Below are 57,671 nucleotides of genomic sequence, written 5' to 3'. Positions count from 1 at the left end.
CACCTGCGGCAGGTAGAACGCGGCCCGCAGCGCGTTGGCGGTGCGCGGCTTGAAGCGCCGCCCGATGGTGTCGAACAGCACCGCCGCGAGCACCAGGCCGACGACGGTGGGCACCACGACCATCGCCACGATCATGGCGAGGGTGTTGCGGAACGACTGCCAGAAGACGGTGTCGTCGAGCAGGCGTTGGTAGTTCTCCAGCCCGACGAACGTCGGGTCGCCGATGCCGGACCAGCGGGTGAGCGAGAGATAGCCGGTGAACAGCAGCGGCCCGCCGATGACCAGCGCGAAGAGCACCGCGCCGGGCAGCAGGTAGAGCCAGTAGCCGGCGTCGCCGCGGCGGCGGCGCGGGCCCCGGCGGCCCTGCGGGTCGGTGTCGCCCCGGGTGACGAGGGCGTCGGTTGCAGCCATGATGGTCCCTCCGGTGCGCCGGCGGGCGCGTCGCGCAGGGCGCGCCCGCCGGGCGTCCTCGTCAGCCGCGCTTGATCTCCGCGACGCCCTCGTCGTACGGCTTGGCGATCGCGTCGAGCACCTGGTCGGGGGACTTCGACTGGTTGATCAGGCCCTGGAAGCCGGAGACCAGCACGTCGTAGTAGCCGGGGACCGGCCAGTCCGGGTAGAAGGCCAGGCCGTCGGTGGTGCTGATCGCGTTGAAGTTCTCGATCAGCTTCTTGTCCTTCGGGTCGGTGATCTTCGACGGGTCGGCGGCCACCGGGACGCCGCCGTTGTTGCCGATCAGGGCCTGGATCTCCGGGCGCATGGTGATGTCGATGAAGTCGTACGCCAGGTCCTTGGCCTTGCTGGTCGCCGGGACCACCCAGATGTTGCCGGACGAGCCGGCGTGCAGCTTGTTGCCGGGGAACAGGAAGCTGTCCCAGTTGGCCTTCATCTCGGCCTTGAACCGGCCGTACCACCAGCTCCCGGAGACGATCATCGGGGTCTTGCCGGCGATGAACGCGGTGCCCATGTCCTCGGCCTTGGCGCTGGCGGTGCCCTTGCCGACGTAGCCCTTCCTCACCCACTCGGCGAACGTGTCCGCGCCGTACTTGAGCGGGTCGGCCTTGAAGTCGACCGGGTTCTTGTAGAGCTGGTAGTTGTCGACGAACGCCCGGTCGGCCCTGGCGAGCGCGAGCTGGTAGAACAGCTGCCCGGCCGGGTACTCGGCGCCGGCGGTGCCCAGCGGGGTGATGCCCTTGGCGACGAACGTGTCCATCGCGGCGGTCAGCTCGTCGAGCGTCGTCGGGACCTTGACCCCGTTCTTGTCGAACAGGTCCTTGTTGTAGTAGACCATCACGTACTCGCCGTAGTTGGGCACGCCGTACCAGTTGCCGGAGCCCATCACGCCCTTGTCGTCGTACTTGGCGGTGGTCTGCAGGCTCGGGCTGAGCGCCTTGTCCCAGCCGCGCTTGGTCGCCTCGGCCGTGAGGTCGGTGAGCAGGCCCTGCTTGGACAGCAGACCGGCGGTGGCGTTGCCCTTGTTGTACTCCATCACGTCCGGGCCATCGGACGAGTTGATGATCATCCCGGCGTTCTGCTGGATCTGCTCGAACGCCTTGCGCTCGAAGCGCACCTCGACGCCCGGGTGCTCCTGCTTGAAGACCTCGATCGCCTTGTCCCACGCGACGCCCATGGCGCTGGTCTCGCCCTCGTAGTGCCAGAGCTTGAGCACCTTCGCGCCGCTGGCGCCCTCGTCGGCGTCGTCACCGCAGGCGGTCAGGGACGCCGCCGCGGCGACGGCGAGGGTCACCGCCGCGACGACTGTGCGGAATCGTTGCATTACCATTCTCCTCGTGAGTATCGAGCCGGTACTCCTCTAGGCCCGTCGTCGCGTGGCAGCGCGGCGACGGGCTGTGTTCCTGCTCGTCGTTCCCGACGCCTCCGGATCGGCCGCGTCGACCGTTCCGGTGGTGTCCCCCGTCGGGCGACCGGGAGGGCCGCTGGATCCGCGGACCTCCAACGTGCACGGCAGCAGCTCCTGGTGGATCGGGGCGCTGTCGAGCTCCAGGTGGCGCAGCAGCGCCTCGACCGCGATGCGTCCCAGCGCCGAGCCGGGCGACGTCATCGCGGTCAGCGCGGGGGTGGCCAGCTCGGCGACCTGCGGCGAGGTGACCATGGAGACGACCGAGACGTCGTCGGGCACGGTGCGGCCCCGCCCGGCCAGCCCGCCGAGGATGCCGAACACGGCCCGCTCGTTCATGGCGAGGACGGCGGTCAGGTCGGGGGCCCGGTCGAACGCCGTCGCCAGGGCCGCCCGCCCGCCCGCCGCGCTGTCCTCGGCGGGGATCATCAGCGGCTCGACGCCGTGCTCGGCCATCGCCGCGGCGAACGCGTCGCGGGTGCGCAGCGCCGGGCCGTAGCCCTCGGCGATGGTCGCGGCGGAGTGGTTGACGTAGACGATCCGCTGGTGGCCGAGGCCGACGAGGTGCGCGACGGCGTCGCGGACGGTGCGGTCGAAGTCGATGTCGACGTACGACAGGCCGGTGGTGTCGCCGGTGCGGCCGATGAGCACCAGCGGCACGCCCGCCTCCCGCAGCACGGCCACCCGGTCGTCGTCGAGCTGCACCTCCATCAGCAGCGCGCCGTCGAGCATCCGCTGGCTGGCCAGCCGCCGCAGGCCGTCGAGATCGTCGGCGTCGACGGGGGAGAGCACCAGGTGGTAGCCCGCCGCGCTGGCCGCCGCGGCGGCGCCGGTGACGAAGGCCGTCTCGGTGGCGCCCAGGCCGCGGTCGTCGATCGGCAGGAGCAGCCCGAGGATGCGGCTGCGCCGGCTGGCCAGCCCCCGGGCCATCGCGTGCGGCTGGTAGTCCAGCTCCGCCATGGCGGCGCGGACCTTGTCGCGGGTGGCCTGGGAGATGGGCCGCGCGCCGGTCAGCACGTACGACACCGTGCTGACGGAGACCCGCGCGAGCCGGGCGACGTCGTGCATCGTGGCCATCGCGCACCTCCCTCGGCGGCCCGGCGGACGGGGTCCCGACCGGCGTCGAAACGCCTAGTCGAAACGGTTAGTCGAAGCGTTTCGACAGACCGTAGGGCACGTGTTACGAGGGCGTCAATAGCCGATGACGAAAACGCGTCGCCGGGCCGACCCGATCCCGGGGGCGGCACAGCGCCGCGCTGCGGGGCAGGGTCGGCCCGGCGACGGGCGCGGCCTCAGATCTCGATGTTGAACTTGCGCAGCACCGACGGGGCGACCAGCCCCACCGCCGCGAGCACGGAGATCGCGGTCAGCACGCCCCGCAGCACGACCACCTCGGTCTTGCTGCCGGTGCGCAGGGCGATGCTGTTCGGCAGGCCGACCATCGTCCACATCCGGCGCTTGATCGGGATCGGCCACAGGATCGGCACCCCGGCCCGGGTGATCATGTCGCCGAGGATGTGCACGAAGCAGCCCACCCCGACGGCCAGCCCGATCAGCGGGTACCCCCGGTCGCCGGGCAGGTTGGCGAACGTGTACCAGGCGGCGGCGGCCGAGGCCAGGGTCACGATCACCCAGCCCGCGCGCTCCGCCCACCGGTCGAACAGCCCGCGCAGGGCCAGCCCGAACATGAAGAACAGGATGCCGACCACGGCCCACTTGCCGTACGCGGCGCAGAGCGCGGTGGTGCCCCAGCCGACCAGCACGGTGAACGGGATCGTGTGGGTCAGGGTGCGGTGGCCGTTGTTGCGGCGCGGGTCCTTGCTCAGCTTGGTCGCGTAGTAGACGCCGAGGGAGATCTTCTCCATCACCTCGGCGACGAACAGGCTGACCACCCCGAACGTGCGGGCCACCGTGGCCCCGCCCTGGTTGCGGGTCACCTTGCCCGACAGGTCGAGGTCGGGGAAGAGCGCCCCACCGGCGCAGACCGCGGTGCCGACGGCGAGGGCCAGCGGCGACTGGTGGTAGTCGGCGAACTGGTCGAGCGCCCAGGAGCCGGTCAGCCACACCGCCGCGCCCGACAGCGCGTGGGACGGTCCCATCATGACGCCTCGCCCTCCCCAGGGTCTTGATCCACAAACTACGCCACTGTGGCAGAGTCCCCGCCGGGGAGCAATCACCTGGATGGTCCACACTGGACGGTGTCGCGGCCGCCCGCGGCGCAGGACGCTCCTGCGCCGGGCCGTTCCGTGATCGTCTGTCGCTCAGCGGCGCGACACGCCGGGGTTCCTCTCGCTGATCAGCAGGCGATCTTGCTCGGGTCGGCTCAGGCCGTGCCGGCGACCCGGAAGCTGGACCGCATCGTCTCCCGATCGGCCGCACCGGCGTCCCACTCCTCCTCGGGGCCGCTCCAGGCCAGCGACCACGAGCGGGCGCCGAACGGGATCAGCTGCGCCCCGCGCAGGCGCGCACCCAGCGGCGCGTCCCAGGCGCACTCCCACTCCGCCCCCCGGCCCGCCGCCTCCGCCAGCCGGATCCTCTCGTACCGGGGGAGGGCCCCCGCCTCCTGCGCCCGGCGCTCGTTCGCGCGTAACTGATCCAGTGGGGCGGCGGCCCGGTCGGCGGCGGGCGCGACGGTCAGGATCCGCCGGGCGGACGGGTCCTGGAAGCAGACCGCGCTCCCGTCCCGGTACTGCCGCCAGCCGGGCGGCACGGCGAGCCGGAACCCGGCCGGGTCGGCGTACCAGGACCAGCCGGACGGCGGGCGCAGCGGGTCGTCCGGTGCCGGCGCGACGGTCGGGGGTGGCACGCCGAACGGGTAGGGCCGCAGGCAGGGGAAGGGCGGGGGCGGCACGCCCGTCACGAGCGGCGGCAGCATCGGCCCGGCCGCCGACGGACCCGGCCCGGCCCCGGGCGTGGCCGGGGGCGACGCTTCGCGGCCGGTGTGGGGGCGGAACAACGCGAAGACGACGGTGTGCGCGACCAGCAGCACGATCACCACGCCGGACACGGCCAGCGGCCAGCGCCGCCCGGCCGGCGCGACGGCGTCCGCCGGACCGGCCGGCGCGATGACGAACGGGACGTCGGCCGACGCGGGGGCGGCGGGGCCGGTTGGCGCGGCCGGCCCCGGCCCGTCCCGCGCCGGGCCCGTCCCCGCCGGTGCGTCGCGCCCCGGCGGCCCGGCCGACCAGCCCGGCACGACCAGCCGGTCCGCGTCGGCGGGCCCGGCCGGGCCGTCCGGCGGGGCCGCGTCCGGCGGGACCACCGTGGCCTGCGGGGCGATCGTGACCGGCGAGGGATCGGCGCCCGGCGCGGCGGCCTGGGCCAGCCGGCGTCGGGTCTCCTCGTGGTCGATGCGCCGCCGTGGGTCCCGGCGCAGCAGGCCGACCAGGACCGGCCGCAGCGGCCCGGCGTGCGGCGCCGGGTCCGGCGGCTGGGTGGCCAGGGCGCTCAGCGTCGCCATCGCGGTGCTGCGGGCGTACGGGGACCTGCCCTCGACGGCCGCGTGCAGGGTCGCGCCGAGCGACCACAGGTCGGCCTCCACGCTGGAGATCCCCTCGGCGGCCCGCTCCGGTGCGACGAACTGCGGGGAGCCGAGCACCAGCCCCGGCCGGGTCATCACCCCGTCGCCGCCGTCGAAGACCGCGAGCCCGAAGTCGGTGAGCATCACCCGCCCGTCGTGGGCGACGAGCACGTTGGCGGGTTTGACGTCGCGGTGCAGCACCCCGGCCTGGTGCGCGGCGCGCAGCGCGGCCAGCAGCGCCAGCCCGACCGCCGCGGCCCGCCGCGGCGGCAGCGGCCCGGAGGTGTCCAGGATGTGCTGCAACGACCGGGACGGCACGTACTCCATGATCAACCACGGGTCGCCGTCGACCGGCACCACGTCGTAGACCCGGACCACGTTGGGATGGTTGAGCCGCGCCGTGGTGCGCGCCTCCCGCAGGGTACGCAGGCGCAACTCGTCGAGCTCGTCGCCGGCCAGCACGGCCGGCGGGACGACCTGCTTGACCGCGACGTCGCGGTGCAGCATCTCGTCCCTGGCACGCCACACCTTGCCCATGCCGCCGCGACCCACGAGGTCGAGCAGGCGGTACCGGCCGCCGATCACTACCTGCTGCACCGTTCTCCTCACCGCTGGCGGACGTACACCATAGCCAGTGGATCGGCAGGGACCAATCGGACGACAGGTCGGCAAGCCCTCAGCAGGCCGCGTGCCCGGCCGCCAGCAGGTTCCCCTCCGGGATGGCGATCCGGGGTCGCCCCGCGCCCAGCCGGCTCGCCGCCCGGCGGGCCTGGAACGAGCCGTGCTCGCGGCGGGCGGCGGCGTAGCTGCTCGCGGTGTGGGCGGCGATGGTCGCCCAGCCGTACCGCTCGCTGACCATCGTCCGGGCCCGGCGGGCCACCCGGCGGGCGAACACCTCGTCGCCGATGAGCCGGTCGACCGCGCCCGCCAGCGCGTCCGGGTCGCTGTGCGGGAACGTCACCCCGGTGACCCCGGGCTCGACGATCTCGGCGAGCCCGCCCGTGGAAGCGACCGCCAGGGGCGCGCCGGCCGCCGCGGCCTCCAGGGCGACCATGCCGAACGGCTCGTAGAGGCTCGGCACCACGGTCGCGTCGGTGGCGGCCAGCATGGCCGGGAGCTGGCTGGAGTCGAGGAAGCCGGCGAAGCGCACCGTGTCGCCCAGGTGCAGCCGCTGCGCCTGCTCCACCAACTCCTGCCGGTACGGGCCGTCGCCGGCGATCACCACCCGCAGCCCCGGGTGCCGCTCGCGCAGGTGGGGCACGGCGTGCATCAGGTGCTGCACGCCCTTCTCGTAGACCAGCCGGCCCGCGTACCCGATGAGGGGGCCGTCGCCGGCGAACCGGGCCCGGGCCGAGGCGACCGCCCGGGGCCGGGCCCGCCAGAGCCGGTCGTCCACCCCGTTGGCCACCACGTCGACCCGGGAGGCCGGCACGTCGAACAGGCGGCTGATCTGGTCGCGCATGTAGCCGGAGCAGGCGATCACCCGGGTCGACTCGCCGCTGATCCAGTGCTCGACGCCGTGGATGGTGCGGTTCATCTCCTGCGGCAGCCAGCCCTGGTGCCGGCCCGCCTCCGTGGCGTGGATCGTGGTCACCAGCGGCAGGTCCAGGTGCTCGGCGAGGGTGATCGCGGTGTGCGCGACGAGCCAGTCGTGGGCGTGGACGACGTCGTAGCTGCCGGATTCGGTGGCGCGCAGGGCGGCGCGGGTGAGGGTGTGGTTGAAGGCCATGGTCCAGGCGAGGAGGCTGCCGGTGGCCAGGGGGAAGGCGACCGGGTCCTCGGCGGCGCGCAGGACACGGACGCCGTCGGCGTACTCCTCCAGGGGCGCGCCGTCGGCGTGGCGGGTGACGACGGTGACCTCGTGGCCGGCGGCGGCCAGGGCGACGGAGAGGGCGTGCACGTGCCGGCCGAGGCCGCCGACGAGCACCGGCGGATATTCCCAGGAGAGGATGAGCACGCGCTGGTGCCTGGCCGGGTTGATGTCGATCACTTCGGCGTCAGGTGACATGCGGCCCCCTTGGAATTGTCTCCGGCGCGCGCGTCGGCCGCACCCGTGGGACGGATGCCGCCGACGCGCCTGGATCTCGGGCCCATCCTGCCCCGGGCCGGAAAACCGGCGGAGACGTCGCCGTTGCCGGGATGTAAAGCGCTACCGGCACACCCGAGAGCGCTACCGGCGCACCCGGCGGGCGCGCAGCACCTCCGCCACCGACCACGCCTGGAACGGGCAGCCCGTCGCCGCGTGCGGGGCCGCGCCGTCGGCCGTCTCGCTGACCGACCCCAGCCCGTGCTCGGTCAGGTGCGCCTCCACGCCGACGAACAGGTCGTCCACCGGCAGCTTCGCCCGGCGGGCCGCGTCGACGTACGGCCCGAGCAGCCACGGCCACACCGTGCCCTGGTGGTAGCCGCCGTCGCGCTCGGCCGGCCCGCCCCGGTGCCGGCCGGTGTAGCCGGGCTGGTCGGGGGCGAGGCTGCGCGGGCCCAGCGGGGTGAGCAGCCCGGCGGCGACCCGGCGCAGCGTCGGCTCGTCCGGCTCCAGCGGCGCGTACGGCAACGACCAGGCCAGGAGCTGGTTGGGGCGCAGCAGGTCGTCGTCGTGGAACGGCGCGCCGCCCAGCGGGTACGCCGGCGCGGGCGCGTCCACCACGTCGTGCAGCCAGCCGACCGGGGACGGGAACCGCGCGGCGAACGACGCGGTGGCCCGGCCGTGCAGCCGCCACAGCTCGGCGGCGTCGCCCCCGGCCAGCTCCGTCAGCTCGGCCAGCCCCGCGAGCCCGTTGACCCACAGCGCGTTGATCTCCACGGGCTTGCCCGTGCGCGGGGTGACCGGCACCCCGTAGACCCGGGCGTCCATCCAGGTCAGCGCCGTGCCCGGGGTGCCGCCCTGGGCGACCAGGCCGTCGGCCGGGTCGACGGCGATGCCGTACCGGGTGCCGGCCAGGTACGCGTCGACGATCCCGCGCAGCGCGGGCAGCAGCTCGTCGCCGAGGTCGGTGTCGCCGGTGACGGTGACGTGCCGGCTCACCGCGTGCAGGAACCACAGGGCGGCGTCGACCGTGTTGTATTCGACCCGCCCGGTGTCGGCCGTGTTGGCGAGCATCCCCTCCGACAGCGTCGCCGCGTAGGCCCGCAGCAGGTCCCGGCCCTCGTCGGCCCGGTTCGCGCACAGGAACAAGCCCTCGTACGAGGTCATGGTGTCCCGCGACCACGCGCCGAACCACGGGTAGCCGGCGACCACGTCCGGGCCGGCGGCGGTGCGCACGACGAACGCGTCGGCGGCCAGCGCGAGGGTGGCCTCGACCGCGTCCGCCGGCTCGGCCCGCGCCACCACCTGCCGGTTGCGCCGCCGCGCCGCCGCGACGACCTCCTCCGCCGGGGGCGGCGGGGCGGCCAGGTCGCCCGCCCAGGCGAGCACCGACACCGTGTCGCCGGGGCGCTCCAGCGCGCCCGAGAACCGCCCGGCGTGCCAGACGTCGTCGTCCGGGTGCAGGCCCCGGGCCGCCTCCTCGCGGTGGTGCACCCCGAGCCACCACTGCCCCTCCGGGGTCCAGTCCGGCCCGGCGAGGCGGAACGCGCCCTCCACCACCGCGCCGCCGTCCACCGGCTCCACCCGGGGGGCGGGGCCGTCGGCGCGCCGCTCGCCGTGCGCGTCGCGCCAGGTGCAGGCCGCCGACAGGTCGAGCCGGACCGGGCCGCCGGACACCAGCCGGTGCACCACCGCCACGCACGAGCGCCCGTACGCCATGGCCAGCTCGCGCTCGATCACCACGTCGCCGACCCGCCACCGCCAGCGCGGCAGCCCGTCGGTCAGGTCGAAGCGCTCCAACAGCTCGAAGCCGCGCGGGTCCACGTCGCCGGAGGACCACTCGTGCGCCCCGAGGCGCAGCCGCGCCCCGGAGGGGAGGACGACCGCCGGATCGAGACTGACCAGTCCCACGTTCCGGGACGCCGGCGTCTGTCCGGCGACCACCAGCAACCCGTGGTAGCGGCGCGTGCGCAGTCCGCTCACGGTCCCCATGGCGTACCCACCCAGGCCGTCCGGGACCAGCCACTCCCTGGTGGCCCCGCCCGTCAGCTCCCCGCACACCTGCGGACCGAAACGAATGTCGATCAACTTTCCTCCAGCGGCGGCGAGGTGTAACACGCCACGACGAGAATGGCCGCTGTGGTGAAGTACCCCGGCGGCACCGAAGATAGGCACGTGATCACCGACGTGCCTCCCTCCCATGCGCCCGCACCCGACGCCGAACGGCTCCGGCTCGCCCAGGCCGACTCGGGGGAGCAGGACTGGCGCGCATGGGGTCCCTATCTGTCCGAGCGGGCGTGGGGGACGGTACGGGAGGACTACAGCGAGCACGGCACGGCGTGGGACTACTTCCCCCACGACCACGCGCGGTCCAGAGCCTACCGCTGGAGCGAGGACGGCATGGCGGGCGTGTGCGACGACCGACAGACGTTCTGCTTCGCCCTCGCCCTGTGGAACGGCCGCGACCCGATCCTCAAGGAGCGGATGTTCGGCCTCGGCGGCGACGGCGGCAACCACGGCGAGGACGCCAAGGAATACTGGTGGTACCTGGACTCCACGCCCACCCACTCGTGGATGCGCTGGCGCTACCACTACCCGCAGGCCGCCTTCCCCTACGACGAGCTGGTCGCCGTCAACGCGCTGCGCGGCCGCGACGACACCGAGTACGAGCTGGTCGACACCGGCATCTTCGACGGCGACCGGTACTGGGCGGTCACCGTCGACTACGCCAAGGCGTCCCCGACCGACATGTGCATCGTGGTGACCGTCGCCAACCGGGGCGACACCGACGAGCGGCTGCACGTGCTGCCGTCGCTGTGGTTCCGCAACACGTGGGCGTGGGGCCTGCCCGGCGGGGACCGGGTGCCCCGGCTCGTCGGCTCCGCCGCCGGGGCCGGCGGCGGCGCCCGGCTCGTCGGCGAGCACTGGGTGCTCGGCCAGATCCTGCTGGAGGGCGACGGCGACCCGGTGCCGCTGCTCTGCGACAACGACACCAACGCCGAGCGGCTCTGGGGGCTGCCCGGCCGCTCGCCGTACCCGAAGGACGGGATCAACGACCACGTGGTCGGCGGCGCGGCCACGGTCAACCCCGAGCGGGAGGGCACCAAGGGGGCGCTGCACTACGTCCTCGACGTGCCGGCCGGCGGGCACCGGCAGATCCGGCTGCGGCTGACCCGCACCGCGCCGCCGCCCGGAGGGACGCCGCCGCCGGCCGCCGACCTGGCCGCCGGCTTCGACGCGGTGGTGTGGGCGCGGCGGGCCGAGGCGAACCGGTTCTTCGACGGCGTCATCCCGGCCGCGGCCACCGCCGACGAGGCCCTCGTCGCCCGGCAGGCCATCGCCGGGCTGATGTGGGGCAAGCAGTTCTACCACTTCGACGTGAAGCGGTGGCTGGAGGGCGACCCCGGCTCCACGCCCCCGGCCGGCCGCCGGCACGGGCGCAACAGCCACTGGTGGCACATGACCAGCTTCGACGTGATCTCCATGCCCGACCCGTGGGAATACCCCTGGTACGCGGCCTGGGACCTGGCCTTCCACTGCGTCAGCATCGCCCGCGTCGACCCCGGGTTCGCCAAGTCCCAGGTGCTGCTCCTGCTCCGCGAGTGGTACCTGCACCCCAACGGGCAGATCCCGGCGTACGAGTGGGCGTTCGGCGACGTGAACCCGCCCGTGCACGCCTGGGCCGCGCTGAGGGTCTTCGAGATCGACGGCTCCCGCGACCACGAGTTCCTGGCCCGCGTCATGCACAAGCTGCTGCTCAACTTCACCTGGTGGGTCAACCGCAAGGACACCGGCGGCAACAACGTCTTCGAGGGCGGCTTCCTCGGGCTGGACAACGTCGGCCCGTTCGACCGCTCGGCGGCGCTGCCGGTGGCCGGCACGCTGGAGCAGTCCGACGGCACGGGCTGGATGGCCATGTACGCGCTCAACCTGCTCGACATCGCCGTCGTGCTCGCCGAACACGACCGCACCTGGGTCGACACGGCCACCAAGTTCTTCGAGCACTTCGCCTACATCGCCGCCGCCGCGTACGACCAGGGGCTCTGGGACGACGAGGACGCGTTCTTCTACGACGTGCTGCGGCTGGCCGACGGCAGCAAGGTGCCGCTGAAGGTCCGCTCGGTGGTGGGGCTGCTGCCGCTGGCGGCGACCACCCGGCTCAGCGCGCGTACGCTGCGCCGGCTGCCCGAACTGGGGGCCCGGCTGCGCTGGTTCCTCACCCACCGCCCCGAGTACGCCGACGTGATCGGCGCCCGCCGCATCGGCCCGGACGGTCGCCAGCAGCGGCTGCTGACCATGGTCGGGCCGGAGAAGATCGTCCGGCTGCTGGCCCGGATGCTCGACGCCGAGGAGTTCCTCTCCGAGTACGGCCTGCGCACGCTCAGCCGCGCCCACCTGGACAAGCCGTTCGCCGTCACCCTCGGCGGGCAGGAGTTCAGCGTCGGCTACGAGCCGGCCGAGTCGACCAGCGGCCTGTTCGGCGGCAACTCCAACTGGCGCGGCCCGATCTGGATGCCGACCAACTTCCTGCTGATCAGCGCCCTGCGCGACTACGCGGCGTTCTTCGGCGACGACCTCCAGGTGGAATATCCGACCCGCTCGGGGGTGAAGCGGACCCTCGACGAGATCGCCGACGACCTCTCCGTCCGGCTGATCTCGCTGTTCACCCGGGACGGCTGGGGGCGGCGGCCCATCTACGGCGCCGCCCAGCTCTTCCAGACCCACCCCGACTGGCGGGACCTGATCAGCTTCCCGGAGTACTTCCACGGCGACAACGGCGCGGGCCTGGGCGCGTGGCACCAGACGGGCTGGACCGCCCTGGTCGCCGACCTGATCCTCACCCTGCGTCACCGGCGGGGGGTCGACCCGGCGTGAAAGGGCGTGCCCGTGCCGCGCCGTCGGCAGTACGGTGTCCCGGGCCAAACGGGAGGGGAGAGGCATGCGACAGGGCACGCCGGGTCGGCGGGACGCGCAGGTGCTGGTCTTCGACGCCGACGACACGCTGTGGGAGAACAACGTCGTCTTCGAGCGGGTCATCGACGACTTCCTCGGCTGGCTGGACCATCCGACGCTGGACCGGGCGCAGATCCGCGCCATCCTCGACGACATCGAGCGGGCCAACGCGGCCGTCCACGGCTACGGCAGCAAGGTCTTCCTGCGTAGCCTCGGCGAGTGCCTGGAGCGGCTGCGCCAGCGGCCCGCCTCCGCCGCGGAGCGCCGGGAGATCGACGCCCTGGCCGAGGCGCTGGTCAACCACCAGGTCGAGCTGATGCCCGGGGTGGCCGAGACGCTCGACGCGCTCGCCGAGCGGCACCGGCTGCTGCTGCTCACCAAGGGCGACCGGGAGGAGCAGCAGCGCAAGCTCGACGCGTCCGGGCTGCTGCACCATTTCCACACCGCGCACATCGTGCGGGAGAAGAACGTCGACACCTACCGGTGGCTCGCCGGGGAGCACGGCTTCGATCCGGGTTCCGCCTGGATGATCGGCAACTCCCCGAAGTCGGACATCCTGCCGGCGCGGGCCGCCGGCATGTGGGCGGTGTTCATCCCCAACGAGAACACCTGGGTGCTGGAGCACGACGACCTCGACCCGACCGACCCGGGCGTGCTGCGGCTGGCCGCGTTCGGCGACCTGCTGCGGCACTTCTGAGCCGCCCGGCCGCCCGACCGGGGCCGCGGGCGCGGTCCCGCGTCGGCCCGACCGGGCCCACGGGCCGCCCGCGCCCGGCGCGGCCACGGGCCGCCCGCCGGACGCACCCGCTCCCGAAGGGGAACAGCGCCCGCGCGGCTGCCCGTGTTACGCCCTCCTGCCGGTTTTCGACATGGTCGACAAACGCCGCCGCGGGCGGTCCCGGCGGCTTGTTCCGCCCGTGCCCCCCTGCCTAACCTGGCCCGGCGTTCGCGGCTCCTCGGGGTGAGTCGGGAACGCGCCGAAGTCCGGCGGTGGCGCACCGTGGAGCTGAGTGCAGGCGGGCCGCGTCGCCATCGGTGGGCCCCGGCGTGGGCGGCGTGTCCCGCCCGCGCGCCCACCGGCGGCGATCCGCTGCCACACCGGACGGCTGGTGGGTCAGGACCGGGGAGTTGCGGACCCGGTCCTGACCGTGCCCGCAGCGGGCGCCGGTCAGGCGACCTCGCCCCGCACGATCGCCACCGCCACCCGGCAGAACTCGTCCATGTCCGGCTGGAAGCCGGCCGCGATGTCCGGGTGCAGACCGGACCGGGTCTCGTCCAGCAGCCGCTGGCAGACCTGCTCGACCGGCTCGCCCGCGTAGCTCGACCGGACCCGTCCCGTGGCCGCCTGCAGGGCCGAGGTCAGCTGATCCTCCAGCGGGCCCCGCAGCTTCCGCTGCACGGGGTCGAGCCCGCTCGGATCGAGCGTGACATGTGGCTCCGACATCGGCGCTCCCTTCGTCGGCGTCCGCGGTACCCCACCGCGGACGTCGGTCAAACCACGGCCGGCAGGGCGGCCACCCGCACCCGGTAGGAGAACTCCTCCGCCGGTTCCTCCAGGTACGACAGCCGGCGGATCTGCCGGTCGTCGGTGTAGAGGGCGACGTCGGCGAGGACCCCGAGGTGGGTCAGGCCGATGGTGGCGACCCTCTTCTTGTCCTGCAGCACCGCGCAGATCCCGCCGAGCAGGGTGCTGGCGTCGGAGGTGCGGTGCCCCGGCGGACACCGCAGGGTCAGCTCCACCTCCACCGGCCCGCCCAGCGGGGTCCAGCCGGTGCGCTGGGCCGCCGAGCAGGCCGCCAGGAGCAGGGCCCGGACCCTCGTCGCCTGCCGGTGGCCGGCGGCGAAGATGGACAGGGCTTCGGTCTTCACCGGGGGCAGGCCGCTCACCTCGAACGTCAGGGCGAGAGCGCGGGTGTCCTGCACGACGGCACCTCCTCGTCGTCAACGATCCTGCCCAACCGGTGGACCGGCAGCGGGGGGTTCGCTCGATTACCCACCGTTCGGGCAGGAGGGGGATGGGCCGGAGGCGTATCGACTTCGGCGGCGACGCGCTGGCAGCTGAGTCCGGGGGAACTCCCGGCAAACGCTAGTCGAACCGGCGGAGACCCGGAAGCCTCCCCGCGCACGTGTCCGACCCGCCGGACGGGCCGTGCCACCCGGGTCACCCGGGCATCCGCCGAGGCGGGGGCGTCGGCGGCGAGACGAACCGGACGAACGGCGGTTACGGGTCGCCCGCGTTGCGGGCAGGTTTCGCGCCTGGGCAGGTCGGGCAGTGTTGCCCGCACGAAACGCCCGGGGCGGGTCGGTGTCCGGTCCGCTCCCGACCGTCTCGCCGTGCGCCGGGGCACGGGTGACCTCCCCGGTTCTTCGCCGAAGAGAGGGGGAGGGCGATGACAGATCCGGCCCGACGTCGGCGTCGACCCGCGGCCCGCGCGGCGGCGGCCGCCGCCGCGCTCACGCTGGTCGCGCCGCTGGCCGCGTGCGGCTCCGGCGGCGACGGCGGCACGCCCACCATCAACCTGTACTACCCGCCCGAGCAGAACCTGCAGAAGGTCGTCGACGACTGCAACACCCAGGCGCAGGGGCGCTACCGCATCGCCTACCGGGTGCTGCCGCGCCAGGCCGACGACCAGCGGGTGCAGCTGGTCCGCCGGCTCGCCGCCGGGGACACCGGGATGGACGTGCTCGGCCTCGACGTCACCTGGACGCAGGAGTTCGCCAGCGCCGACTGGATCCGGGAGTGGACCGGGCCGGACCGCGCCGAGGTGGAGGAGGGCACCCTCGCCGGGCCGCTGGACACCGCCCGCTACCAGGACAAGCTGTACGGTGCGCCGAAGAACACCAACGTCCAGCTCCTGTGGTACCGCACCGACCTGGTGCCGGAGGCCCCGAAGACCTGGGACGACATGATCAGGCAGGCCCAGGACCTGAAGGCGCAGGGCAAGCCGTACCAGGTGCTCACCATGGGCGCGCAGTACGAGGGGCTCGTCGTCCTCTACAACACCCTCGCCGAGAGCGCGGGCGGCAGGATCCTCAGCGACGACGGCAAGCAGGCGGTCATGGACGCCGGCACGGTCACCGCGCTCGACCAGCTCCGGCGCTTCGCCACGTCCGGCGTGACGTCGCCGTCGTTCAGCAACGCCACCGAGGACCCGGTCCGGCTGGAGTTCCAGTCCGGCAACGGCGCGTTCCAGGTCAACTGGCCCTTCGTCTACCCGGCGTTGCAGGAGGCCGACCCGGAGCTGGCGAAGAAGGTGAAGTGGGCGCGGATCCCGGGGATCGACGCCGACACCCCCAGCAAGGTCACCATCGGCGGCGTCAACCTGGCCGTCAGCGCCTACTCGCGGCACCCGGCGGAGTCCTTCGAGGCCGCCAAGTGCCTGCGCAACGCCAGGAACCAGAAGTTCTCCGCCGTCAACGACGGCGTGCCGCCGACCATCGAGCGGGTCTACGACGACCCGGAGATGACCGAGGCGTACCCGATGAAGGAGACCATCCTGGAGGAGCTGAAGGAGCCGGCGACGCGCCCGCTGACCCCGGCCTACCAGAGCATCTCCACGGTGATGTCGGCGATCCTGTCGCCGCCGTCGGCGATCCGCCCCGAGCGGACGGCCGACGAGCTGCGCGACGCCATCGCCGACGCCCTGGAGTCGAAGGGGGTGCTGCCGTGAGCCGGCGCGCCCCGCTGAGCGAGAACAAGAAGGCCGAACGGAGGCTCGGCTGGCTGCTCTGCGCCCCCGCCGCGCTGGTCATGGTGCTGGTCACCGCCTACCCGATCGGCTACTCGATCTGGCTGTCGTTGCAGCGCTACGACCTGCGCTTCCCCGCCGAGCGCGAGTTCATCGGGTTGGAGAACTACGCGACCGTGCTGACCAACGAGTTCTGGTGGACGGCGTTCGGGGTCACCATGCTGATCACCGTCGTCACCGTCGCCGTCGAGCTGGTCCTCGGCATGGGCCTGGCGCTGATCATGCACCGGACGCTGGTCGGCCGGGGCGTCGTGCGCACCGCCGCGCTCATCCCGTACGGGATCGTCACGGTCGTCGCCGCGTTCTCCTGGCGGTACGCGTGGACGCCGGGCACCGGCTACCTGGCCAACCTGTTCGGCGACGGCGCGCCGCTGACCGAGCGGGCCAGCTCCCTGGCGATCATCATGCTGGCGGAGATCTGGAAGACCACCCCGTTCATGGCGTTGCTGCTGATGGCGGGCCTGGCCCTGGTGCCGGAGGACCTGCTCAAGGCGGCGTCCACCGACGGGGCGACCGCGTGGCAGCGGTTCACCAAGGTCATGCTGCCGGTGATGAAGCCGGCGATCCTGGTCGCCCTGCTGTTCCGCACCCTCGACGCGTTCCGGGTCTTCGACAACATCTACGTGCTCACCGCCGGCGGCAACGAGACCTCCTCGGTGTCGATGCTCGCCTACAACAACCTGATCCGGGGCCTCAACCTCGGCATCGGGTCCACGATGTCCGTGCTGATCTTCCTCACCGTGGCGGTCATCGCGTTCGTCTTCGTGAAGCTGTTCGGCACCGCTGCCCCCGGCAGCGACGACGGGGAGAGGCGCTGACATGGCCGACACCACCACGCGGGCGAAGCTGCGCTGGGGCCTGCTGGACGTCATCGTCGTCGTCTTCGCGCTGGTCCCGGTGCTCTGGATCGCCTCGCTGTCGTTCAAGACCCCGGCCACGCTCACCGACGGCAGGTTCTGGCCCCGGGAGTGGACGCTGGACAACTACCGGTCGATCTTCGACACCGACCAGTTCGTCCGGGCCCTGGTCAACTCGATCGGCATCGCCCTGATCGCCACGCTGATCGCCGTGGTGCTCGGCGCGATGGCCGCGTACGCGATCTCCCGGCTGGACTTCCCCGGCAAGAAGCTGCTAGTCGGCGTCTCCCTGCTGATCGCGATGTTCCCGCAGGTGTCGCTGGTGTCGCCGCTGTTCGAGATCGAGCGGCAGCTCGGGCTCTTCGACACCTGGCCGGGGCTGATCCTGCCGTACATCACCTTCGCGCTGCCGCTGGCGATCTACACGCTGTCGGCGTTCTTCAAGCAGATCCCGTGGGACCTGGAGAAGGCGGCGAAGATGGACGGCGCGACCCAGGGCCAGGCGTTCCGGCGGGTCATCGCCCCGCTGGCCGCGCCGGGGCTGTTCACCACGGCGATCCTGGTCTTCATCTTCTGCTGGAACGACTTCCTGTTCGCCATCACGCTCACCTCCACCGAGCGGGCCCGCACGGTGCCGGTGGCCCTGTCGTTCTTCACCGGCGAGTCGCAGTTCGAGGACCCCACCGGGGCCATCTGCGCCGCCGCCGTGGTGATCACCGTGCCGATCGTCCTGTTCGTGCTCTTCTTCCAGCGCCGCATCGTCTCCGGCCTGACCTCCGGCGCAGTCAAGGGATAGGTGGTGTAGTCATGGCTGACATCGTGCTGGACAAGGTGAGCAAGTCGTTCCCCGACGGGACCGTCGCGGTGCGGGACGTCGACCTGGAGATCGCCGACGGCGAGTTCGTCATCCTGGTCGGCCCGTCGGGCTGCGGGAAGTCCACCACCCTCAACATGATCGCCGGGCTGGAGGACATCAGCTCCGGCGAGCTGCGCATCGGCGGCCAGCGGGTCAACGACAAGGCCCCCCGGGACCGGGACATCGCGATGGTGTTCCAGTCGTACGCGCTCTACCCGAACATGACCGTCCGGGAGAACATGGCGTTCCCGCTGAAGCTCGCGAAGCTCGACAGGCAGACCATCGACGCCAAGGTCGACGAGGCGGCCAAGGTGCTGGAGCTGACCCCGCTGCTGGACCGCAGGCCGGCCAACCTCTCCGGCGGCCAGCGGCAGCGGGTGGCGATGGGCCGGGCGATCGTCCGCCAGCCGAAGGCGTTCCTGATGGACGAGCCGCTGTCCAACCTCGACGCGAAGCTGCGGGTGCAGATGCGCACGGTCGTGTCCCGGTTGCAGAAGCAGCTCGGCACCACCACGGTCTACGTCACCCACGACCAGACCGAGGCGATGACCCTCGGCGACCGGGTGGTGATCATGCGGGGCGGCGCGATCCAGCAGGTCGGCCCGCCGCAGGAGCTCTACGACCACCCGCGCAACCTCTTCGTCGCCGGCTTCATCGGCTCCCCGTCGATGAACTTCCTGCACGCCGCCGTCGACGACGGGAAGCTGCGCACCGCCATCGGCGACGTGCCGATCGGCGACCGGATCCGTCGCGAGCTGGAGGGCGGCGACGCCCCGCGCGAGCTGATCCTCGGCATCCGCCCCGAGCACTTCGAGGACGCCGAGCTGGTCGACGACGACACCCGCCGCCGGGGCGCCGAGTTCACCGCGCCGGTCGACATCGTCGAGTCGATGGGCTCCGACAAGTACGTCTACTTCACCCTGGAGGGGGAGCGGGCCAGCGCCGCCGAGCTGGAGGAGCTGGCCGCCGACGCCGGGGCCGACTTCAGCGGCGGCGGGGCCAGCCTGGTCACCCGGCTGTCGGCCGAGTCGACCGTACGCGAGGGCGGGGACCGGCGGGTCTGGTTCAACCTGGAGAAGATCCACCTGTTCGACCCCGCCACCGGACGCAACCTGACCCTGCACGAGGGGCGGTCGTCCGGCGCGCTCGGCGGCTCCTGATCCGCGCGGCGGGCCCACGACGACGTGCGCGTGGGCCCGCCGCGCCGGCCGCGCCGGCCCGGCCGGGCTCACCCGTGGTCGACGTCCGCGTACCGGGTGCGGCTCTCCGCGTACCAGGCGGCGACCTGCGCCAGCGGCACGTCCTGGTAGGCGAGCGTCACCGCCGTGCGCTCGAACGTGTCCAGGAACGCCCGGATGTCGCCCGGCGGGAGCAGCGCCGTGTCGGCGAACAGGGAGAGGTGGACCCGTTCGGCGGTGCCCCGGACGCCCATGAACAGCGCCTTGTTCTTCAGGTCGACCCGTTCCGGCCAGGAGAAGGCGCTGTCCGCGGTGCGGGCCGTCAGCTCCTCCAGGGTGGCCGGCGGCCTGGTGGGTCGGCCGGGCAGGTGCGACCAGATGTCGTTGAAGTGGGCGGCCGAGCCGACCCCCGCCTCGTCGGCGAGCGCGGCGACGACGCGGTGGCGGTGCCGCCCGTGGTTGCGGGCCTGGGCGAGGACGGCCGCGCAGTGCTCGGTCAGCGCGGCGAAGGTGCCGGCCGTCAGGTCGACCACGGTGGGGATGCTCTGGCTGAGCGTGCACACCGTGCCGGCCAGTTCGGGCAGCGTGCGGTTGCCCTGCATGATGTCGACCGGGAAGGCGTCGCCGGGGCAGACGCTGCGCATCAGCGCCGAGGTGACGGCGAGCAGCAGCGCCGAGGGGGAGCTGCGGTAGCGGCGCGCCGCCGGGGCCACCGCCAGGGCCACCGCGTCGGACTCCAACTGGCCCCGGAAGAACCGGGGCGTGGCCGGCTGCGCCCGCGTGGGCAGCATCCCGGGGTGGGCGCGGTCGAGCTGCCGCCGGATGAACCGCGCCGCCTCGATGGTGAGCAGTTGGCCCTCGGGCCGGTTCTCCAGCGCCGCCAGGTCCGCCGGTTGCAGGGCCGTCCGCGCGCCGGGGGCGGGCCGGCCGTCGACGCGGGCCCGCAGCAGGGCGGTGAGGTCGGCCACGAGCAGGTCGGCGGCGACGAAGTCGGCGGACAGGTGCGACACGGCGAACGAGAGCAGGATCGGGATGCCGTCCTTCATGATCACCGAAAACCGGATCGGCAGCTCCTTGTCGTGGTCGAACCCCACCTGGGCGGCCCGGACGAGGCAGTCGGTGACGATGGTGGTCCAGTCGGTGTCGTCGTCGGTCGGCCGGTCGCACAGCTCGACCGGGAGCGTGCCCGACCCGAGCACCTCCTGGGTGGCGTCGCCGCTGGTCGTGGGGCGGTACATCGTGCGCAGCGCCTCGTGCCGCCGCAGCAGCTCGGCCACGCACTCCAGCACGTCGCCGACGCTCAACAGCAGCGGGATGGGCAGCCACCGGGTGAGCACGGCGTAGGAGCGCGCGTCGTCCCAGTCGCGCACGAGGTCCCAGATGACCTCCTGGCCCCAGGTCAGGGGCGCCGTTCGTGGTCGTCCGCCGTGGAACTCCACGTCGGTCGTGCGGATGGTGATCATGGGGAGCTTCGCACCTCCACGGGCGTGGGCGGATGGCCGCGGGCCGGGGTCCGGCGCGGCGTCAGGACGTGCCGCAGGCAGAAGACCGAGTACGCCAGGCCGGTGGTCCAGCTCACGACCACCGCCCACATGACCGCCTCGATGCCGAACGGCCTGCTGAGCACGTACGCGAAGGGCACCTGCACCAGCGCGAAGGCCACGATCGTGCAGACCAGCGGCGCGGTGGTGCGGCGCGCGCCGTTGAGGTAGCCGTGCAGCACGACCATGACGGTGTAGAGCGACAGGAAGGGGAAGATGATCAGCAGGTACTGCCCGGTGACCCGCCGGGTCGTCGGGTCGTCGGTGAACAGGGCGGCCACCGGCCCCCGCGCCAGCAGGACCAGGGCGGAGACCAGCACGGTCAGCCCGACCGTCAGCCCGAGGGCCCGCAGCAGCCCCTGCCGTGCCCGCTCGACGTGCCCGGCGCCGAGGTTCTGCGCCGCGAAGGCGGTGACCGCGCCGGAGAACGACAGGAACAGGATGGCGCTGAACGCCTCGACCCGGGACACGACCGTGAACGCGGCAAGCACCACCTCGCCGTACGGCTCGATGATCCAGACCAGCACCATGATGCCGACGGCGAGGATGACGTGCTGCGTGGCCAGCGGGGCGCCGAGGCGGACCGCGTCGACGAACTCGCCGCGCACCGCGCGCCGGGTCGGCCGCCCGCGCGGCAGCGGGTACGCCCGGGCCGACGCGGCGACCCCCACCACCGTGGCCACGCTGGCGGCGACCGCCGTGGCCAGGGCGGCGCCGGCGATGCCGAGCCCCAGGCCGCCGACGAACAGCAGGGCCAGCCCGATGTTGAGCAGGTTCCCGCACGCCTGCACCCACATCGCCGCCCGCGAGTCGCCCAGCCCGCGCAGGTAGGCGCTGACCGCCGCCGAGCCGAAGATGCCGGGGAAGCCCAGCGACAGCACCCCGATGAAGCGGGCGCACTGCTCGGCCAGGGCCCCGGTGATCCCCATCAGCGCCAGGACCGGCTCGGCGAACACCGTGACCAGGAGCACGCAGCCGAGCGTCCAGCACACCGTCACCGCGGCCAGCGCCACCACGACGTCGCGGCGCTGCCGGTCCTGCCCGGCCCCGCGCAGGTGCGCCAGCCGGATGGTGAACGCCGTGCCCAGCCCGATGAACATCGCGTTCAGCAGGTAGAACAGCGGGCCGCTGGCCCCGACGGCGGCGAGCCCGTCGACGCCGACGTAGCGCCCGACGACGACGCTGTCGACCAGCAGGTAGACCTGCTGGAACAGGCTGGCCACCGCCAGCGGCAGGGCGAAACCGACGATCCGGCGTAGCGGCGGCCCCGTGGTCATGTCGGTCACGACGTCCCCCATCGTGGTCGGTGGCTCACCCGGCGTCCGTGCCGAACTCGCGCAACTCGTCGACGTGGTAGGCGATCTCGGCGGCGGTGCGGTCGGCGAGCAGGTCCGCGACGTCGTACGGCACCCCGTGGCAGACCGCGATGTTGTTGGCCACCGTGGTCGCCATGAGCGAGTCGCCGCCCAGGTCGAAGAAGTCGGCCTCGACGTCGAGCCGGTCGTAGCCGAACGCGAGCGCGAGGCAGCGCGCCACCGACAGCTCGGTGTCGGTGTACTCCCCGCCCGGCCGGCCGTCCAGCTCCACCGCGACCGCCGCGACCGTCGACCGGATCTTCTCGGTGGCCTTCGACAGCCGTTCCTCCAGCGCCTGCATGTGCCGCCCGACGGTGGCCTCGATGTCGGGGCTCAGCCCGACGTCGTACGAGCGCAGCAGGTGGATCAGCTCCCCGGCGTAGTTCAGCTCCCCGGCGAACAGCCGCGACCGGCGCGAGCGCAGCCCCGCGTCGAGGACGGCCAGGCCCACGGCGGTCGGCAGCGCCTTGAACATGGTGTCGCCGTTGGTGCCGAAGTCGACGGCCATGCCGATCTCCTTCCAGGCCACCCAGTCCAGGGCGAGCACGTGGCACCGCCCGCCCGCCCGGGAGCGGGCGAGGTTGTCCAGGTAGTAGTTGGCGGCGGCGTAGTCGGCCTGCCCGGGGGCGGGGAAGACCGACGCGACGGAGGAGAAGTGGGCCACGAAGTCCGGCGGGTCCTCCCGCGTCACCTCCTCCAGGACGAAGGCCGAGTGCAGCTTCGCCCGCACCACGGCGTCGAACTCGTCGAGCCGGCGGAACATCAGGGTGCTGCCCCCGGGCAGCCCGGCGGCGTGCACCACGCCGTCGATGCGGCCGAACCGGTGACGCACCTGGGCGACCGCCTCGGCGAACGCCTTGCTGTCGCCTGCGTCGGCGGACACGCCGACCACCGTGGCCCCCTGCGATTCCAGGTCGCGCACCGCCCGCAGCCGCTCCGCCAGCCGGCCGTCGGACGTGGCCTCCAGCTCGTCCCACTCCTCGCGCGGCGGCAGCCCGGAGCGGCTGAGCAGCACCAGCGTGATGTCGGGCCGGGCGGTGGCGAAGTCCCGGGCGACGGCGAGGCCGAGCGCCCCCGTGCCGCCCGTGATCAGGTAGGTGCCGCCCGCGCGCAGGTACGGCCGGGGCTCCCGCGCGCCGGTGGCGAGCTCGACGTCGGGCACCTCGACGAAGACCTCCCGCAGCCGCTGCCCGCCCCGCAGCACCGACAGGCCGTGCTCGTCGGCGAGGATCTCGGCGCCCAGCGCCGCCGGGGGGACGGCCGCGTCGACGTCGATGTTCTTGACCTTCACGTACGGGTACTCGCGGACCAGCACCTTGCCGAAGCCGACGAGCGCGGCGTTCTCCGTCACCGCGGCGGTGTCCCCCTCGTGCGCGCTCACGGCGCTGCGGGTCAGCACGACCAGGTCGAGCTTCGCGCCGGCCGACATCAGCGCCCTGGCCAGGTGGAACAGGCCGTACAGGTTCTTCGCCGCCCGGCGCTCGACCTCCTCGACGTCGCCCGCCGGGGTGTCCTCGAACGCCAGGGCGTATACCAGGTGGGTGACGTCGCGGTCCTCGACGAGCCGGACGACGGCGTCGAACGACGCGCCGCTGTCGGCGGCGAACACCTCGCCGCCGGGGGTCACCGGCTCACCGAGGCGGAGGACGGCGCTCCCGGCGGGCAGCGCCGGGGCCAGCGTCGCCTCGGCGTCGGTCGCCGGGTCGACCAGGGCGAGCACGGAACCCGCCCGCGTCGTGGCCACCCCGGGCGGCGGTGCCGGCCGCAGCTCGACGTCATGGGTCACGGGGTGCCGCTCGGTGGCGCGTTGCAGCGACATCGTCTGCCGCCAGTCGTCGGGGAACGGCACCCAGGCGGTCGTCTCGTCGAAGACGTACGAGGGGAGCCGCACGATCCGCGGGGCCCGGCCCGTCGCCGGCGCCCGCCAGTCGGCCGGACCGCCCCGCAGGTACGCCCGCGCCGCCTCGGCCAGCGGGCCGGTCACGGGCGGCGGGTCGTCGGCGAGGATCCGCTCCAGCCCGCGCCGCAGGCCGTCGGCGTCGGCGACGGCCAGCGCGATCCGGTGCCGGTGGGCCGAGCGCGACGCCCGGGCGGTGTGGCAGACGTCGGCGATGTCGAGGCCGTCGAGCCCGCCGTCGTCGATGAACCGCAGGTAGCTGCGGATCAGCCCGGTCAGCGAGCGCAGCGTGGCCGCGCTCAACGTGAACAGGTGCTCGCCCGGCTCCGCCGGCGGCACCGGTGCGGCCTCGTGCTCCTCGACGACGACGTGCGCGTTGGTGCCGCCGAGGCCGAAGGCGCTCACGCCGCAGCGCCGCGGGCCCCCGTCCGCCGGCCACGGCCGCAGGGCGGTGGGGACGAACAGCGGCCCCGAGGCGAAGTCGAGGGCGGGGTTGGGGGTGACGAAGTTGGCCTGCGGCGGCAGCATCCGGTTGCGCAGCACGGCCACGGCCTTGAGCAGGCCGACCACGCCGGAGCCCTCGAACAGGTGCCCCACGTTCGCCTTGACCGTCCCCACCGCGCAGAAGCCCTTGTCCGACGTGTGCCGGGCGAAGGCCAGCTTCATGCCCTCGTGCTCGATCGGGTCGCCCACCCGGGTGGCCGTGCCGTGCGCCTCGAAGTAGCCCAGCGTGCGGGGGTCGATCCCCGCGTTCTCCCAGGCCCGCAGCAGCAGGTCCGCCTGGGCCTCGGCGCTGGGGCTGGTGATGCCGTCGGTGTGGCCGTCGTGGTTGACCGCGCTGCCCCGGATCACCGCGTAGATCTGGTCGCCGTCGGCCAGGGCCTGCTCGGTCCGCTTGAGGACCACGGCCCCGGAGCCCTCGCCGAAGCCGGTGCCGTCGGCCGCCTCGTCGAAGGTGCGGGTCACGCCGTCGGACGACTCGATGCCGATGGCCGAGTGCGGGTGCTTGACCGGGGCGAAGACGATCCGCGCCCCGCCGACCACGGCCATCTCGCAGTCGCCGGCCAGCAGCGCGTTCCTCGCCTGGTGCACCGCGACCAGCGTGGCCGAGCAGGCGGTGTCCACGACGAGGCTCGGGCCGCGCAGGTCGAGCAGGTGGGACAGCCGGTTGGCCAGCATGGCCGGGATGTTCCCGGTGATCGCCTGCTGGTTGGCCGACGGGTCGACCCGGGAGAGGTAGTCCAGGTAGGTCGAGCCCGGGTTCGTCGCGAAGCCCACGAAGACGCCGGTTCGGCTGCCGCGCAGCCGGTCGGCGGAGTATCCGGCGTCCTCCAGCGCGAGGAACATGGCGCGCAGCGCCATCCGGTGGTGCGGATCGGTCAGGGCCGCCTGCCGGGGCGTCATGCCGAACACGGCGTAGTCGAAGCTGTCGACGGCGTCGAGGAAGCACCCGTTGTGGTAGTCGATGTCGGTGTCCTCCACCGGCTCGACGGACGTGGCCCGCAGGTAGTGGATGTACTCGCCCAACGTGTCCCGGCGGTGCCGGGGGAACGGCCGGGTGAGACTGACGCCGGCGCTGACGACGCGCCACAGGGCGTCCAGGCCGGTCACCCCCGGCAGCTCCACCGAGGTGCCGACGATCGCGATGCTCATGGTGCGTCCCTTCAGTGGATCCGGCTCACGAGAGCGTTGAGGGTGCTGCCGTTGACCTCGTCGAACCGGGTGACCCCCGCCGCGCGCAGCGTGGCGACGGCGCGTACCCACTGCACCGGCGCGGTCACCTGGCGGGCCAGCAGGTCGGGCCCCCGAGCGGGCGCGAAGACCTCCCCGGTCACGCTGGAGACCACGGTGCCGTGGCCGGTGGCGAACACGCAGTCGCGCAGCTCCGCGCGCAGCTGCGCCTCGACCGGCGCCATCAACGGGGTGTGGAACGGGCCGCTGACGTTGAGCGGGACCACGCGCGCGCCGGGCAGGGCGCCGATGGCCTTGGCGGCCACGGCGACCTCCACCCGGTCGCCGGCGATCGTCGTCTGGGTGTCGGCGTTGAAGTTGGCCACGTGCACGTTGGCCAGGCCCGTCTCCCGCAGGGCGCGTTGGACGAAGGCCGCCGGGACGCCCTGCACCGCGGACATCCCCCCGCCGGTGACCCCCGCCATCAGCGCGCCGCGCCGTTTCACCAGCCGCAGCGCCGTTTCGAATTCGAGCACGCCGGCGGCGACCAGCGCGTTGTATTCGCCGAGGCTGTGCCCGGCGAAGAACGGGTATCCGCCGGATTCCTCGGCGACCTGACGGAAACCGAGCAGCGCATTGACGACGAACACCGCTGGCTGGGCGTGCCGGGTGTCCCGTAGCTTACGTCCGGGATCTCGGACGCACAGTTCTTCGATCGAGTATCCGAGGATGTCGTCCGCCAGCGCGGTGATGTCCGGGAACTGTTCGAAAAGGCCGGCTCCCATTCCCCTGCGCTGCACGCCCTGGCCGGGAAACAGTAGACATCGCATGCTTTCCTCCTAGCGCCCGGGGCGCGAAAACTGTCGGACCGGCTCGAAGCGCAGGCGTCGACCCACGCCGTCGAGGCATTCCCTGGTGAAACGGCGCGCGGACGGCCCCGGGCCGAAGTCCACGACGCGGTCGACCGCGGCGTCGGAGACGGCGTGGCGCGCCGCGAGCTCCCACTCGATCGGGCGCAGCAGCACCTGGGCGAGGAACTCCGCCACCAGGTCCGGCGAGCCCTGGAGGTTGCGCGGGCCGTCGGTGGCGTACACCGGCAGTCGTAGCCGGTCGCCGGCCGGCAGTGGGCCGATGAAGCGGCGGTCGTCGTCGACCCGGCGCGCCGCCGGGGCCAGGCGGGGGCTGTGGAAGGGGATGGTGCTGGGCAGGAAGGCCCAGCTCACGCCCGCCCGCCCGAGGCGGGGCTCGTGGGCGAAGTAGAACGCGAGAAGCTCGACGGGCAGCCCGCTGAGCACGTGCGAGCCGGGGGAGTTGGTCAGGCCCACGGTGAGGGCGCCGCCGCTGCCGTTGAACGCGGCCACCATCGCGTGCAGCTCGGCGCGGGGGACGCCGGACAGCGCGGCCATCGGTCCGGGGCCGTCGCCACGGTGGCCCCGGGTCAGGTACCGGGCCACCGCGGCCGCGTCGGGCACCGGCCCGCCGTCGAGCTCGTCGGCGCGCACCAGGCTGACCGCCACCAGCCGCAGCAGCGCGGACGCGACGCCCAGGAACTCGTCCGTCCGCCGCAGGCGCAGGCCGGCGAGGATGGCAGCGGGCAGCCCGATGCTGTGGCCCAGCGCGCCGACCGCGCCGTCCGGGTGGCCCCGGGCGGGCTGGAGGTGACAGGCCTGGCAGAGGTGGACGCAGATCCCCGCGGCCACCGAGCCCGCCGGCGCGCCACCGGGCGCGCCGAGCCACTGCCGCAGCGTCGAACCGTCCGGGGACAGCCGGGCCCGGGCCGGCGGGTCGAGGTAGGAGGCCACCTCGTCGAATGCGTCGAATGCGGCCTGGAAGAATGCGGCGTTCTCGGGGGCGGAATGCAGTCCGCGGAGCGCGGGGAGCAGATTCTCGTTGGTGCTGCCAATGCCGTCGAAGAGCAGCAACGTACGCACAACCGACCTCGACCTTCCGGTTATGGCATGATTCAACTCAGTTGTGGCTGCGTTGGTTGCGGTGATGCCTCCGGAGCTTCCCGAAACGTGGAAGACCAGGCTGGCGGGGTGTCGAGACGAGACTTTACCAAGAGATCTTTCTCAATGTAAGTGCGAGTGACCCGTGCGATTCTCCGACTCGTATGGTGCCCGCGCGGTGTTTCTGGCGCGTTTCCTGCGCGACAGAGCGGGCGATCGGCCGGTCTCGGGCCAATCCGGGGCCACGGGTGCAGGTCAGGTCGAACACGGGCCATCCACCGCACCGTCGGCGTCGGCGTCGGCGGACGGTCAGGCCGGACCGGGCCACTCCACCGCCGGCGGGAGCCCGACGAACGCCGCGTACGCCGCCAGCGCCGCGTCGACCCGCGCCCGGGTGGCGGCGTCGAGGTCGACCAGCGGGCGCACCGCCACCTTCACCCGCGTCCTGCCCAGCGTCCGCTTCCACGTGCCGGCCACCCGGCCGTCGCGCACCACCGTCGACTGGAACACCCCGTTGCCGCCGGGGACGATCGCCTGCCTGTGCTCCGGGGCGACCATCAGCGACCGGTCCTTGAAACCCAGCAGGTATTCGTCGAAGCCGGGCAGGGCGTGCACGTCGTCGACCGGGGCGCGGGGCGCGTCGAGCAGGGCCGGGTCGGCCACCGCCTCCGCGCCGTCGACCGTCACGGTGGTGAGCGCGTCGCCGGCGGCGGCGATGCCCCGCTTCGCGTCGGTGGCGGTCAGGCCCGTCCAGCCGGCGAAGTCCTGCCGGGTGGTGGGGCCGTGGCTGCGGAAGTAGCGCACCGCCAGCAGGCCGAGGGCCTCGTCGCGGTCGGGGCGGTGCGGGTCTGGCACCCACTCGTCGAGCAGCGCGAACGTCTGCTCCGTGCCGACGTGCGGGGCGATGCAGGTGACGCCCTTCTGCGCCGCATACCACAGCAGGTGGTAGCCGCGTTGGCCGGTCGTGTCGATGCCGGCCACGTCGAGCGTGGCCTGGCACTGCGACCGGGTCAGCCGCGCCCCGCCGGCCAGCGCCGCGCCGAGCACGTCGGCGGCCCGGTCGGCCTCCGCCAGGCTGAGCCCGAGGACCGCCCGGCGGGGCCCGGCGGCGGCCAGGGTGCGCACGCCGGTGACGTCCAGCATCCACCGGGCGTCCCGGGACGGCACCAGGTGCACGGTGCCCCGCATCGGCCAGGTGCGCAGCGCCTCCCGCCGCTCCAGGGCCGCCTGCACGTCGGCCTGCGTCCAGCCGGGCAGCCGCAGCCCGAGCGACCACAGGCCGCTCGCCGCGTCCTGCGCCTGCATCGCGCCGAACCACTCGACGACCCCGGCCACGCTCCCGGGGCGGGCCGTGGGGTGGGGGCGCAGCAGCAGGGCGGTCATCCGCAGCGCGAGCGCCTCCGCGCCGGTGAGCTCCGCCCGGCCGGTCAGCGCCGCCGCCGTTCCCGCGCCGCCCGCCCGCCCACGCGCTCCGCTCGTCGCCACGTCTGCGCCGCCTTCCTCCACCTCGACGGTCAGCATAGGGCCGGTCACCGACACCCGCCGGATCCGCGGCCGGGCGGGCGGATCACCGGGGATCCGCCCGCCCGGGGTCGGGCCGTCCGAGCGGCAGGTCACCGCCGGGGCGTCGGATCAGCGGCGGGGCCGGGCAGACTCGTTCTCGGTGCCCACCAGCAGCCGCTCCTCGGAGCGGGTCAGCTCCGGCCCCCGCGGGTAGCCGGCGGCCTGCTGGCGCGGCGGGGCCGGCGGGGTGGGCGGCGGGAGCTGGTAGTGCGCGTAGAGCTGGGTGAGCTGCCGGGCGTCCAGCGGCTCGTCGGTGCCCGCCTCGACGCTGGGCGCGCCGCGCACGGTCGCCTTGTCGTAGGGCAGGCCCAGCCTGTCCTGTTGCATCCGGGCCGACTGGAGCGGGGCCATCGACTCGTGGTGGCCCATCGTCCCGGTCTTGACGCTGACCCAGGTCGGCTCGCCGGCGGCGTCGGCCCACACCTGGCCCACGCTGCCGATCCTCGCACCCGAGCGGTCCCGGACGTCCTGCCCGTACAGCGAGCGGATCTGCTGCTCGGTCAGTCGCATTGGCTCGTCCTTCCTCTCGTGGGTCACGACGTGGCTACCCGGGCCGCTCCGGAAGCATTCCGGGGCCCGGTCATGAATGGGAGCGCCGCTGACGGCCCTGATCCGGCGGGCGGGTCAGCATGGCGCTGAGCAGCACGAGCGCGTCGGCGGAGGCCGAGCCCGGCTCCGGGTGCCGCACGACCAGCTGTTGACCGGCCGACGCCCGGTCGCGGAACACCTGGTGGCGCAACTCGAGGCGGCCGATGCTGCGGTGCCGGGCGCGCTCCGGATCCCGGTGGAAGCCGTCCGCCTCCGGGTCCAGGAACAGCATCCGCAGCAGGTTGTCGTGCCGGGCGAAACCCTGCCACAGGGCCGCGCCGAGCGCATTGACGGCCAGCACGTCCTGGGTGCGACCGAGCACGTAAGCGGGCAGTGCACCCAGCTGCCCGATCAGCACTCGCAGGCCGCCACCTCGGCCCGCCGTAGCCCGGGGACGCGGCGCCGCCCGGCGTCCGGCAGCTCGGCGGCGGCAGGCGTCAGCCGCTTCCGGTACAGCCGGAGCAACGCGGCGAGGCCCTCGATCGACGTCACGTGATCGAGGTTGGGCGCGGTCGCCGGCCCCGAGGGTGGGTGCGTCACACCCAGGAAATCCTCGTCCTGGTTGCCGGTCGCCGACCCCGCGACGCTGGTTGCAGCCGGTCGTCCGACACGGCGGCGGAGCCCGACGACCGCCAGCGACCGACGCCCGACCTGCCAAGATCGAGAGCAAAGGACTTGAGATGTACGCCGACGACTCCCACCGCGCATCCCAGCTCGCCCAGCTCCGCGACCAGCCCGGGCGGCGCATCCTGCTCACCGGCGCGACCGTGGTCACCATGGACGCGGCGCTGGGTGTCCTGCCCGCCGGCGACGTCCTGATCGACGGCGACACGATCGCCGCCGTCGGCACCGGCCTGGATGCCGGTGACGCGATCGTCGTCGACGTCTCCGGCGCCATCCTGACGCCCGGTTTCGTCGACACCCACCGGCACGCCTGGGAGGCGCAGTTGCGCCGCCTCATGCCCGACGTCGATGATCTCGGCGGGTACGTGACCAGCACGCTCATGGGATACGCACCCGTCTACCGGCCCCACGACATGTACGTCGGCACCCGGCTGGCCGCCCTGACCGCCATCGACAGCGGCATCACCACGATGCTCGACTTCTCCCACAACTCCCGGTCCGCCGCGCACTCCGAGCACGCGATCCAGGCCCTGCTGGACGCCGGGATCCGCGGCGTGCACGCCAGCATGGCCCCGCACTTCGGCGACTGGGACAGGCAGTGGCCCGCGGACGTGGCCCGGCTGCGGGACCGGTACGCCGGTGACCTGCTCACCTTCCGTCTCGCCACCCTGGCCACCGACGAGATCGCCGGCCCCGACCTGGCCTACGGTCCCCGCCTGGCCGAGCAGGCGCGCCGGCTGGGTGTCGGCGTCAGCGTCGACGCCGTCTTCGGTGAGCCGTCCTCGCGCGCGATCCTCGCCTGGCGGCGGCAGGGGCTGCTCGGCCCCGACGTCACCCTCATCCACGCGACCGGCCTCACCGCCGAGGCGTGGCGCGCCATCGGCGACACCGGCACCACCATCGCCCTCGCCCCCACGTCGGACGCCCAGATCGGGCTGGAGACCGCCATCCCCGCCATCGACGAAGCCCTTGCCGTCGGGGTGCGCCCCGGCCTGAGCATCGACGTGGAGGTCGCGCTCGCCAGTGACATGTTCACCCAGATGCGGGCGCTGCACGCCATTCAGCGGATGCGGGCGGTCAACGCCGCCTACGGCACCGGCGGCGAGCCGCGCCGGATCAGCACCTTCGACGTGCTGGACTTCGCCACGGCGCAGGGCGCCCGCACCAACGGACTCGGCGACGTCACCGGGTCGCTGACCCCGGGCAAGCAGGCCGACCTGCTGGTCATCGGGGCCGAGGACATCAACACCATGCCGCTCAACGACGCGATCGGCACCGTGGTGCTCGGCGCCGACGCCCGCAACATCGACACCGTCTTCATCGCCGGCACGGTCCGCAAGTGGGCCGGGCGGCTGCTCGACGTGGACCTGGCCACGCTGCGGGACGAGGTCGCGGCCTCCCGCGACCACATCCTCGACGCGAAGCCCGCAGCCTGACCGGATCGACCCCGAGCCGGCCGGCGGGCCGGCTCGCGTCACCTGCGCCTGCGGAAACGGCGAACTAACCTTCGGTCATGAGCCGTGAGACGCCGCTCGGTGACTTCCTCCGCGCCCGCCGCGAGGCCCTCAAGCCCCACGAGGTCGGCCTGCCGGAATACGGGCGTCGCCGCGTGCCCGGCCTGCGCCGCGAGGAGGTCGCGCTGCTGGCCGGCGTCAGCGCCGACTACTACATCCGCCTCGAGCAGGGCCGGGAGACCAGTCCGTCCCCGCAGGTCGTCACTGCGGTGGCCGCGGCCCTGCGACTGGACGCCGAGGCCACCGACCACCTGCACCGGCTCTGCCTCGACGAGACCCAGCGTCCCCGGCATCACCGCGGCGACGATGTCGGCGGCAGCCTCCGGCAGCTCGTGGAAGGGTGGGCCTCCCCGGCGTTCGTCGTCGGCCCTGCTCTCGACGTGCTGGCGGCCAACTCGATGGCCACCGCCCTGCACAGCGGATTCGCGCGTTTCGACAACCTGGCCCGAATGGTCTTCGTCGACCCGGCCGGCCGCGACTTCTACCGGCACTGGGAGCGGGCGGCGCACAGCTGTGTCGCCGAGATGCGCGCCGCGTACGGCTTCGACCCCGCATCAGTGCGGATCGCCGAGGTCGTCGAGGAACTGTCGCAGGCCAGCGACGACTTCGCCCGGCTCTGGCGGTTGCACGAGGTCAGGGGAAAGTCGCAGGAGCGCAAGCACCTGCGGCACCCGCAGGTCGGTGACCTGCACATCGATCTCTCGGCTTTCACCGTCAACACCGCCCCGGACCAGCAGCTCGTCGTCTACCAGGCCGAACCGGCCAGCCCGACGGCGGCGGCACTCGAACGGCTGCGGGAACTCACCCCCGCCCGCACGGCGGCCACGCCGCTGGCGTGACGTCCCGACCGGGCCCCGGTGCTCGCGCCGGGCGTGGACCTCGCCGAGGCGTCGGCGGCGCTGGGCTCCCCGGACCGGCCACCGCCCCCTGATCGCGCTACGCCGGCCTCGTCGCCGACGGAGCGCGATCCCCCGTTCAGGTCGACCGGCGCGCCGGCGGACGGCCCGGGCGGCCGGCGCCGGTGCGATCAGGATGGCGCGCGACGGCCCGGTGGGGACCCGCGATCCGTGGAACTTGCGCAAAACTTGAGCCAGCCAGCCAGCCAGCCAGCCAGCCGGGCCGGCCACCCGCCGCCCCGCGTCGCCGCGGCCGGTCAGCCCCGCCGGGGCTGCGGGACGCGCACCGAGGCCATGCCGGCGGCGGTGGCGGCCTGGATGCCCAGGTCGGCGTCCTCGAAGACCAGGCAGGCCGCCGGTGGCACGCCCAGCAGCCGGGCGGCGAGCAGGAACGCCTCCGGGTCGGGCTTGGGCCGGGCGTAGTCGCCGGCGCAGACCAGGGTGTCGAACCGGTCGAGGATGCCGAGCGCGCCGAGGGACGCGGTGACCGACTCCCGGGTGCTGCCGGAGACCACGGCGAAGGGCACCCGCCCGTGGGCGTCGTCGATGTGCCGCAGCACCCCGGGCACGCCGGTCGCCGTCGGCAGGAGCTCCTGGTAGAGCGCCTCCCGGCGGGCGGCGACGGCCTCCACCGGCATCGTCAGGCCGTGCCGGGCGTTGAGGTCGGCGACGATGTCGGCCACCGGCCGCCCGGCCCAGGCGTAGAAGAGGTCCTCGGGCAGGTCGCAGCCCCACTCGCCGAGGGCCCGCCGCCAGGCCGTGTGGTGCTGGGGCATCGAGTCGACGATGGTGCCGTCGCAGTCGAACAGGTACGCCCGGAACTCGCCGTCGGGCAGGGGCAGGATCACCGCACCAGGCTATCGCCCGGCGGACGCGGGCCGTCCGGCACGCCCGCCGGCCGACGTTTGACGCCGCAGGCGACGGGTAGTCGCCAGGGCTGACCGGAGAGCGAGGAGGACCCGATGGAGGGCCGGATCAAGGTCGCCGTGATCTACTACAGCGCGACCGGCATCACGTATCAGATGGCGCAGTCCGCCTGCGAGGCCGCCGGCGAGGCCGGCGCGGAGGTCCGCCTGCGCAAGGTGCGTGAGCTCGCACCGGACGAGGCGATCCGGTCCAACTCGGGCTGGCAGGCGCACCGCCTCGAAACCCAGGACGTGATGGAGGCCGAGCCGGACGACCTGTCCTGGGCCGACGTGGTGATCCTCGGGTCGCCCACCCGTTACGGCATGGTCGCCGCCCAGCTCAAGCAGTTCATCGACACCACCGGCCCGCTGTGGGCGCGCGGCGCGCTGGCGGACAAGGTCTATTCCGCGTTCACCTCGACGGCGACCTCGCACGGCGGCCAGGAGTCGACCCTGCTGTCGCTGCTCACCGTCTTCTACCACTGGGGCGGCGTCGTCGTCACCCCCGGCTACACCGACCCGAGCCAGTTCGTCGCCGGCAACCCGTACGGCGCCTCGCACACCAGCAACAACGGCGAGGTCCCGCCGGACCACGTGGCGCTTGCCGCCACCGCGCTGACCGCGAAGCGGGCGGTGCAGATCGGCGCGGCGCTGAAGCGGGGCCTGGCCGCCGGCTGACCGCCGGCGGCCGGCGGCCCTCATCCCCGGGCGCGGGCCACGGCCGGCGACCGGCCCGGCGGCACCGACAGCAGGTGGCCCAGCAGGTCGGCCAGGACCGCCAGGCCGTCGCGGCTGAGCACCGACTCGGGGTGGAACTGCACCCCGGCGAAGCCGGGTCCGCGCAGCGCGTGCACCGCGTGGTCGACCGGGTCGCGGGCCAGCTCCACCGGCCCGTACGCGCTGGCCACCCGGTCGGCGTCGGCGACGGCCGTGAACGTGGAGTAGAACCCCACCCGGCGGCTCGTGCCGAACACGCCGACGTCACGCTGCAACCCCTGGTACGGCGCGTCGCGCCGGTGCAGCCGCAACCCGAGCAGCCCGGCGAGCAACTGGTGGCCCAGGCACACCGCGAGGGTCGGCGCGCCGGCCGCGAGCCGCCGGGCGAGCAGCCCGCGCAGGGCCGCCATCTTCGGCTGGTCCACCGCCCTCGGGTCGCCCGGGCCGGGGCCGGCGACCACCAGGTCGTACGCGTCGTCGCCGGCCGGGCGGTGCCACGGGGCCACCTCGACGGCGAGCCCGAGGGCGCGCAGCTGGTGGGCGAGCATGCCGGTGAACGTGTCCTCCCCGTCGACGATCAGCGCCCGGCGGCCGGCCAACCCGGGCAGGGCCACCGCCCCCGGCGGGCGCTGGTCCAGCCAGAACCGGGCCAGCGGGGCGTTGCGGGCGGCCAGCGCGGCGCGGACCTGCGGGTCGTCGGCCAGCCGGGGCGCCGGGCCCGGCCCGAGGTCGGGGGCGTCCGGGCGCAACCCGAGGGCGGCCAGCACCCCGGCCGCCTTGGCGTGCGTCTCGGCCACCTCGCCCTCGGGCGTGGAGTGGCGCACCAGCGTCGCCCCGACCGGCACCCGCAGCTCCCCGCCGGGGGAGATCTCCGCCGTGCGGATCAGGATCGGCGCGTCCAGGGTCTGCCGGCCGGCGTCGTCGCGGCCCAGCAGGGCCAGCACCCCGGCGTAGTAGCGCCGCCCCGTGCGCTCGTGCCGGGCGATGACCCGGCAGGCGTTCTCCATCGGGCTGCCGGTGACCGTCGGGGCGAACATCGTCTCCCGCAGCACGTCCCGCACGTCCAGGCAGCTCTGCCCGGCGAGCAGGTACTCGGTGTGCGCCAGGTGTGACATCTCCTTGAGGTAGGGGCCGACGACCTGCCCGCCGCGCTCGGCGACGGTGGCCATCATCTTCAGCTCCTCGTCGAGCACCATGTAGAGCTCGTCGACCTCCTTCGGGTCGGTGAGGAAGCGCAGCAGCGAGGCGGTGTCGGCGGTGCCGCCGTGCCGGAAGGTGCCGCTGATCGGGTTCATCATGACCAGGCCGTCGTCGACGCTGACGTGTCGCTCGGGGCTCGCCCCGACCAGGATCCGGGTGTCGGTGTGCACCACGAACGTCCAGTACGCGCCGCGCTCGCGCAGCAGCAGCCGGCGCAAAGCGGCCAGGGCGGCGACCAGCGGGGAGCCCTGCACGGTGGCGCGCATCGTGCGGTGGACGACGAAGTTCGCCCCCTCGCCCCGGCCGATCTCCTCGGCGAGCACCCGGGCGACCGTGTCGGCGTACTCGGCGTCGGCGATGTCGAACCCGGCGTCGGCGGTCGCCACCGGGGCGTCGGGCAGGGCGGCGACGACGTCGGCCAGGGGCAACCGGGCGTGCCCGGCGATCTGGAGGCACTCCAGCGGGGTCCCGTCGTCGACGCAGGCGAACCCCCGCTCGGTGACCTGCCGGTACGGCACCAGCGCCAGCGTGCGTGGCCCGGCCGGGCCGTCGGGCAGCGGGACGTCGGCGAGCCGGTCGACGGCGCGTACGGTGCCGGTGAACAGCTCCAGGTGGTCGGCGCCCTCGCGGCGGACGAGCGCGAAGGGGCCGGGGTCGACGCCGTCGGCGACGGCGGCGAGCAGGTCGTGCGGGCGGATCATCGGGTTTCTCCTGGTGGTGGCCGGGCGGCGCCGTCGGTGGCGGCCCCGGGCCGGGGAGAGAACCGGCGACCGCCTCGTGGGGCGGCCGCGTGGGGAAGCTACGCGCGGGGGTGGGCCGCCGGGTCGGCGGGCCACCAGCAGGGCAGGTGCGCGGGCATGCCGTCACCCTACGCGCGCGCCCACCGCCGGGGAACCCGATCCCGGGGTACGGGACCGGCCGCCGGGCGACCTGCGGCGACGTCGACCGCCGGGCCGGCCCGGCGGTCGCCCGGTACGGTGAGCCACGATGAACATCCTCGCCCTCGACCTGGGCACCTCCTCGGTGCGTGGCCTCGTGCTGGACCCGGACGCCGTGCCGCGCCCCGGCGCGCTCGCCCGCCGCAAGGTGCGCGTCGCCGTCGACGACGACGGCGCGGGCACGCTGGACGCCCCGACCTACCTGGCCTGCCTCGCCGAGTGCCTCGACGAGCTGGCCGCCGGCGGGCACCTGCGCGACGTCGGCCTGGTCGCCACCAGCGCACAGTGGCACTCGGTGCTGCCGGTCGACCGGGCCGGCGAGCCGCTGGGGCCGGTGCTCACCTGGCTCGACACCCGCCCCGAGCCCCCGGCGGGCGCGACCGGCCCGGCCGACGAGGCCGCGTTCCACCGCCGCACCGGCACCTGGTGGCACCGCTGCTACTGGTCGGTGCGGCTGCCGTGGCTGCGCGAGCGCGCGTCGGCCCCGCCCGCCCGGTTCGTCGGCCTCGCCGAGTACGTGCTGGGCGGCCTGCTCGACGCCGCGCCGATGTCGGTCTCCCAGGCGTCCGGCACCGGCCTGCTCGACCTGCGCACCCTCACCTGGGACGCCGAGGCGTGCGAGCTGGCCGCCACCGGCCCGGGGCAGCTCCCCGAGCTGGCCGGCGACGGCTGGCGGGGGCGGCTGCGCCCCGAGCACGCCCGCCGCTGGCCGCAGCTCGCCGACGCGGCCTGGGCGGCGCCGGTGGGCGACGGGGCCGCCTCGAACGTCGGCTCGGGCGCGGTGGACCCGGGCCGGGCGGCGGTGACGGTCGGCACCTCGTCGGCCGTCCGGCTGGTCCAGGCGGTGCCGGCCGGCGCGGAGCTGCCGCCGCTGCCGGGCCGGCTGTGGCGTTACCGGGTCGACCACGACCACGTGGTCACCGGGGCGGCGTACTCCTCCGGGGGGAACCTGTTCGCCTGGGCCGACCGCGAGCTGCGGCTGCCCCGGGGCGCCGCCCTGGACGCCGCGCTGGCCCGGATCCCCCGGGGCGGCGGCGTCGCGGCGGACCCGCACTTCGGGGGCGACCGGCCGCCCGGCCACGCGCCGGCCGGCTCAGGCGCGCTGGGCGGGCTGAGCTTCGGCACCGGCGCGGTCGACATCCTCGCCGGCCTGATGTCCGGGGTCTGCCGGCTGGTCGCGGCCGACCTCGTCGAGCTGGAGTCCACCGTGGGCGGGCCGGTCGAGGTGGTGCTGGGCGGCGGGGCCGTGGAGGCCTCCGCGTGGTGGCGGGAGTCGTTCGCCGAGGTCCTCGCGCCCCGCCGCGTCTACCACCACCCCGACCCGGAGGTCGGCGCGACGGGCGCGGCCCGGGTGGCGCTGGGCCGGCTGGACGCGGCGGTGCCGCTCGTGGCCATCGGCCGGACGGATGAGCCGCCCTCACCGACCCCGTCAGGACAGCGCCACCCTCGGTATCCTTCCTGAGCCCGCCCTCAGGTCGGTCCGTTGACACCGCCGTCGGGCCTGGTTGGATGGACCCGCGCTCCGGTGTGCGGCGGACGCGAGGGACCTAGGAGGCAGGTGTGGGCGCAGGTCCCGACCCGGCGCGGAGCGGGGTGTCGAACCACCGCAGGCGTCGGTTCGACGTCCGCGTCGTGCCGCACCGCCGCCGCTCGCCGCTGCGGCTGCGGGACTGGCGGATGGGGACCAAGCTCGCCACCGTCCTGGTCATCCCGTCCGTGGCGTTCCTGGTGCTGGCCGGCGTGCAGACGCAGGGCCTGGTCGGGCGCACCACCGAACTGAGCGACTTCGCGCGTCAGGTGGGCATCGGGCGGCAGATCACCGACGCCGTGCACCAGCTCCAGCAGGAACGCGACCGCACCGCCGGCGAGCTGGCGGAGCTGCGCCGCAGCGGGGGAGGCGGCGTCGCCCGGGACGCCGCGATCGCCGCGCTGAAGCCGTTGCAGTCCGGCACCGACGCCGCCGTGCGGGAGCTGCGGCGGGCGGCCGGCCCGCTGGCCGACGCCGACGCCGCCTGGCAGGTGGCCTACTCGGCGGCGCTGGAGGCGTACGACCAGGTCGTCTACATCCGCGCGGCGGTGCCCCCGGCGGTGCTGGCCAGCGACACGATCCTCAGCAACTACCACCGGGCGGTCTCCGCCCTGCTGAACCTGCTCGCCCAGCCCTCGCCGGGGGAGGACCGGCGGGCGCTCAACGAGGCCGTGCTGCGCTACGTCCAGCTCGCCCGGGTCAAGGAGCTCTCCTCCCGCGTCCGCGCGGAGCTGTACGCCGCCGCCCGCGCCGGCCGCTACGGGGTGGAGGACCAGGTCGAGCTGACCGACCTGCGGGCGCAGCAGCTCACCGCCCTCGGCGCGTTCCGGGTCGCCGCCACCACCGAGCAGATCCGCCGCTACGACGCGGTCTCCGTCGACCCGGCGTTCACCGCCGCCGCGAAGCTGGAGGAGCAGAGCCTGCCCAGCGGCGGCGCGGAGCCCCGGGTGCTGCCCGCCCCGCAGTGGTGGGCGGCCAGCGAGCAGCGCCAGGAGCTGCTGCGGCAGTTGGAGGCCAGCGTCGTCGACGACGCGGTGCGCCGGGCCGACGAGGCCAGCGCCGGCCAGCTGCGCACCACCCTGCTGGTGGCGGGCGGGATCGTCGCGGTGCTGCTGGTGGCCCTGCTGATCTCGGTGCTGGTCGGCCGGACCATCGCCCGGTCGATGCGGCTGCTGCGCGGCCAGGCGCTGCGGATCGCCCAGATCGAGCTCCCGGACGCCCTCGACCGGCTCCGCCAGGTCAGCGGCGGGGTGTCCGACATCGAGGTGCCGGCGGCGGTCGTCCGCTCCCTCGACGAGGTCGGCGAGCTGGCCGAGGCGTTCGTCGCGGTGCACCGCAGCGCCGTCAGCGTCGCGGTGGAACAGGCGACCATGCGCCGCAACGTCAACCTGATGTTCGTCAACCTCGCCCGGCGCAGCCAGGTCCTGGTGGAGCGGCAGCTGGAGCTGCTCGACAGCCTGGAACGGGAGGAGAGCGACCCCGACCAGCTGGAGAACCTGTTCAAGCTCGACCACCTCGCCGCCCGCATGCGACGCAACGACGAGAGCCTGCTGGTGCTCGCCGGCAGCGAGTCGACCCGGCGGTGGAACCGGCCGGTGGCGCTGGGCGCGGTGCTGCTGGCCGCCAGCGCCGAGATCGAGCAGTACCAGCGGGTGCGCCACCAGCAGGTGGCCGACCTGCACGTCGTCGGGCACGTCATCGGCGACCTGGTCCACCTGTTCGCCGAGCTGCTGGAGAACGCCACGACGTTCTCCCGGCCGGACACCGCCGTGCTGGTCACCGCCGGCCCCGAGGGGCCCGGCGCGGTGGTGGAGATCGTCGACCGGGGGCTGGGCATGACCCCGGCGGCGCTCGCCGAGGCGAACGAGGTGCTGGCGACCCCGCCGGCGGCCGACGTCGCCGCGTCCGAGCGGATGGGCCTGTTCGTGGTCAGCCACCTCGCGGCCCGGCACGCGGTCGTCGTGCGCCTGCACTCCGCCCCCGACGGCCTGGTGGCCCGGGTGCACATCCCGGCCCCGCTGCTCACCGCCGCCCCGCCGATGGTGGAGCTGGACCCGCCCGTGTCCCCACGGATGCTGACCACCACGCTGACCAACCTGCCCCGGGTGACCGCGCCCCTGGCCGACGACCCCGCCCCGGTGGCGGGCGGTCGCCCGGCGGGCGGCGCCGCGGCCCGGGACCCGGCCCGGCCGCCGGGCGTCGCCGTGCCCCCGGAGCCGGCGGAGCAGCCGGTGGCGGGTCGCCGGCCGCGCAGCGTCACCGTGCCCAGGCCGGGCCGGTCGGTGCCGGTGCGGGCCGAGGACGTGCTGACCCCGGCCGCCGGCCCGGCCGCCCCCGGCGGGGGCGGCTGGTGGTCACGGCAGGGTCCGGCGGCCGGCACGGCGAGCCCCGATCCCGTGCCGCCCGCGGTGCCGGTGACCGGGGGCGTCAACGAGCACGGGCTGCCCGTCCGGGTGCCGATGGCCCAGCTCGCCGCCGTCACGCAGCCGGCGCGGCCACAGACGCCGGCCCCGCGGCACGACCCGGACCCGGAGGCCGTGGGCGGCATGCTGACGCGGCTCTACAGCGGCGTACGGCGGGCCGAGGCCGAGGAGACCACCGAGATTTTCCTGCCGCCGGCCGGCGGGCGCACCGAAGGGAACCAGCAATGATGACGTTGAGCCAGGAGGCACGGGACCTGAGCTGGCTGGTCAGCGCGTTCGCGCAACGGGTGCCCGGGGTGGCGCACGCCATCGTGGTCTCCTCGGACGGGCTGCTGGTCGCCGTCTCCGACCACCTGCCGCGCGACCACGCCGACAAGCTCGCCGCCGTGACCTCGGGGGTGATGAGCATCACCGCCGGCGCGGCGCAGATGTTCGACGGCGACATCGTCAAGCAGACCGTCGTGGAGATGGGCCGCGGCTACTTCCTGGTGATGCAGGTGCGCGACGGCTCGATCCTGGCCACGCTGGCCGCCGGGGACGCCGACATCGGCGTGGTCGGCTACGAGATGGCGCGGCTGGCCAAGCAGGCCGGCGAGATGCTCACCCCGGCGCTGCGCGCCGAGCTCCAGCAGGCGCTGCCCCCGCTGGGCTGAGCGCGCCCGGGGAGAGGGCCCGCCGGACGGTCCGCCGGCCCGACGGACCGCCCGCCGGGCGGTGCGGAGCGACCGTGCCCGCCCGGCGGGGGAGTTCCCGGCTACAGGCCGTTGGCCCGGATCACCTCGCGGTACCACAGCGCGCTGCGCTTGGGCACCCGGCGCTGGGTGGGGTAGTCCACGTAGATCAGGCCCCAGCGCTGGTCGTAGCCCTCCGCCCACTCGAAGTTGTCCAGCAGCGACCAGACGTGGTAGCTCTCCAGCGGCACCCCGTCGGTGACGGCCCGGTGCGCGGCCGCCATGTGGTCGCGCAGGAAGCTGATCCGGCCCGAGTCGTCGACGGTCCCGTCGGGGGAGAGGGTGTCCGCCTGCGGCAGGCCGTTCTCCGTGACGGTCAGCGGGACCGGGCCGTAGTCGCGGGTCACCCGGGTCAGGATGTCGTACATGCCGTCGGGGTAGATCTGCTGCCAGTCCGCCTGCGAGGTGGGCCAGCGGGTGATCGTGTCGCCGGTGGCCGTCACGTAGTACGGGGTGTAGTACTGCACGGCGAGCAGGTCGATCGGCGCGGAGATGATCTTCAGGTCGCCGTCGCGGATGCCGCGCGCCATCCGGCTGTCGGGCCCCAGGTCGGCCAGCACGTCCGCCGGGTAGCTGCCCTTGAGGATCGAGTCGAGGTAGAGGCGGTTCTCGTAGCCGTCGTAGAGGTGGCTGGCGCGGGCCGCCTCGGCGCTGTCGTCGGCCGGGTAGCAGGGGTGCAGGTTGAGGGCGGGGCCGATCCGGGCGTCGCTGCCGGTGGCCCGCAGCGCCTCCACGGCCAGGCCGTGCCCGAGCTGGAGGTGGTGGGCGACCAGGTAGGCCGCCTGCGGGTCCTGGAAGCCGGGGGCGTGGTGGCCGTGCAGGTAGCCGTTCTGCACCACGGTCTTCGGCTCGTTGATGGTCAGCCAGACCGGGATCCGGTCGCCGAGGCCGCGGTAGAGCAGCTCGGCGTACTCGGCGAACCGGTAGGCGGTGTCGCGGTTCTCCCAGCCGCCGGCGTCCTGCAACGTCTGCGGCAGGTCCCAGTGGAACAGGGTGGCCATCGGCGAGATGCCGCGTTCGTGCAGCCCGTCGACGAGGCGGCGGTAGAAGTCGAGACCCCGCTGGTTGGGCGTGCCGGTGCCGTCGGGCTGGATGCGCGGCCAGGAGATGGAGAACCGGTAGCTGCGCAGCCCCAGGTCGCGCATCAGGTCGAGGTCGTCGGCGTAGCGGTGGTAGTGGTCGGCGGCGATGTCGCCGGTGTCGCCGTTGCGGGTCCGGCCGGGGGTGCGGCTGAAGGTGTCCCAGACCGACTCGCCCCGGCCGTCCTCCTTGGTGGCGCCCTCCACCTGGTATGCCGAGGTGGCCGCGCCCCAGCGGAAACCGGTCGGGAAGCGCAGGTCGCCCCGGGGCCCGTCGGTGGGGTCGGTGTCGGGGTCGGTGCCGGCGTCGCATCCGGTGGCCAGGCCGCCGGAGACGGCGGCGGTGGCGGCCGTGCCGCCCACGCGCAGGCCGGCGCCGGTGGCCCCGGCGGTGGCGGAGAGTGCGGCGCGGCTGAGTAGCCGCCGCCGGGTGAGCATCGACATGGGGCCTTCTCCTCGTGATGGGTGCCCACCGCCGCACGGCCGGGAGCGCTCCCAGCATAAGGCAGGCGGGGGCGGCCGAGCCCGCCTGTGGCGGGTCGGCTCTGTTGTGCGGGCTGGTCCGGCGCGTGGCCGGTTGCGCGAATGCGCTGGTGGGAGGCGATGTCGGGGCGTCGGTCGTGGCTGCGAGACGCCCGCCGGCTACGCCCATAGCGAGCGAGGCCGGCCGGGTGGCGTGACACGCCTGACCCGTCGGCCTCTTTTCCCATGGTGTCGGGGGGTTTAGTGTGGGGACGGGGGAGGGCAACCCCCGTCCCCACCTTTGTTTGCACACACGCACGAGTGGAATTGGCGTCCTGCCGTGCGTGTCGCGCGGGAGCCGGGCCACGCGAGTGGCTCTGGTTCCACCTCCCTCCATTGCCGGTGGGTGGTGGCTGGCGGCGGCGTCCGGGCTGGCCCGCCGTCAGCCTTCGGGCAATGTGCCGGGGACGTCGCGGGCACGACGCTCCCGGTCAACACCTTCTGTGACCTCCGTCGATGGAAGCGCTCCCATCGGCGATGCAGCGACTGTAACGCCCGTCACCGGTTTGTGAAAGCCCCAAAACGAGATCGAAACAAGTAGCTGCTCGTTCGTGGACTCTTCTTGTCGTGGGAGCGCTTCCATGCAAGACTGTCGAACACTGCGACGAGGAGCCAGCTCGCGTGAGTGCGGGTCGCCGAGGGCATCCGGTCATCCGGACGGCACCCCGAGGAGGGTCGCGGCGTCGTCGACCAGCGTCGACGCACCGCAGCCACACACACCCCGACCGGGCCGGATCGACCACCATTCCCGAGCGCCTCCGTCCCCCCGTGCCCCGCGCGCGTGGAGGCGCCCCGCCGGGGCCCTGCGGCCCCGGCCTGGTCCGAGGAGACACCGCGCACATGAGACTCATGGCAAGACGTCGCCGGACGGCGATGCTCGCCGCCACCACGTTGGTCGTCGGCGGCATCGCCCTGCCGGCCGGCGCCGCGCAGGCCGCCCCGGCGTGCGACGTGGTCTACGCCACCAACGACTGGGGCAGCGGCTTCACCGGCAACGTCACCATCAAGAACCTGGGCGACGCCGTCAACGGCTGGACGCTCAAGTGGACCTTCCCCAACAGCAGTCAGCGGGTGGTCCAGGGCTGGTCGGCCAAGTGGAGCCAGTCCGGCAGCGAGGTGACCGCGACCAACGAGTCGTACAACGGCAGCCTCGGCACCGGGGCGTCGACCACCATCGGGTTCAACGGCAGCTACTCCGGCAGCAACCCGAAGCCCACGGCGTTCACCCTCAACGGCACCCCGTGCAACGGCACCCCGGCCAACCAGCCGCCGACGGTCACCCTCGGCGTGCCCACCGGCCCGTTCACCGCGCCGGCCGACGTGCCGCTGACCGCCACCGCCAGCGACCCGGACGGGACGATCAGCAAGGTCGAGTTCTACCGCAACGGCATGCTGGTCAACACCGACACCTCCGCGCCGTACGCGTACACGCTGACCTCGCTGCCGTCCGGCAACTACACGGTCCAGGCCAAGGCGTACGACAACGCCAACGGCATCGGCGTGTCGGAGAAGTCGTTCACCGTCAGCCCCGCCACCGGCCCGGCGCTGGTCGCCACGCCCTCCGCGGTGAGCGTCAACGAGGGTGGCAGCAGCACCTTCAACCTCAAGCTCAGCGCCGCGCCCTCGGGCAACGTGCCGGTCGCCATCACCCGTGCGGGTGACACCGACATCACGGTCTCGCCGGCCAGCGTCACGCTGACCCCGAGCAACTGGAACACCGGGGTCACCGTCACGGTCGCCGCGGCGGAGGACGCCGACACCGCCGGTGGCACGGCCACCATCACCGCGGCCGGCACCGGGGTCTCCTCGGTGGTGGTCACCGCCACCGAGATCGACAACGACACCCCCGGTGGCGACAACGCCTACGTCGCGAAGTTCCTCGACCAGTACGGCAAGATCAAGAACTCGGGCTACTTCAGCCCCGAGGGCGTGCCGTACCACTCGATCGAGACCCTGATCGTCGAGGCGCCCGACCACGGCCACGAGACCACCTCCGAGGCGTTCAGCTACTGGCTGTGGCTGGAGGCCTACTACGGCCGGGTGACCCAGAACTGGTCCCCGTTCAACAACGCGTGGACGGTGATGGAGAAGTACATCATCCCCACCCACGCCGACCAGCCCACCGCGGGCTCCGCCGGCACCCCGCAGTACGCCGCGGAGTACAACCTGCCCAGCCAGTACCCCTCGGCGCTGAACCCGAACGTCGCGGTCGGCCAGGACCCGCTGCGCTCGGAGCTGCAGAGCACCTACGGCACCGGCGACATCTACGGCATGCACTGGCTGATGGACGTCGACAACACCTACGGCTTCGGCCGCTGCGGTGACGGCACCACCCGGCCGGCGTACATCAACACCTTCCAGCGGGGCACGCAGGAGTCGGTGTGGGAGACCATCCCGCAGCCGTCCTGCGACACCTTCAAGCACGGCGGGCAGTACGGCTACCTCGACCTGTTCGTCAAGGACACCGGCGCCCCCGCCAAGCAGTGGAAGTACACCAACGCCCCCGACGCCGACGCCCGCGCCGTGCAGGCCGCGTACTGGGCGCTGACCTGGGCCAAGGCGCAGGGCAAGCAGGCCGACGTCGCCGCCACCGTGGCCAAGGCCGCCAAGATGGGCGACTACCTGCGGTACGCGATGTACGACAAGTACTTCAAGAAGATCGGCAACTGCGTCGGGGCCAGCACCTGCCCCGCCGGCAGCGGCAAGGACTCGGCGCACTACCTGCTGTCCTGGTACTACGCCTGGGGCGGCGCGTACGACACCAGCCAGAACTGGTCGTGGCGGATCGGCTCCAGCCACAGCCACTTCGGCTACCAGAACCCGTTCGCGGCCTGGGCGATGACCAACGTGAACGAGCTCAAGCCGAAGTCCCCGACCGCGGTCGGCGACTGGCAGAAGAGCCTCGACCGGCAGCTGGAGTTCTACACCTGGCTCCAGTCCGCCGAGGGCGGCATCGCCGGTGGCGCCACCAACAGCTGGGACGGCAACTACGGCACCCCGCCGGCCGGCACCGCCACCTTCTACGGCATGTTCTACGACGTCGACCCGGTCTACAACGACCCGCCGTCGAACCAGTGGTTCGGCATGCAGGTCTGGTCGATGCAGCGCATCGCCGAGCTGTACCTGGAGACCGGCAACACCAAGGCCAAGGCGCTGCTCGACAAGTGGGTGCCGTGGGCGATCGCGAACACCACGCTGGGCACCAACTGGTCGGTCCCGTCCGAGCTGAAGTGGACGGGCCAGCCCGCCAACTGGAACCCGAGCAGCCCGGCGGCCAACACCAACCTGCACGTCGAGGTCTCCTCCACGGGCCAGGACGTCGGCGTCACCGGCTCCCTCGCCCGGACCCTGATCGCGTACGCGGCCAAGTCCGGCAACACGGCGGCCAAGACCACCGGTAAGGGCCTGCTCGACGCCCTGTCCGCGTCCGCCGACAGCAAGGGTGTCTCGACGACGGAGAAGCGCGGCGACTACAAGCGCTTCGACGACGTCTACAACGCCGCCGACGGCCAGGGCCTCTACGTGCCCCCGGGCTGGACCGGGAAGATGCCCAACGGCGACGCCATCGCCGCCGGCAAGAGCTTCCTGGACATCCGGTCGTTCTACAAGAACGACCCGGACTGGCCGAAGGTGCAGGCGTACCTCGACGGCGGCCCCGAGCCGACGTTCAACTACCACCGGTTCTGGGCCCAGTCCGACATCGCCATGGCGTACGCGGACTACGGGATGCTCTTCCCGAACGGGTGACCCGACCCCTCCGGGTGGGCGGCGCGGCCCGCCCACCCGGAGCCCGGCCGGGCCCGGGGGAACTATGAGCCCGGTCGGCGGACGGCCTGACTCCCACGGTCAGGCCGGGGCGGGCCGGCCGTCCGGTCAACGCAGCGGACCGGCTGGCCCGCCCCACCGCCCGAAGCTGAACTTGCCGCGAAAAAGCCCCGGAAAAAGTGACCGTCCAGGGATCACGTGACGGTCGCCGACGGAGTAACGTACGTCACCGGAGAGGCCGCTCCCCCCGTGGCGGCCTCTCCCTTTTCGTTCCCACGCCCGGTTCCGTCCCCGGATTCGTCCCGGGTTCCGTCCCCGGGTCCGGCGCGGCGCCGGAGCCGGGCACCGTCACCGGGTGCCGCAGCCCCGGATGCCCGGCCGGCAGCGACCTGCGGATCACCAGCCAGCTCACCGCCAGCGCGGACGCCACCAGCGGCCAGGTCAGCGCCACCCGCGCCACCACCAGCGCCACGACCTGCCCGCCCAGGTAGAGCGGCACGAACACCGCCACCCGCACCGCGTATGTCGCCGCCCACACCCAGCTGCCCCGCCCGTACGCCCGCAGCAGCGCCGGGTCGCGCCGCCACCGGCCCCGCTGCCGCAGCGCCACCCCCACGAGGACGCCCAGCAGCGGCCAGCGGATCACGATGCTCACCACCCAGGCGAGCGCGCTGGCCACGTTCGACAGCACCTGGACGAGGAAGAAGTCGGTGGCCCGCCCGGTGCGCAACGCGATCAGCGCGGCCACGCAGACCGCGAGCAGCCCGATCAGCACCGACCGCGGCCGGTCCCCCCGGCGCAGCCGCCAGGCCGCGACCACCGTGCCGACCAGCACGGCGGCGGCCACCCCGCCGACCAGCGTACGGCCGGTGGCCAGCCAGCCGAGCGCGAACGCCACCGGCGGGGCGGTGGCGTCCACCGCCCCGCGCCGCCCGCCGAGCAGGTCGGCGAGGGACTCGGGCCGGTCTCGCGGCGGCGACGGAACGGGGTGCGAAGGGCCTCCGGGCCCGGGTGCGGTCACCGGCAACCTCCTGTACGTCCACCCCAAACTAACCGTAGGGCCCCGGCGGGCCACCGGGTGCCGCTACGGCGGGTGCCGCTACGGTGTGCGGGTGCGCGCGACGGCGAGGGGTTGGACGGCGGTCTGGTTGGTCGTGCTGGCCCTGGCCCAGACAGCCGCCTTCCTCGTGGTGTGGCGCGCCGCCCTGCACACCGAGCTCGGCCAGTGGCTCGACACGGTCGCCCTCACCGGCAACCGGATCGGCCAGGACCGCATCGCCGAGCCGGTGAACCGCGTCCTCAACACCATGTCGGCGCTGTCGCTGCTGGCCGCGACGGCGGTGATCGGCTTCATCGCGCTCATCCGGCGGCGGGTCGCCCTGGCCATCACGGCGACCCTGCTCATCGCCGGGGCGAACGTGACCACCCAACTGCTCAAGCACTTCCTGGTCCGGCCCGACGTCGGCATCGACCCCGAGCGGGCCGCCGCCGGCAACAGCCTGCCCAGCGGGCACACCACCGTGGCCGCGTCGGTGGCCCTCGCGCTGATCCTGGTCCTCCCGACCACGGTCCGGGTGCTCGGCGCGTACCTCGGCACCGCGTACGCGGCCGTGGCCGGCGTGGCCACGCTCTCCGCCGGCTGGCACCGCCCCAGCGACGCCGTCGCGGCGTTCCTCGTCGTCGGCGTCTGGGCGGCGCTGGCCGGGCTGCTGCTCCTGGTCACCCAGCGGGAACAGGCCCAGGTGGAGCCCGCCGACGCGCACCGGGTCGCCGCCGTCGTGCTGGGGCTGGGCGGGGCGATCGCCGTGGTCGCCTCGGCGCTGGCCCTGTCCTGGCTGGTCGACCTGCCCCAGCTCGACCCGGACGAGATGGGCCGGCGGTCGCTGTTCGTCGCCTACGCCGGCAGCGCCGCCGGCATCGCCGGGACGATGGCCGTGGTGGCGGCGCTGCTGCTCGCCGTCGTGCACCGCCTGGTGCCCCGCGTCAAGGGCTGACGGCGGGGGAGGGGACCGGTGCGGACGACCCACGACGCGGCGCGGGCGGCGTTCCGCGACGAGTGCACGGCGCTGGCCGACGTCCTGCGCGGCCTCGCCCCCGCCGACCTGGACCGGCCCACCGGCTGCCCGCCCTGGGCGGTGCGCGACCTGGTCGCCCACGTGCACACCGGCGCCGGCCGGCTCGCCGGCATGCTCGCCGCCCCGGCCCCGCCCCGCGCCGAGGTGGACGCCGCCGGCTACTTCGGCGCGGCCAAGTTCACCCCGCAGGTCGACCGGGACCGGGTCGACAGCGCCCGCCGGCAGGCCCGCAGGACGACCGGCCCGGCGGCGGTCGCCGCCGCGTTCGACCGGGACTGGCGCGCGGCCGACGCGGCGGTGGCCCGCCAGAGCGCCGACCGGGTGGTCCGCACCCGGCACGGCGACCCGATGGCCCTGACCGAGTTCCTGGTGACCCGGGTGGTCGAGGTCGGCGTGCACGGCCTGGACCTGGCCGCCGCCCTGGGCCGCGAGCCGTGGCTGACCCCGACCGCGGCCCGGGTCGTCACGGCGCTGCTGACCGGCGGCCGGGCCGTGCCGCCCGGCCTGGGCTGGGACCGGCTGACGACGGTCCGCAAGGCCACCGGCCGGGACCCGCTGACCGACGGCGAGCGGGCCGCGCTCAGCGCCGCCGGGCTGCGCCTGCTCGCCTTCGGCGGCTGACCGTCACGGGGCCGGCAGGGCCGTCACCGGGGCGGCGGCTGACCCGTCACCGGGCGGGCTGACCCGTCATCCGGGCCGGCAGGGCCGACAGGGCCGCGCGCCTGCCCCCGGGAACCCGGCCGGGAGTCAGAACGGCGGCGCGGGCTGCTCCGGCGGGCGGCCCCAGGCCCGCCGGGCGTCGGCCACCGCCACCGCCAGCAGCGCCACGGCCACCGCGCCGGCCGACACCAGCGTCGCCAGGCGCAGCAGGACCGGCACAGCCGCCAGCAGCGCCAGCGCCGCGATCCACCGCGACGGCGACACCCGGCCGAAGACCTCGTACTCGAAGCGGGCACGACCGGCCAGGAAGAGCACCGGCCCGCCCACCACCATGGCGATCCAGGCAGCCGCCGGCTGGCCGGAGGGGTGCTCGATGGTCAGCTCGTGGCCGATCGCCGTGACGGTCAGGCCGATCACCATCACCAGGTGGGTGTCGGCGACGGACCGGCCGATGAGGGCCGGCTGGCCCGCCCTCGCCACCGCCTCGGGCAGGATCTGCCCGGCCCGTTGGAAGTAGATCCGCCATACCAGCACCGAGATCACGATGGTGGTGCCGAAGGCGGCCGTGCGCGTCAGCCCGGAGGGGTCAGCGCTGTACGCGAGCCCGGCCACCAGGACCGTCTCGCCCAACGCGACCAGGAAGAACTGCTGGTAGCGCTCGGCGAGGTGCTCGCCGATCACCTGCCACCGGTTGAGCACGGAACTGTCGAGCCCCGGCACCGGCCAGCCGAACCGCGAGGCGAGGTACTCGCCGGCCAGCGCCGCCGCCCACAGCACGACCCGCGGGTTCGTGGGCAGGAAGGCGCCGGCCAGCCAGAACGCCCCGAGGAACAGGTAGGTGATCAACATGCGCAGCTTCAGCCGCCGGTACTCGTGCTGACCCAGCGCCATCAGCAGCACCAGCGGCCGGCTCACCTGCGCCACCACGTACGCGGCGGCGAACGCCAAACCGCTCTCCGTGAACGCGCGGGGGATCGCCACCCCCATCACCATGCTCGCCACCAGCGCCGTGACCACGACCGCCTGCAACCCGAAGTGGTACGGGTCGTACCGGCTGGTGGTCCACGTGGTGCCCTGCCACACCGACCAGAGCGCCAGCAGGAGCAGCAGGGTCTTCCCCGTGCCGGTGAACGGCGACCAGCCGTCCGTGCCGCCCGCTTCCCCCGCCAGGTCCTCGAACGCCCGCGCCGACACCCGGGTCAGCGCGAAGACGTACACCAGGTCGAAGAACAGCTCCAGGAACGTGGCCCGGGTCGCACCCGCGCTCGCCAGTTGCAGGCCGCTCACCCAGCCCGGCGGCGGGGCGCGCCGCCACCACCGGCGGGGCCGCTCCGGCCCGGCGGCCATGCTCAACGGGTCCCCCCGTCGTTCCGCTCCACCCGGCAGTCGTAGCACCCGAGCCCGCCGGCCCGACCCGGTTCCGCCGCATCCGCCATGATCCGCCGCCCTTGCCGGGGACCGCGGGCAGCGGGCAGGATCGACCGGTGACGAACCGATGGGGCATGACCGTGCCGCTGGGCGGCCTCCCGCTCGCCGACCACGCCGCCGCCTACGCCGCCCTGCGCCGGGCCGGCTTCACCGACGCGTGGTCGTCCGAGGTCAACGGCGCCGACGCGTTCACCCCGCTGGCGCTGGCCGCCGCCTGGCAGCCGGGGCTGCGCCTCGGCACCGCCATCGCCCCCGCCTTCACCCGGGGCCCCGGGCTGCTCGCGATGAGCGCCGCCGCGCTGGCCGAGGCGGCACCCGGCCGCTTCGCCCTCGGCATCGGCGCGTCCTCCCCCGTGGTGGTGGGTGACTGGAACGCCGTCGCCTTCGACGAGCCGTTCAGGCGCACCCGGGACGTGCTGCGCTTCCTGCGCGCCGCCCTGGCCGGGCAGACCGTCGACGGCGCGTACGACACCTTCGCCGTGCGCCGGTTCACCCTGGAACGGCCGCCGGCCGTGCCCCCACCCCTGCTGCTGGCCGCCCTGCGCCCGGGCATGCTGCGGCTGGCCGCCGCCGAGGCCGACGGGGTGATCCTCAACTGGCTGGCCGCCGACGACGTGCCCACCGCCGTCGCCGAGCTGGGCGGGCGACCCGACGGGTTCGAGGTGGTCGCCCGCATCTTCGTCTGCCCCACCTCCGACGCCGGCCACGCCCGCGCCCTCGGCCGCCGGCTCATCACCACCTACCTGACCGTGCCCGCGTACGCGGCGTTCCACCGCTGGCTGGGCCGGGCGGAGATCCTCGACCCGGTGTGGCGGGCCTGGGCGGCCGGGGACCGGCGGGGCGCCGCCGCCGCCGTGCCCGACGAGGTCGTCGACGCGCTCGTGCTGCACGGCTCCCCCGAGCAGTGCCGCGACCAGGTGCGCCGCTACGCCGACGCCGGAGTGGACGTACCCGTGCTGGCCCTGCTGCCCACGCCCGAGCTGGCCGCCGGCGGCCCGGCGGCCCTGACCGACCTGATCGCCCGGCTCGGGCCCGCCGGGGGAGAGGGCCCGGCGTGAACCTCACCGACCGGGTGGCCGTGATCACCGGCGGCGCCGGCGGCATCGGCGCGGCCCTCGCGCACCGGTTCGCCGCCGAGGGCGCGGCGGCAGTCGTCGTGGCCGACCTCGACGCCGACGCCGCCCGCGCCGTCGCCGGGGCCGTCGGCCCGGTGGCCCACGCCGCCGGCCTCGACGTCACCGCAGAGGACCAGGTCCGCGCGCTGGTGGCCGACACCGAGCGGCGGTACGGCCGCATCGACCTGTTCTGCGCCAACGCCGGGGTCGCCACGGCCGCGGGGCTGGACGCCGTCGACGCCGACTGGGACCGGGCCTGGCGGGTCAACGTGCTCGCCCACGTCCACTCCACGCGGGCGGTGCTGCCCGGGATGCTGGCCCGGGGCCAGGGCTACCTGCTACACACCTGCTCGGCAGCCGGGCTGCTCACCGCCGTCGGCGACGCCCCGTACAGCGCGACCAAGCACGCGGCGGTGGGCCTGGCCGAGTGGCTCGCCGTCACCTACCGGGACCAGGGCATCCGGGTCAGCGCGCTCTGCCCGCAGGGGGTGGACACGCCGATGCTCGCCGAAGGGCTGGCCACCGGGCACCTCGGAGCGCGGGTGATCGCCGCCTCCGGCGCGGTGCTGCACCCCGACCGGGTCGCCGACGCCGTGATCGCCGGTCTGGCCGAGGAGCGGTTCCTGATCCTGCCCCACCCCGAGGTCGCGCAGCACGCCCTCCGCCGCGCCGAGGACCCGGACGGCTGGCAGGCCGGCCTCCGCAAACTGGTCCGCCGCCTCCGCGCCTGACCTGAGGACCGCCGCGGCTTGGCGTGCGTCGGTGTCTCCGCGTGCGTCCGTGTCCCCGCGTCTTCGCCTGGCTCCGCGTGCCGCCGCATCTCCGCGTGCCGCCGTGTCTCCGCGGCTCCGCCTGGGCCCGCGTTTTCGCCATGGCCCGCCGTGCCCGGTCTTGATCGCGCTCGATCCGGGATCGAGTGGCCTCCACGCGACGCCGATGCCACTCGATCCGTGCAGCAGCGCGGCCCTGCCGCGGGCAGGGCGGGCCGGCTCCGCGCGGGTTCGGTGCCCGGGCCCGGCCCGCACCGCCCCTCGTCATCCCTCTGCCTCCGCGATCTTGCACTTGCGGCCCGGGCGTTACGGGGCGAAAGGGGCTTTCCGGGGGCCGCAAGTGCAAGATCGCCGGTGCGTGGTGCGTGGTGCGTGGTGCGTGGGCGGGTCAGGGGCGCCAGCGTAGGGGGCCCAGGTGGACCGACCAGAGCAGTCGGCGCCACCAGGGGCGGGCGGCGCGCAGGGCGGCGACGTACTCGCCGGCCAGGGCGGCGGCCCGGTCCGCCTGCTCGGCGGCGGCAGCGCCCGGCGCGAAGGCGAGCTGGTTGAGCAGCCCGGCCAGCTCCGCCAGGTCGGGCGGCACGGCATCGGAGGCGGGGTCGGCGGCACCGCCGGTGGTCTGAGCCGTGCGCGTGACGACCCCGGCCTCGCGGTCGACCCCGGCGGTGCCGTCGGCCCCGGCCTCGCGGTCGGCCCCGGCCTCGCGGTCGGCCCCGGCCTCGCGGTCGGCCCCGGCCTCGCGGTCGGCCCCGGCGGTGCGGGTGGCCCCGGCGGTGCGGGTGGCCCCGGCGGTGCGGGTGGCCCCGGCGGTGCGGGTGGCGCGGGCGTCGGCCAGGGCGGCGCGGGCCTGCTCCGCGATCTCCGTGGCGGCGAGGTCGCCGCCCACCGGCCGACCCGCCAGCCGCAGCGCGTCGGTGACCTCCCGCCAGGCGCCGGCGATCCGCTGGCCGGGGCCACCCGTGGACAGCCGGCTCCTCGACCGCGCCCGGCGCAGCCCGGCCAGCGCCGCCAGCACCGCCCCCACCAGCAGCAGCAGGCCACCCGCGCCGCCACCGATCAGCACCGGCGTCGACAACCCACCCGAGTCGACCGGGCGCGCCGGCCCCGCCTGCGGCGGCGTCTGCGTCGGCTCCACGGTCGGCTCGGGCACCTCCGACGGCGGCGGGTCCTCCGGCGCCGGCCGGAAGTCCTCCTCCACCGGGCGCGGCTCGTCGTCCGGCCGGGGCAGCGGGTCGAACGCCACCCACCCGAGCCCGGAGAAGAGCACCTCCGGCCAGGCGAACGCGTCGGCCGCCCGCACCGGCCCGGTGCCGCTGGAGGAGAAGCCCACCACCACCCGGGTCGGCAACCCCGACAGCCGGCCCAGCACCGCGAACGCCGCCGCGAACTGCTCCGACGTGCCGCGCTGCCCGCCGCCGTTGCGCGGACCGAAGAGGAAGAAGCCCAGATTCGGGTACGCGTGCCCGCTCGGCGCGTCCGCCACCACCCGGTAGTGCTCGGCGAGGAACTGCTCGATCGCCGCCGCCCGCGCGTACGGGGCCCCGTTGTCCTCGGCGAGCTGGTCGGCGAGCCGGCGCATCGGGTCGGGCACCCCGTCGGCCACCCGCAGCACCCGGGCCACCTCGTCCCCGGCCGGCACGTCCGCCGTGGCGAGCAGGTTGTTGTCGGGCTGCTCCGCCGCCGACGTGACCGTGTACCGCAGCCCCGGCGTCAGCCCCTCCGGCCGGATCAGCGTCCCCGTCAGCGGGTCGTACGCCACCCGGGCCCCGCCGACCTCGCGCGGGGTGGCCACGGCCGGCAGCAAACGGCCGCTCAGGTCCGCCACGGTGATCTCCTGCCGGACCGTCTCCACCGTCGCCCCCGGCGCGGGCTGCGCCGCCGGCAGGATCCGGCCGGCGTTGCGGTAGGTCGCGCCGACCCGCCAGGTCACCCCGTCGTAGTCGCTGAGCACCGCGAGCCGGATCCGCACCGACCGGCTGCCGGCGGCGTTCCCGGTGGCACCGGGCGGGCCGGTGGGAGAACCGGCCGGACCCGGTGCCCCCGTCGGCGCGCCGGGCCGCTCGGTGGTCACGTCCAGCAGCTTCTGCTGCGGATTCAACGCCCAGCCGGAGATCCGGATCAGCGGGTTCTCGTCCAGCGACTCCACCTGCGGCGGCTCCACGTACCGGCGCGGGTCCACCGGGCGCTCGTCGACCCGGCCCGCCACCACCGGCCCGACCACGGCCGCCAGCCCCACCACCACGACGAGGCCGGCGGCCGCGGTGGCGGCGAGGCGGGCCCGGACGGCCGCCCGCACCCCGGGCGGCAACCCGGCCGTGGGGTCCGGACCGGACGGGCCCGGCCGCCCGGACGGCACCGCCAGCCCCAGCGCGGCGACCGCCGCGAACGCCACCGTGGGCCACACCGCCGGGTCCGCGTTCGGCCCCACCACGTACACCGCCCCGGCGTAGAGCAGCGCCGGCGGAAGGTAGCCCAGCAGCACCCGGCCCGCCCGCAGCGCCACCTCCGCCCCCGCCAGCCCGGCCAGCCACGCCGCGACCAGCGGCACCAGCACCGTGTCCGGCGTCGGCTCCACCGGGATCATCGCGGTCAGCAACCGGGGGATGCCGTTGCGGGCCGCGTCCGCCGCCACCTCGACCAGCGAGCCCGGCAGTCCCGCCGCATCGGCCGACACCCGCAGCGACCACGCCGTGAAACCGGCCAGGCCGGCCACCGACAGCGGGGCGACCAGCCAGGACGGCAGCCGCCGGGCGGCCACGCTGACCAGCACCGAACCGACGGCCGCGCCGACCACCAGCCGGGTCAGCAGCCCACCCGCGTACACCCGGCCGAGCGCCACCCCGGTCAGCGCGACCAGCGCGACCAGCGCGACCGGCAGCGGCGCCGCCCGCAGCGCCCGCCACACCCTCACCATCGGCGGACCCCGTCCCACTCGGCCGCGAACGCCGCCCCGTCGGCGGCGTCGACGACCACCATCCCCGTCGCGCCGGCCGGCGTCGGCTCCGCCGCCCCGAACACCCCCACCACCACCGACGGGTACGCCCCGCGCAGCGCGCCGAGGCGGCCCAGTTCGCCCCGGCCACCCGGCCCGGTGAGGAAGACCAACGTGTCGCCGAGCCGGTCCCGGCGCAGCCGGGTCGCCGCCGCCCGCAACGCTGCCGTGGCGTCCCCGGTGTCCAGCCGGGCGGCGGCGAGCCGGTCCAGCGGCCCGATCCCCGCACCGGCGGCCTCCCCGGCCGGCCCCTCCGGGGTGGCCAGCCCCTCCGGCGCGACCAGCAGCAACGACACCGGCAGGTCGGCGCGCAGCGCCGCCGCGACCACCGACGCCGCCGCCTCGCACGCCGCCTCGAACGACTCCGGATCCCGGCCCGGGTGGGCGCTCGCCCGGTTGTCCAGCAGCACCACGATCCGGGGCAGGCTGGTGTCGACGTTCTCCCGCACCATCAGCTCGCCCACCCGGGCGCTGGTGCGCCAGTGCACCCGGCGCAGCTCGTCGCCCACCACGTACTCCCGCAGCGAGTCGAAGGTGATCGAACCCTGCGGCACCCCGTCCACCCGGCCGTCGAGGCTGCGCCCCGCCCCCGTCGGCACCGCCGTCAGCGGATGGATCCGCGGATGCACCCACACCGGCACCACCGACGAGTACGACCGCGCCAACGCCACCAGCCCCAACGGGTCGCGCCGGGTCACCCGCAGCGGACCGACCGGCACCACCCCCCGGCGGTCCGTCGGCACGTCGTAGTCGACCGTCGTGTCCCGCCCCGGCCGCAACCGCAGCACCGGCACCGGCACCGTCCGGTCGCCGCACCGGTCCTCCGCCAGCAGGTTCGCCGCCCGCAGCCGCCCCGCGTTGCGCACCGTCAGCACCATCCGCGCCGGATCGCCCCGCGACACCCGGTCCGGGTCCGCCCGCCGGGTCACCTCCAGCCGGGGCCGCCACAACGCCACCAGCAGCGCATACCCCACCGCCCCCGCCGCCGCCACGCCCAGCAGCGCCAACTCCGGGTAGGCGAACCGGAAACCGGCACCGAGCAGCACCGACGCGGCCACGAGCAGCCCGACGCCCCGGGCGGTGATCCCCACGCCCCGCAGCCGCCTCAGCCCTGCACCACGGACGGGGCCGGGGCGACCTGGCCCGACGGCAGCGGCACCGGCACCGAGGCGACCGCCTGACGCAGCACCTCGGCGGCGCTCACCCCGCGCACCTGCGCGTCGGAGGTGAGCAGCAGCCGGTGCGCGAACACCGGCTCGACGAGGGCCTTCAGGTCCTCCGGCATGATCCAGCCCCGCCCGTCGATCAACGCGTACGCGCACGCCGCGCGGGTCAGCGCGATCACCCCCCGGGGACTCACCCCCACCCGCACCTGCGGGTGACCCCGCGTCGCGGCGGCCAGCCGGACCGCGTACGCGTACAGCGGCTCGGCGATGTGCACCCGCAGGGCCATCCGCACCATCTCACCGACCGTGTCGGTGTCCGTGATCGCCGGCAGCGCCTCGGGGGAGCGGACCGTCGCCCCGCGCAGCACCTCCACCTCGACCGCCTCGTCGGGATACCCGACGGACAGCTTCACCAGGAACCGGTCGAGCTGCGCCTCCGGCAGCCGGTAGGTGCCGTCCATCTCCACCGGGTTCTGCGTGGCCACCACCAGGAACGGCTGCGGCACCGGATGCCGCACCCCGTCCACCGTGACCGTGCGCTCCTCCATCACCTCCAGCAGCGCCGACTGGGTCTTCGGCGACGCCCGGTTGATCTCGTCGGCGATGACGATGTTGGCGAACACCGGCCCCGGGTGGAACTCGAAACCCCGGGTGGCCTGGTTGAAGATGGTCACCCCCGACACGTCCGAGGGCAGCAGGTCCGGGGTGAACTGGATGCGCCGCCACCGACCCTTCACCGTCGCGGCGATCGCCCGCGCGAGGGTGGTCTTGCCGACCCCCGGCACGTCCTCCAACAGCACGTGCCCCTGCGCGAACAACGCCGTCAACGCCAGCCGGACCACCTGCGGCTTGCCCAGCACCACCGAGTTGACGTTCTCCGCCAGCCGGGCGGCGAGGGCCGCGAAGCCCTGCACCTCCGGCTGGGTGAGCGGTTCGTGCGTGTTCACGGCGGTGCTCCTTGCCTGGTGGGCCGGTCAGCAGGTCGGCAGGACGTTGATGTTGTCGCCGCCTTCGAGGTTGAGCCAGGCCCACGGGATGTAGTTCTTCCCCTCGAACTCGACC

Annotated in this window: 44 protein-coding genes (2 of these 44 cut by a window edge); 17 read left to right on the top strand and 27 right to left on the bottom strand. The window is 74.4% G+C overall.

What is annotated here, in order from left to right; all coding sequences use genetic code 11:
* The 7 genes from O7633_RS08490 to O7633_RS08460 form a co-directional block, all read right to left on the bottom strand.
* On the bottom strand, positions 1-411 hold the beginning of the coding sequence (locus O7633_RS08490; RefSeq protein WP_282327216.1) for a sugar ABC transporter permease. It extends 552 nt beyond the left edge of the window; the window shows 411 of its 963 coding nt (coding positions 1-411); its start codon is at positions 409-411; its stop codon lies off the left edge, out of view.
* A gap of 61 nt (positions 412-472) precedes the next feature.
* On the bottom strand, positions 473-1,777 hold the full coding sequence (locus O7633_RS08485) for an extracellular solute-binding protein (RefSeq protein WP_282327214.1): 1,305 nt from the start codon (positions 1,775-1,777) through the stop codon (positions 473-475).
* 36 nt (positions 1,778-1,813) lie between these two features.
* Positions 1,814-2,935, bottom strand: coding sequence for a LacI family DNA-binding transcriptional regulator (locus O7633_RS08480; RefSeq protein ID WP_282327212.1), 1,122 nt, complete (start codon positions 2,933-2,935; stop codon positions 1,814-1,816).
* 215 nt (positions 2,936-3,150) lie between these two features.
* Positions 3,151-3,960 (bottom strand): metal-dependent hydrolase, encoded by an 810-nt coding sequence (locus tag O7633_RS08475; protein WP_043967692.1) that lies wholly within the window; start codon positions 3,958-3,960, stop codon positions 3,151-3,153.
* 221 nt (positions 3,961-4,181) lie between these two features.
* Positions 4,182-5,975 carry a serine/threonine-protein kinase gene (locus O7633_RS08470; RefSeq protein WP_282327208.1) on the bottom strand — a complete coding sequence of 598 codons (1,794 nt, stop codon included), beginning with the start codon at positions 5,973-5,975 and terminating at the stop codon, positions 4,182-4,184.
* A 79-nt stretch (positions 5,976-6,054) separates the two neighbouring features.
* Positions 6,055-7,386 (bottom strand): glycosyltransferase family 4 protein, encoded by a 1,332-nt coding sequence (locus tag O7633_RS08465; RefSeq protein WP_282327207.1) that lies wholly within the window; start codon positions 7,384-7,386, stop codon positions 6,055-6,057.
* 162 nt (positions 7,387-7,548) lie between these two features.
* A complete protein-coding gene (locus O7633_RS08460; RefSeq protein ID WP_278127825.1) occupies positions 7,549-9,492 on the bottom strand; it encodes an amylo-alpha-1,6-glucosidase in 1,944 nt (647 codons plus the stop codon).
* A 42-nt stretch (positions 9,493-9,534) separates the two neighbouring features.
* Between O7633_RS08460 and O7633_RS08455 the strand changes: the two genes are divergently transcribed.
* Positions 9,535-12,279, top strand: a complete 2,745-nt coding sequence (locus tag O7633_RS08455; protein WP_282327205.1) for a glucosidase — start codon at positions 9,535-9,537, stop codon at positions 12,277-12,279.
* Between the two features lie 64 nt (positions 12,280-12,343).
* The gene (locus O7633_RS08450; RefSeq protein ID WP_282327203.1) at positions 12,344-13,054 is read left to right on the top strand and encodes an HAD family hydrolase; all 711 of its coding nucleotides are present in this window, start codon (positions 12,344-12,346) and stop codon (positions 13,052-13,054) included.
* A gap of 471 nt (positions 13,055-13,525) precedes the next feature.
* On the opposite strand, the gene O7633_RS08445 is transcribed toward O7633_RS08450, so the two are convergent.
* Positions 13,526-13,801, bottom strand: coding sequence for a hypothetical protein (locus O7633_RS08445; protein WP_074474246.1), 276 nt, complete (start codon positions 13,799-13,801; stop codon positions 13,526-13,528).
* A 47-nt stretch (positions 13,802-13,848) separates the two neighbouring features.
* The gene (locus tag O7633_RS08440; protein WP_074474245.1) at positions 13,849-14,280 is read right to left on the bottom strand and encodes a hypothetical protein; all 432 of its coding nucleotides are present in this window, start codon (positions 14,278-14,280) and stop codon (positions 13,849-13,851) included.
* A gap of 467 nt (positions 14,281-14,747) precedes the next feature.
* Here O7633_RS08440 and O7633_RS08435 point away from each other — a divergent pair, with 467 nt between their 5' ends.
* Genes O7633_RS08435 through ugpC form a run of 4 tightly spaced genes read left to right on the top strand, consistent with a single transcriptional unit; the run spans position 14,748 to position 18,979 of the window.
* Positions 14,748-16,028, top strand: a complete 1,281-nt coding sequence (locus O7633_RS08435; protein ID WP_178065677.1) for an ABC transporter substrate-binding protein — start codon at positions 14,748-14,750, stop codon at positions 16,026-16,028.
* The gene (locus O7633_RS08430; protein WP_278127819.1) at positions 16,025-16,924 is read left to right on the top strand and encodes a sugar ABC transporter permease; all 900 of its coding nucleotides are present in this window, start codon (positions 16,025-16,027) and stop codon (positions 16,922-16,924) included. Before O7633_RS08435 ends, O7633_RS08430 begins: the two co-directional genes overlap by 4 nt.
* A gap of 1 nt (position 16,925) precedes the next feature.
* Positions 16,926-17,759, top strand: coding sequence for a carbohydrate ABC transporter permease (locus O7633_RS08425; RefSeq protein WP_074474243.1), 834 nt, complete (start codon positions 16,926-16,928; stop codon positions 17,757-17,759).
* A gap of 11 nt (positions 17,760-17,770) precedes the next feature.
* Complete coding sequence (ugpC, locus tag O7633_RS08420; protein ID WP_282327198.1) at positions 17,771-18,979, top strand: sn-glycerol-3-phosphate ABC transporter ATP-binding protein UgpC; 1,209 nt, start codon at positions 17,771-17,773, stop codon at positions 18,977-18,979.
* A 68-nt stretch (positions 18,980-19,047) separates the two neighbouring features.
* On the opposite strand, the gene O7633_RS08415 is transcribed toward ugpC, so the two are convergent.
* The 9 genes from O7633_RS08415 to O7633_RS08375 form a co-directional block, all read right to left on the bottom strand.
* Positions 19,048-20,460 (bottom strand): condensation domain-containing protein, encoded by a 1,413-nt coding sequence (locus O7633_RS08415; RefSeq protein ID WP_282327197.1) that lies wholly within the window; start codon positions 20,458-20,460, stop codon positions 19,048-19,050.
* On the bottom strand, positions 20,457-21,815 hold the full coding sequence (locus O7633_RS08410) for an MATE family efflux transporter (RefSeq protein WP_282328493.1): 1,359 nt from the start codon (positions 21,813-21,815) through the stop codon (positions 20,457-20,459). Before O7633_RS08410 ends, O7633_RS08415 begins: the two co-directional genes overlap by 4 nt.
* 34 nt (positions 21,816-21,849) lie before the next feature.
* Positions 21,850-25,443: an SDR family NAD(P)-dependent oxidoreductase gene (locus O7633_RS08405; protein ID WP_282327196.1), complete on the bottom strand. Its 3,594-nt coding sequence runs from the start codon at positions 25,441-25,443 to the stop codon at positions 21,850-21,852.
* Positions 25,444-25,454: 11 nt separating this feature from the next.
* Complete coding sequence (locus O7633_RS08400; RefSeq protein WP_282327195.1) at positions 25,455-26,291, bottom strand: acyltransferase domain-containing protein; 837 nt, start codon at positions 26,289-26,291, stop codon at positions 25,455-25,457.
* Positions 26,292-26,300: 9 nt separating this feature from the next.
* Positions 26,301-27,392 (bottom strand): hypothetical protein, encoded by a 1,092-nt coding sequence (locus O7633_RS08395; RefSeq protein ID WP_282327194.1) that lies wholly within the window; start codon positions 27,390-27,392, stop codon positions 26,301-26,303.
* Between the two features lie 327 nt (positions 27,393-27,719).
* Complete coding sequence (locus O7633_RS08390) at positions 27,720-28,793, bottom strand: winged helix DNA-binding domain-containing protein (protein WP_282328492.1); 1,074 nt, start codon at positions 28,791-28,793, stop codon at positions 27,720-27,722.
* Between the two features lie 249 nt (positions 28,794-29,042).
* Positions 29,043-29,483: a PRC-barrel domain-containing protein gene (locus tag O7633_RS08385; protein ID WP_282327192.1), complete on the bottom strand. Its 441-nt coding sequence runs from the start codon at positions 29,481-29,483 to the stop codon at positions 29,043-29,045.
* A 70-nt stretch (positions 29,484-29,553) separates the two neighbouring features.
* Positions 29,554-29,919 (bottom strand): hypothetical protein, encoded by a 366-nt coding sequence (locus O7633_RS08380; protein ID WP_282327191.1) that lies wholly within the window; start codon positions 29,917-29,919, stop codon positions 29,554-29,556.
* Positions 29,913-30,053: a hypothetical protein gene (locus O7633_RS08375; protein ID WP_348776321.1), complete on the bottom strand. Its 141-nt coding sequence runs from the start codon at positions 30,051-30,053 to the stop codon at positions 29,913-29,915. Before O7633_RS08375 ends, O7633_RS08380 begins: the two co-directional genes overlap by 7 nt.
* A gap of 188 nt (positions 30,054-30,241) precedes the next feature.
* On the opposite strand from O7633_RS08375, the gene O7633_RS08370 reads away from it, so the two are divergent.
* Positions 30,242-31,621 carry an amidohydrolase family protein gene (locus O7633_RS08370; RefSeq protein WP_282327190.1) on the top strand — a complete coding sequence of 460 codons (1,380 nt, stop codon included), beginning with the start codon at positions 30,242-30,244 and terminating at the stop codon, positions 31,619-31,621.
* Positions 31,622-31,698: 77 nt separating this feature from the next.
* The gene (locus O7633_RS08365; protein ID WP_282327189.1) at positions 31,699-32,538 is read left to right on the top strand and encodes a helix-turn-helix transcriptional regulator; all 840 of its coding nucleotides are present in this window, start codon (positions 31,699-31,701) and stop codon (positions 32,536-32,538) included.
* A 314-nt stretch (positions 32,539-32,852) separates the two neighbouring features.
* On the opposite strand, the gene O7633_RS08360 is transcribed toward O7633_RS08365, so the two are convergent.
* Entirely contained in the window at positions 32,853-33,443 is a 591-nt protein-coding gene (locus O7633_RS08360) for an HAD-IA family hydrolase (RefSeq protein WP_282327188.1), read from the bottom strand.
* A gap of 114 nt (positions 33,444-33,557) precedes the next feature.
* Between O7633_RS08360 and wrbA the strand changes: the two genes are divergently transcribed.
* Entirely contained in the window at positions 33,558-34,178 is a 621-nt protein-coding gene (wrbA, locus tag O7633_RS08355; protein WP_178065667.1) for an NAD(P)H:quinone oxidoreductase, read from the top strand.
* A gap of 20 nt (positions 34,179-34,198) precedes the next feature.
* On the opposite strand, the gene O7633_RS08350 is transcribed toward wrbA, so the two are convergent.
* Positions 34,199-36,118 (bottom strand): chorismate-binding protein, encoded by a 1,920-nt coding sequence (locus tag O7633_RS08350; protein ID WP_282327186.1) that lies wholly within the window; start codon positions 36,116-36,118, stop codon positions 34,199-34,201.
* A gap of 286 nt (positions 36,119-36,404) precedes the next feature.
* Here O7633_RS08350 and O7633_RS08345 point away from each other — a divergent pair, with 286 nt between their 5' ends.
* The 3 genes from O7633_RS08345 to O7633_RS08335 all read left to right on the top strand — a co-directional run bounded on the left by O7633_RS08345 (position 36,405) and on the right by O7633_RS08335 (position 40,959).
* A complete protein-coding gene (locus O7633_RS08345; RefSeq protein ID WP_282327184.1) occupies positions 36,405-37,817 on the top strand; it encodes an FGGY family carbohydrate kinase in 1,413 nt (470 codons plus the stop codon).
* 98 nt (positions 37,818-37,915) lie between these two features.
* Entirely contained in the window at positions 37,916-40,534 is a 2,619-nt protein-coding gene (locus O7633_RS08340; RefSeq protein ID WP_282327182.1) for a nitrate- and nitrite sensing domain-containing protein, read from the top strand.
* A 5-nt stretch (positions 40,535-40,539) separates the two neighbouring features.
* A complete protein-coding gene (locus tag O7633_RS08335) occupies positions 40,540-40,959 on the top strand; it encodes a roadblock/LC7 domain-containing protein (protein ID WP_347405227.1) in 420 nt (139 codons plus the stop codon).
* 101 nt (positions 40,960-41,060) lie between these two features.
* Here the strand turns inward: O7633_RS08335 and O7633_RS08330 are convergent, their stop codons facing one another.
* Positions 41,061-42,560: a GH1 family beta-glucosidase gene (locus O7633_RS08330; RefSeq protein ID WP_282327181.1), complete on the bottom strand. Its 1,500-nt coding sequence runs from the start codon at positions 42,558-42,560 to the stop codon at positions 41,061-41,063.
* A gap of 927 nt (positions 42,561-43,487) precedes the next feature.
* On the opposite strand from O7633_RS08330, the gene O7633_RS08325 reads away from it, so the two are divergent.
* Positions 43,488-46,385 carry a glycoside hydrolase family 48 protein gene (locus O7633_RS08325; RefSeq protein ID WP_282328491.1) on the top strand — a complete coding sequence of 966 codons (2,898 nt, stop codon included), beginning with the start codon at positions 43,488-43,490 and terminating at the stop codon, positions 46,383-46,385.
* A gap of 244 nt (positions 46,386-46,629) precedes the next feature.
* Here the strand turns inward: O7633_RS08325 and O7633_RS08320 are convergent, their stop codons facing one another.
* Complete coding sequence (locus tag O7633_RS08320) at positions 46,630-47,424, bottom strand: DUF3159 domain-containing protein (protein ID WP_282327180.1); 795 nt, start codon at positions 47,422-47,424, stop codon at positions 46,630-46,632.
* A gap of 85 nt (positions 47,425-47,509) precedes the next feature.
* On the opposite strand from O7633_RS08320, the gene O7633_RS08315 reads away from it, so the two are divergent.
* Both O7633_RS08315 and O7633_RS08310 read left to right on the top strand, forming a co-directional pair.
* On the top strand, positions 47,510-48,397 hold the full coding sequence (locus O7633_RS08315) for a phosphatase PAP2 family protein (protein ID WP_074474224.1): 888 nt from the start codon (positions 47,510-47,512) through the stop codon (positions 48,395-48,397).
* A gap of 18 nt (positions 48,398-48,415) precedes the next feature.
* Positions 48,416-49,099, top strand: coding sequence for a maleylpyruvate isomerase N-terminal domain-containing protein (locus tag O7633_RS08310; protein WP_282327179.1), 684 nt, complete (start codon positions 48,416-48,418; stop codon positions 49,097-49,099).
* Between the two features lie 126 nt (positions 49,100-49,225).
* Here O7633_RS08310 and O7633_RS08305 read toward each other — a convergent pair whose 3' ends face one another.
* Entirely contained in the window at positions 49,226-50,485 is a 1,260-nt protein-coding gene (locus tag O7633_RS08305) for a low temperature requirement protein A (protein ID WP_282327177.1), read from the bottom strand.
* Positions 50,486-50,640: 155 nt separating this feature from the next.
* Here O7633_RS08305 and O7633_RS08300 point away from each other — a divergent pair, with 155 nt between their 5' ends.
* Together O7633_RS08300 and O7633_RS08295 are read left to right on the top strand one after the other, a co-directional pair.
* Entirely contained in the window at positions 50,641-51,624 is a 984-nt protein-coding gene (locus O7633_RS08300; RefSeq protein WP_282328490.1) for an LLM class F420-dependent oxidoreductase, read from the top strand.
* Positions 51,621-52,412 (top strand): SDR family oxidoreductase, encoded by a 792-nt coding sequence (locus O7633_RS08295; protein ID WP_282327176.1) that lies wholly within the window; start codon positions 51,621-51,623, stop codon positions 52,410-52,412. The genes O7633_RS08300 and O7633_RS08295 overlap by 4 nt, the downstream gene beginning before the upstream one ends.
* Before the next feature lie 427 nt (positions 52,413-52,839).
* Here O7633_RS08295 and O7633_RS08290 read toward each other — a convergent pair whose 3' ends face one another.
* The 4 genes in view from O7633_RS08290 to O7633_RS08275 are tightly spaced (at most 27 nt apart) and all read right to left on the bottom strand, a layout consistent with a single transcriptional unit that may run on beyond the window.
* The gene (locus O7633_RS08290; protein ID WP_282327175.1) at positions 52,840-55,365 is read right to left on the bottom strand and encodes a transglutaminaseTgpA domain-containing protein; all 2,526 of its coding nucleotides are present in this window, start codon (positions 55,363-55,365) and stop codon (positions 52,840-52,842) included.
* On the bottom strand, positions 55,359-56,534 hold the full coding sequence (locus tag O7633_RS08285; RefSeq protein WP_282327173.1) for a DUF58 domain-containing protein: 1,176 nt from the start codon (positions 56,532-56,534) through the stop codon (positions 55,359-55,361). Before O7633_RS08285 ends, O7633_RS08290 begins: the two co-directional genes overlap by 7 nt.
* Before the next feature lie 14 nt (positions 56,535-56,548).
* Entirely contained in the window at positions 56,549-57,556 is a 1,008-nt protein-coding gene (locus tag O7633_RS08280) for a MoxR family ATPase (RefSeq protein WP_282327171.1), read from the bottom strand.
* A gap of 27 nt (positions 57,557-57,583) precedes the next feature.
* Positions 57,584-57,671, bottom strand: partial view of a fibronectin type III domain-containing protein gene (locus tag O7633_RS08275; protein WP_282328489.1) — the end only. The gene runs 2,546 nt beyond the window's last position; the window shows 88 of its 2,634 coding nt (coding positions 2,547-2,634); its start codon lies beyond the right edge, outside the window; its stop codon occupies positions 57,584-57,586.

The organism is Micromonospora sp. WMMD712 (assembly GCF_029581295.1).
GTDB classification, from domain to species: domain Bacteria; phylum Actinomycetota; class Actinomycetes; order Mycobacteriales; family Micromonosporaceae; genus Micromonospora; species Micromonospora carbonacea.
Note: the sequence above shows the minus strand (reverse complement) of the source record. Positions and strands in the feature narration are given on the sequence as shown.

Coding starts and splice junctions, on each gene's coding strand:
- wrbA (WP_178065667.1), top strand. CDS start 33,558: ATGGAGGGCCGGATCAAGGTCGCCGTGATCTACTACAGCGCGACCGGC.
- O7633_RS08390 (WP_282328492.1), bottom strand. CDS start 28,793: ATGACCGCCCTGCTGCTGCGCCCCCACCCCACGGCCCGCCCCGGGAGC.
- O7633_RS08465 (WP_282327207.1), bottom strand. CDS start 7,386: ATGTCACCTGACGCCGAAGTGATCGACATCAACCCGGCCAGGCACCAG.
- O7633_RS08385 (WP_282327192.1), bottom strand. CDS start 29,483: ATGCGACTGACCGAGCAGCAGATCCGCTCGCTGTACGGGCAGGACGTC.
- O7633_RS08370 (WP_282327190.1), top strand. CDS start 30,242: ATGTACGCCGACGACTCCCACCGCGCATCCCAGCTCGCCCAGCTCCGC.
- O7633_RS08450 (WP_282327203.1), top strand. CDS start 12,344: ATGCGACAGGGCACGCCGGGTCGGCGGGACGCGCAGGTGCTGGTCTTC.
- O7633_RS08365 (WP_282327189.1), top strand. CDS start 31,699: ATGAGCCGTGAGACGCCGCTCGGTGACTTCCTCCGCGCCCGCCGCGAG.
- O7633_RS08415 (WP_282327197.1), bottom strand. CDS start 20,460: ATGATCACCATCCGCACGACCGACGTGGAGTTCCACGGCGGACGACCA.
- O7633_RS08350 (WP_282327186.1), bottom strand. CDS start 36,118: ATGATCCGCCCGCACGACCTGCTCGCCGCCGTCGCCGACGGCGTCGAC.
- O7633_RS08405 (WP_282327196.1), bottom strand. CDS start 25,443: ATGAGCATCGCGATCGTCGGCACCTCGGTGGAGCTGCCGGGGGTGACC.
- O7633_RS08300 (WP_282328490.1), top strand. CDS start 50,641: ATGACCGTGCCGCTGGGCGGCCTCCCGCTCGCCGACCACGCCGCCGCC.
- O7633_RS08345 (WP_282327184.1), top strand. CDS start 36,405: ATGAACATCCTCGCCCTCGACCTGGGCACCTCCTCGGTGCGTGGCCTC.
- O7633_RS08445 (WP_074474246.1), bottom strand. CDS start 13,801: ATGTCGGAGCCACATGTCACGCTCGATCCGAGCGGGCTCGACCCCGTG.
- O7633_RS08325 (WP_282328491.1), top strand. CDS start 43,488: ATGGCAAGACGTCGCCGGACGGCGATGCTCGCCGCCACCACGTTGGTC.
- O7633_RS08475 (WP_043967692.1), bottom strand. CDS start 3,960: ATGATGGGACCGTCCCACGCGCTGTCGGGCGCGGCGGTGTGGCTGACC.
- O7633_RS08290 (WP_282327175.1), bottom strand. CDS start 55,365: ATGGTGAGGGTGTGGCGGGCGCTGCGGGCGGCGCCGCTGCCGGTCGCG.
- O7633_RS08305 (WP_282327177.1), bottom strand. CDS start 50,485: ATGGCCGCCGGGCCGGAGCGGCCCCGCCGGTGGTGGCGGCGCGCCCCG.
- O7633_RS08410 (WP_282328493.1), bottom strand. CDS start 21,815: ATGACCACGGGGCCGCCGCTACGCCGGATCGTCGGTTTCGCCCTGCCG.
- O7633_RS08400 (WP_282327195.1), bottom strand. CDS start 26,291: ATGCGATGTCTACTGTTTCCCGGCCAGGGCGTGCAGCGCAGGGGAATG.
- O7633_RS08480 (WP_282327212.1), bottom strand. CDS start 2,935: ATGGCCACGATGCACGACGTCGCCCGGCTCGCGCGGGTCTCCGTCAGC.
- O7633_RS08425 (WP_074474243.1), top strand. CDS start 16,926: ATGGCCGACACCACCACGCGGGCGAAGCTGCGCTGGGGCCTGCTGGAC.
- O7633_RS08485 (WP_282327214.1), bottom strand. CDS start 1,777: ATGCAACGATTCCGCACAGTCGTCGCGGCGGTGACCCTCGCCGTCGCC.
- O7633_RS08435 (WP_178065677.1), top strand. CDS start 14,748: ATGACAGATCCGGCCCGACGTCGGCGTCGACCCGCGGCCCGCGCGGCG.
- ugpC (WP_282327198.1), top strand. CDS start 17,771: ATGGCTGACATCGTGCTGGACAAGGTGAGCAAGTCGTTCCCCGACGGG.
- O7633_RS08330 (WP_282327181.1), bottom strand. CDS start 42,560: ATGTCGATGCTCACCCGGCGGCGGCTACTCAGCCGCGCCGCACTCTCC.
- O7633_RS08455 (WP_282327205.1), top strand. CDS start 9,535: ATGGCCGCTGTGGTGAAGTACCCCGGCGGCACCGAAGATAGGCACGTG.